A 57,517-nucleotide genomic window follows, 5' to 3' on the forward strand; every position below is an offset into this window, starting at 1 on the left:
CGGCGGCACGGTGCGCTTCCGCTGGTCGTGGACCGGGGCGTCCTCGGCGAAGTGGAAGACCGGCGACCAGAGCTTCCCGGTGGGCGAGCTGGGCGGGGTCGAGTGGCGCTCCCCGGAGGCCGACGAGGGGCATCTGCGGCTGCTGCCGCGCGAGCCGGCCGCCGCCGCGAGCCCGCCGTCGCGGCCGGCGGACCAGGACCCGGCCGCGGTGGTGTTCGGGCGGGGGTACGGCCGCGTGCACGAGTCGCTGCCGTTCGCGGCGGCCGTGCTGGCGGCGGCCCGGGCGACGGCCTCCGCCGCACCGGTGCCGGTCGCCGCGGCCGCCCGCCGCGACCCGGCCGACATCGCCGAGCGGATCCGGCACCTGGGGGAACTGCACCAGGCGGGCCTGGTCACGGACGAGGAGTTCACCGTGAAGAAGGCCCAGCTGCTGGCGGAGCTGTAGCCGGACGGTCGGTTCTGCGAGGCGGGCCGCGCCGTCACCCGGCCCGCTCGGCCCGCCCGGCCCGCTCGGCCTCGTAGGGCCGGCCGGCCTCGGCGTAGAAGCTGAGCTTGCGGTCCAGTACCGCCAGGGTGTCCCTCAGCTCGGCGATCCTGGACAGCACGTCCCTGCGGGTCGACTCCAGCAGCGCGTACCGCTCGCCGTAGGTGCTCTCGCCCGCCCGCACCAGCTCCGCGTACCGCACCATGTCCGCGACCGGCATGCCGGTCAGCCGCAGTTTGCCGACCAGGTCGAGCCAGTCCAGGTCGCGGTTGGTGTAGCGGCGCTGACCGGTGTGCGAGCGGTCGACGTGGGCCATCAGCCCGATCCGCTCGTACCAGCGCAGGGTGTGGGCCGTCAGGCCGGTGAAGGCGACGACCTCGCTGATCGTGTAGCTGTCCTGCCCGTCGGGGCGCGGGTGCCGCGGCGGGGCGGCACAGGCGTCTCCGCCGGCGAGGTCCGCACCGGTCTCCGCGCTGGACCTGCCGTCCGCGGCCTTCTGGGTGCTCCTGCCGTTCCCGGTGTTCCTGGTGGTCCTGGTGGCCCTGCCGTTCCCGGTCTCCTCGGTGGCCGCGGTCGGGGTCTGCATCACCGTCATGTCCTCCACGCTATGGCCTTCGAGTGAACTCCAAGCAAGGGGAACCCGGCAACGGCCGGGAAATCCGGACGACACACCCGCACGGCCCTGGTTGGCCTGCACCGCCATGAGTCTCGTACGACGTGCCGTGCCCGAGGACGCCGGAGAAGTGCTGCGGCTGCGCCAGGTGATGATCGACTCCATGGGCGTGGCCGACCGGTCCACCGACTGGCACGCCGCGTCCCTTCCCGGCCTGCGGGCGCGGCTCGGGGAGCCGGAGGGGACCTTCGCGGCGTTCGTCGTGGACCACCCGGAGCGGCCGGGGGCGCTGGCCGCGCTGGTGGCGGGCACCCTGGACTACCGGATCGGCCGCGCGGGCAACCCGGCGGGCACGGTGGGGTACGTCTTCAGCGTCGCCACCGACCCCGGCGCCCGCCGGCGCGGGTACGCGCGCGCGTGCATGGACGAGCTCCTGCGGTGGTTCCGTGCGCGCGGCGCCGACCGGGTCCAGCTCACCACGTCCGACGAGGGCGCGCCGCTGTACGCCTCCCTGGGGTTCAAGCCCAAGCCGGAGCCGCTGCTGGAGCTGTGGCTGTGAGCGCATAGGCTCGGCCGCATGTCGTTGAACAGCCTGGCGTCGATCGAGAACTGGCCCGTGACCACCGCCGCGGCGGGCGTCGTCCGCGCGGACGGCACGGTCGCGGGCACCCACGGCCCGGCCGGCCACCGCTTCCCGCTGGCCTCGGTCACCAAGCCGCTGGCGGCCTACGCGGTGCTGGTCACCTACGAGGAGGGCGCGATCGAGCTGGACGAGCCGGCCGGCCCGCCCGGCGCGACCGTCCGCCACCTGCTCGCCCACACCTCGGGCCTGGCCTTCGACGAGCACCGGGTGACGGCCCCGCCCGGGGAGCGCCGCCTGTACTCGAACGCGGGCTTCGAACAGCTCGGCGACCATGTCGCCAAGGCCACGGACATCCCCTTCCCGGAGTATGTGCGCCAGGCGGTCCTGACCCCCCTGGGCATGACGGCGACCACCCTGGACGGCTCCCCGGCGAAGGACGGCGTCTCCACGGTGGAGGACCTGCTCCGCTTCGCCGCCGAGGTGCAGGCGCCGCGGCTGCTCGATCCCCGTACGGTCGCCGCGGCGATGACGGTCCAGTACCCCGGCACCAAGGGCGTGCTGCCGGGCTACGGCCACCAGAACCCCAACGACTGGGGCCTCGGCTTCGAGATCCGCGACGCCAAGTCCCCCCACTGGACGGGTACTTCGTCCTCCCCGCGCACCTTCGGCCACTTCGGCCAGTCCGGTACGTTCCTGTGGATCGACCCGGACGCCCGGGCCGCCTGCGTGGCCCTGACGGACCGCGCCTTCGGCCCCTGGGCCGTCGAGGCGTGGCCGGCTTTCACGGACGCGGTACTGGCGGAGCTGGGCTGAGTTCCACCGCACGGCACGCCGGCCTCACATCGCCGTCACCGCCCGGATCCAGTGCTCCCCGGTCGGAGGGACGAAGAAGTACCCGCCTCCGACCGTCAGGGCGTACTTGGCCAGGGCCTCCCCCCGCAGCCTGCGCTGCACGGCTTCGAAGCCCTGCGCGAGATCACGCTGGAAGCAGGAGAAGATCATCCCTTCGTCGTCGGCGCCCCGCCGGTAGTTGTAGCCGCGGCGAACCAGGGGCGGCGGGTCGCCGGGGTCGGGGGCCGCTCTGCGTACATGGGCGTCGAGCGGGGTGATCCCGCCGTGCCGGTCGGAGCCGAAGTCGGCCCGCTCGGTGCTCGGTGTGCCGTCCAGCCACCGCCCGTCCCGGCGACGGCCCATGACACGTTCCTGCTCCGGAACGCTGTCGCGGTCCCAGAGTTCCACCGCCAGCCGGATGATGCGGACCACCTGATAGCTGCCCCCCACCGCCCAGGCCGGCTCCCCCTGGCCGCCCTTCACCATGGCGCGCTCGACGACCTCCTCCCGGTCCGCCGGGTTTCCGTACCCCTCGGTGAAGTGGAACGGGTTGCGGGCGATTCCCCTGCCGTTCTCGGTCCGGTTCCCGGGGCGTGCCCCCGCGATCCGCCAGCGCACGCGCCACTGCGGCAGCGACCGCAGCGTCCGCGTCACCGCCTCGCTCACGGCTCCTGGGGAGGCGCCGGTCACCTGCAGCAGCAGATCGCCGTGCGACTGCGCGGAATCCAGCACGTCTCCCGCATACGACGGCATCGGTCGCAAGTGCTTCGGCGCCTCGGCCCCCTCGGCAACGCAGCCGGCCCCGAGTGCGAGCCAGGCGGACATGCCGCCTCCGTCCACAGCCGTGACGGCATGGTGCGCGGCCCGCAACGCGACAGCCCGCTGCTGATCGCCGCCCGCCAGGTCGAGGGCGACGACCTGCGCGTACGGCAAGGGCGCGGCTCCCCTGAGATGCGCCGGACCCTCACTGTGCCCCTCCGACGCCGCACGCACGGCGGCGACTCCGAACCCCGCGGCCCCGGTCGCCACCACAGCGGACACCCCCAGCACCCCGCGCCGGCTCCACTTGTCCACCCGCTCCTCCCCCAAGTCACCCTCTTCAGCCCCGCACACCACAGCGCCGCCCGCCTGCATGCCGCTCACCTGTGCCGAGATCCAAAGCGCATTTGTCCCCTCATCGGACGTCTCTTACTGGGTTCGCAGACGGCGGACGTCCATCTGCTCGCCCCACCCGCGTGCCAGGCACGCACGGATCAGTCTGGTCCGAACCGCTCTCAGTGATCGAGTCATGTCCTGAGCGCTGATCGTCGCCCCCACGCCTGTGCCATGAGCATTGGCTGAAACACTCACGGCATCATCGCCCCGACCGACCAGATCGATCCAGAATGGACCATCGAAGAACCTTACTGTTCTACGTCTCCCCTTGGCATGACGGACAAAGGAAACCGCGTCGAGCAGTTCCAGAAGGAAGGCGACCGGCATGTCGTTCCAATTCGCTTCCGGAAAGGGGTACCCGGAGATTTCGATCCAGACGTCACCCCAGATAGAGCCCGACCTAGCGAGATCGAGAGATTCCACGTCGCAGAACAGTTCAAATTCCATCAATCTCACCTCCAAACCGGGTAGGCGGTCTCAATCATGCGCGTTTCTTTGTTCACCCACATCTCGATGTGAAGCCCACTTGCTGAGCCTCGAAGGAAGACTCGATCTCCCTGAGAACGCCCTGCGACCGAAGACGACCTGTATGCCTGGCGAATCGTGGACTCAATCTCCCATGGAGACATGTAGTCCGGGAACTTCGTCTTGATTCCGCTCTGCTTGTACGTCTTGCCTGCAACGGTGTGCCGGTCAAGGACATGATCCATGTCGATGCCCACTTTCCGCCACCCGGGAAGGTTAACCGGCTTGGTGCATGTGCTGTTGTGGACGAGTACTGGCGAATCGCCCGCCAGCACATAGTACGTGTGCTACGCGAAGCCTTCGACCTGCTTTTTCGCAGGTCAAGTACGGTTTGCTGGTCCGGTGAGGTGCGTGGGTGTCCGTGGTTGTGCGGGGTTGTTGCCGTCGCTACTGCCGTCAGGCGGTTCAGCCCAAGTACGGCTTCTCGCGCTGTTCCAGGAAGTGCTGGAGCCGGAGCCGTTGGGTGTGGTGCATCGGCAACTGCTCGATCTCTTCGGGCGGCACGAACCGGAGTTCGGTGGACTCGTCGGAGATCTCCAGCTGGCCACTGGTGATGCGGGCGGTGAAGCAGACGTTGAACTGGCGGCGGACCTCGCCGTCGGTGTAGGCGATGATGTGTTTCGGGTCGGTGTAGGTGCCGACCAGGCCGGTGATCTCGACATCGAGGCCGGTCTCTTCCTTGACCTCGCGGACGGCCGTGCCGGGCAGGGAGTCGGTGAGGTCCATGCCTCCGCCGGGCAGGGCCCACAGGTCGTTGTCGCGGCGGCGCTGGAGGAGGATGCGCCCGTGGTCGTCGGTGACGACGGCGGATGCAGCGACGACCATGCTGTTCGGCTTGGGGGCGTTCGGGTCGTCGTAGTACTCGGTGCGGGCCACGGTCAGCCTTCCTCTCGTACGGGGGTTGCCGTCGCCCACACGGCGTCGAAGCTGTCGGCGTAGGTGTCGAACATGCCGCTCTCCTGGTGTCGGCGAAGATGCCATACGGGGGCGGCGTAGGCGTTGACGCCCCAGACGTGTGCGTTGACGAGTTGCTGGTCGTCGGCGCGGTAGAGGGAGTTGTAGAGCGTGGTGCCGTGGGTGCGGACTTCGATGCCTGGGGTGGCGGCGAGTGGCCGGTAGTGCATGAGAGCAAGGCGGCAGCGGGATTCGATGCCGTGGCCGAACCGCTCCTCCTGGCCGCGGGCTTGGACGTTGCCGCTGTCGGGGTCCCCGATCGCGATGCGAACAGTGCAGCCTTCGGTAGCGCGTTCGGTGAGGAGTTCGTTCAGCCGCGGGTACGCCTCGTGAAGGAAGACGGCCGCGTAGACGAGGATGTCGATCCGTTCCCGGGCCTGGGCCATCAGGTCGGTGAACGCCGAGACGGGGATGTCGGCCCGCTGTTCGTAGAGCGACACCAGTTCGGGGCTGATGGCGCGGGCGGGGCGGGCCTGGCGGAGCGCCGGCCAGAGTGCGTGCACGTCTTCTCCCAGGGCCTTGGCCGCCAGCAGGGCGGTGGCATGACGTGGGATACGCCCGAGGTTCACCCAGCGCTCGACCGACTTGGGGTCGACCTCGACCTGCTGAGCGAGTGCGGCGTACGTCCAGCCTCCCGCCGCCATGACGGCTCGCAGTCTCTCGTTCGGCACGAGTCTCCCCCTTCGTCTCAGGACGGCACCAGGGACGTTCTACACGGTGCGGGACGTCCCGGAGTGGGGTTTGGCGGAGGTTCCTCCGTCCCGGTGACCGGCGTGAGGATCGGTGCCGACCCTGCGGCACCGACGGGCCCAGGGGCACGCATCAACGCCGCCGAGGAGCGTCACCGTGCGAAAGAGCACCACCCCATGTGTTCCCGCCCTGCGACTGGACGCCCGGTCGCGCACCGTCTCGCCGGGGTGGTCACGATGACGGCCCCTACCCCTGATACCGGCGGGCACACCGTCTCGCCCGATGTCGGCGCCCTGGTGGTCGACCGACGGAACGGCAAGGTGGGCGTGGTGATGGGGCATGTGGGGCCGTACGTGCAGCTTCGGCCACCGCGCGGTGGCCGGGAGTGGGACGTGCCTCCCAAGGACGTACGTGCGCCCACTCCGACGGAGGAGTTGAGCGCCAAGGTGGCTGTGGCCAACCGGAGGTGGGGACGGTGACCCCTCGCTCGGTCCTGCGCTACGAGACCTGGACGCTTCAGCCCGACCGCGAGCCGGACGCGGAACCGGTCCGGTACGCGATGCAATGCGCCGTGGACGGAGAGACCTCACCGACGAGCGAGGACTTCGCCGAACCGCAGAACTGGGTGCTGCGGCACTGCGGCCAGAACCCGTCCCACCACACCTATCGGGAGATCATCACCCGCCCCTGGCGAACCTGGCGCCAGACGTGACCCACCCCGCTCGCCCAGGCGCCGCACCGCGCTGACCCACCCGACTCCCGTCCCTGCCGGGCGTAGCCGATCGAGGCTCCCCCGCACTCGTCAGCCGGCGGGGACGGGCCCTCACGTGCATGCCGTGCCCATGACTGTGGGGGTTCGAGTTCTGGCCTATGCCCCAGAAAGTCAGCCACGACGGCGGGCGCGCCGACCGACCACCCGCCACGTGTGTCTCGCTCAACCCCGCACCGACATCAGCCCAGTTATCTCCATCGTCACGGCTCCAGCCAGGCAGCAAGCATGGGCGTCCGGGACGGCGCGAGCCCGCCGGGCGGCCTCTCAGGTGCCCGGCCAGTCTGCTGCTGAGCGGTCGGACCGGGCTTCCGATTGGTAATCCGGCCTACGTTCCCGGGCTCTGCGCGCCGAGTGGTCGGCGGCCGTCGCCAGCGGGGCGGCAGACAGGAGCGGGCGGCGGTCACCGACCGCCGGCGCGCGGCGGCCCCGCGTCAGCGGGACGCCCTTGATCAAGTAAAGAAACTCTGAACAGCTCTCCGGGAATCGTCCCTGTCCGATCCCGGTAGATGCTTGACAGTTCGGTCCCAGCTGATGGTTGACAGTGGCTGTGTTCGGCTTTTCTGTGCGTGTCGTTGCGGTGCGTGTGGGGAGGCCGGGATTGGCGCTGGTGGAGTTGTCGGTTGTCGAGCAGAGATACCGGGCTGTGCTTGCCGTGCTGGCAGGTGCGACGGTGACCGAGGTCGCCGCGTCGCTGGGGGTGTCCCGGCAGACGGTCAGTGGGTGGAAGTCGAGGTATGAGGTCTCCGGACTGGCGGGGTTGGCGGATCGTTCGCGCAGGCCGGCGTCGTGTCCGCATCAGGCCTCTGCCGAGGTGGAGGCGGCCGTGTGCGAGCTGCGGCGCAAGCACCCGAAGTGGGGGCCGCGGCGGATAACGCATGTGCTGGAGCGGTCCGGGACAGTCACGCCGGTGCCGTCGCGGATGACCGTGTATCGGATCCTGGTCCGTCACGGGCTGGTGGAGCCGGGAGTGCGGCGCCGGAAGCGGTCGGATTACAAGCGCTGGCAGCGGAACCGGCCGATGCAGCTGTGGCAGATGGACATCGTCGGCGGCGTGATGCTGGTCAACCCGGTCACGGGCGAGCTGACCGAGGCCAAGGTCGTGACCGGGGTGGATGACCATTCCCGTTACTGCGTGATCGCATCGGTGGTCGAGCGGGCGACCGGACGGGCGGTCTGCGCGGCCTTCGCCCGGGCCTTGCAGGCGTTCGGGGTGCCCGAAGAGGTGCTGACCGACAACGGCAAACAGTTCACCGACCGGTTCGGGCAGGGCGGTGAGGTGCTGTTCGACCGGATCTGCCGGGAGAACGGGATCGCGCACCGCCTCACCCAGCCTGCCTCGCCGACCACGACGGGCAAGGTCGAACGGTTCCATCAGACACTGCGGCGCGAACTCCTTGACGACTGCGGGGCGTTCGAGAGCATCGAGGCGGCTCAGGCGGCACTGGATCGTTGGGTGGACGAGTACAACTCCATGCGTCCGCACCAGGCCCTGGACATGCAGTCCCCGGCGGACCGGTTCACCCCGGTTGCGGAACAGGAGCGGGAGGTACTGGGCCTGAAGGTCCCCGGAGTGCTGGCGCTGGTGCCGCAGCAGCGGACACCTCCTGCGGAGCCGGATCCGGTTGAAGCCTCGCCCGGGCCGGCCAGCCTTCCTGAGCCGGTCCCGGCGGCGGTGCCGGTGGAGCCCGGTGGGCCGGTGGAGTTCGAGCGGGTGGTGCCTGCGAGTGGGAATCTGCAGGTCGCGGGCAAGCAGTTCTGGCTCGGTCCGGCCCGCTCAGGCTTGATGGTGACCTTCTGGGCCGACACCTCGGTGATCCATCTGCTGATCGCCGGGGCGCGGATCAAGACCGTGCGGTCGCACCTGTCGGTGGCGGATCTGGGACGGCTGGCCGCTCGGGGCGGACGCGCGGCCGGACCGGCCCCGCTTCCGGCCGGCGACGGGGCGGCGTTCGAAGTGGACCGGGTCGTGAACAACAGCGGCCTGGTGGGCCTGGGCGGGCGCCAGGTGTTGGCAGCGGAGATCCTCGGCGGCCGCCAGGTGGGCATCCGCATCGACGAGGAGACGCTGTCGTTCTTCGACCTGTCCTCGCGGGAACTGCTGCGGGTGCGGCCCAACCCGCTGACCAGCGAGGAAGTCCGCCGACTGCGGGGCCTGCGTCCGGCCGGGCCGCCGCCGCGTCCGGGCATCGAGCCGGTGCGGGTGCAGCGGCGGGTGAGCGCGGTGGGCACCGTCATGGTCTGCCGCCAGGTCGTCTCCCTCGGCCGCCCGTACGCAGGCCAGACCGTGACCGTGCACGTGTCGGACACAACGATCAGCGTCGAGCTGGACGGCCAGGTCCGGGTGATCCGGCGCACGATCGACGTCCCGGTCCGTAACGTGAAAGCGAACAAGCCCCACGGGGCTCCCTACGTTGTCTAGGCCCACCGTCAAGCATCACCCGGGACAGAAACGTCAGGCATCAGCTGGGATCCGACATCCGGGAATCGTCCCCCTGCTGCCACGCCGTGGCGTGGTCCGGAGTCAGCGTCGGCGTCGGCCTTCGGCAAGTCTGTCGCGCAGGAGTTGGGCCTTGGCGGCCTTCTCCTCGTCGGTGTAGTTGCCGCTGAGGCGCTTGCGTTGCTCCATGACGGCTCGCATCGCGTCCCGGTGGGCTGTGGCGGCTTCGAATTCGGCGCCGGCCTTCGCGAGGCGTTCCTCGGCGGCCTCCAGTTCGGCGGCGACCTCGTCATCGGTCTTGCCAACATCAAGACCCCCGCATCCCGCCCTCGGCGCTTCAAGCCCTTCACCGCGAGCGAGGCCCGGCAGTTCCTCCACGCAGCCAGCAGCGACCGGCTGAATGCCCTGTATGAACTCGCCCTGCGCACCGGGCTCCGCAAGGGCGAACTCCTCGGGCTGCACTGGGAAGACCTCGACCTCAACACTGGCACCGCCAGCATCCACCGCTCCCTCCAGCGCACCCCACCGGCGGCCTGACCATCCTGCACACCAAGACTCGCGCCTCCGAACGCCGGATCGCCCTCCCGACGGAATGCATCAACTCCCTCAAGATCCATCAGGAGCGACAGCAGGAAGAACGTCGGGCAGCCGGAACGGGCTGGACGCACAACGGGCTCGTCTTCACCACCCCCACCGGTAGACCTCTCGATCCCACCACCCTCACCCGCCACTTCCGTCATCTCCTCCACCGTGCCGGGCTCCGGATGATCCGCTTCCACGACCTCCGGCACTCCACCGCCACCCTGCTCCTCGAACAGGGCATCGACCTTGTGGTCATCAAAGAACTTCTCGGCCACGCCCACATCGGTGTCACCGCCGGCGTCTATGCCCACGTTCGCCTCCGCCTCCAGCGCCAGGCCATCGATACCCTCGGCGACGCACTCAGCCCCTCCGGCGACGACCCCGACGACCCACCCACCACAGCCGTCGTCCGCTGACGTTGCCGTCACCGTTGCCGTCAAATCGCCCTGATGGCCCCACCGGAATTATCTGGTAGGGCCATCAGATTCACCCAAGGTGAATCAACTTCATTTCATGCGAAACAGTTTCCGCATCGCCGCTAGCTGGTCTTCTAGCGTTCCGACCTCGGAGCAGTCTGCTGGAGCGAAGATATCCACGAGGTCGTCATCAGAGGGCGCTTTTCCGGCTTGCAACGAGTAGGCCAATCGACCTTCTGTCATCTGCCTAGTCATCCCTGACGGGAAGACATTCAATCTCGCACCCTGGCAACACAGAAGCAGACCCATGTCTTCGAGATCGCGGCGGGCTGATTTGAGGCATTCCAGCAAATCAACCTCTTCGTAGATGCGCTCAAACTCTTCATCGGGCAATCTCATCCGAAGAGTCGAAGGCGGTGTAGAAACCTGGAGCAACACGTTCACCACCTCCCCGCTTACCCTGGTTGCAGTCCGAGCCAACTCTTCCACAATCATCCCCCGCCATAGTTGGGGTTCGGAACCCTAGTTCCGTCTCGAAGCCTGCAAGCAACGATGCAACTTGTGTCGACCCGCCCTGGAATTGCAATCTCCTTTTCATGCGCAAATGGGTTCCCAGGAAATTCCTTGTTTACGTCCACTCCATCAACACCGCGAATCTCGTAGACGTTTCCGCCACGCTTGATCGCCACAGACTCTGAAGTGGTGGTGGCAATATATCCAGAGTCCCTTGAGTATCCGGATGCGTGCTCCAAGAGGTCCATATTGTCACCTCTCGGCTCAAATCCCGACTCAAATATCTCCTCCGGGCCGCGGGTGTCGCTTCGGTAGAGCGGACAGGCGCCCCCTGAATTGTGCACGAGAACCGGCGTAGCCCCCGCCAGCACATAGTACGTATGCAGGCCGTCGACGGTGAGGTTGTGGACCGTTGTGTGTTCGGTGTGGTGGTGGAGGGATGTGATCTGTACCCACGTGCCGCTGCTGGTTTGCAGCCACTGGCCGGGAGTGAGTTTCTTGGCTTCCTGCCACTTGTGCAGTGCCGGGACCCAGAACGGGTGACCTTCGGTTGCGGTGATCGTTCGGTGCTGGGTGTACGCCGGGTTCTTTGTGGCCAGGGTGATGTCGACGAGTTGTTTTTCTCCGTCTCCCTGGATGAGAGCGGTGACCTTGCGCGGTGCTGTTTCGCCGGTTTCCGGGTCGGTGGCCATCACGGCGTCCCCGACGCGGACGTCCTTGATGGGCTTTTGGGTGCCGTCCGCCATGAGCACGGGTGTCTCGGCCGTGAAGCTGTTGGGCAGGGCGCACCGGCCGAGTTTTGTGCCCGCTCGTGCGTCGATGAAGGCGCCGAGTCCTTCGCCGAGCATGCCGGCCAGGCATCCCGTGGCGGCGGCCGTGCCCACCTGCCCCCAGTTGACCTTGCGGCCGGACAGACGCTGGGTGAGCCAGTCGAGGCCGCCGTCCATCAGCCCGCCGATGACACAGGCGGCGACCATGGGGTTGTTGCCCGACGGGTCGCTGTACGTCGTCGGGGAGGACAGGGCGTACTGGTACAGGTTGGCGCCGCCGCTGTGGCCGATGGGGTCCTGGGAGATGAAGCGGCCGGTCTGGGGGTCGTAGTAGCGGTCGCGGTAGTACAGCAGCCCGGTGCCGTCGTTCTCGCGGCCGGTGAAGGTGTACGGGTTCGACGATGCGGCGCCGGATGCGGTCGGCGTGCCGTTCGGGTCGTACGCGTAGGTCGTCGCGACCGTGCCGTCGGGGTTGGCCAGTCCGACCACGGTGCCGAGGGCGTCCGTGAGGTACACCTGCGTCCTGCCGCTCTCGGTGCGCGTCAGGAACTGGTCCAGGCCAGAGGTGGCCACCGTCGCCTTCGTCGCTCCGCTGCCGTCCTGTTCCACCAGCGGATTGGAGCCGTCGGTCAGGTAGCGGCTCGTCGCGCCGCCGGTGGTCTTCGACACGCGGTCGCCCAAGGGCCCGTAGCCGAACGCCGACACGGTGCCTGCCCGGGTCAGGCCGGTGAGTTCGCCGCGCGCGTTCCAGGTGTAGGTGCGCAGGCCGTCGTTCTTGAGCCGGCCGTCCGCGTCGTAGGTGAAGCCGCGACCGCCGTAGGTGGTGATGCGGTTGTCCTTGCCGAACTGTGTGCCGCTCTCGGCGGCGGGCAGCGCGACCTTGGCAAGGGATCCGGTCAGTCCGGTCTGCAGCGCGCGTGCGTCCCGTGTGTACGTCAGGTCGCCGACCGTCTTGGCGCCTCGGGCGTACGTGATGGACCTGATCACGCCGGTCGAGTCGTAGCCGGTGGTGCGGGTGATGCCTCCGGGCAGGGAAACCGTCTTCTCCCGCCCGACTGTGTCCAGTCCGAACGTCACCTGCTGGGAGCCGGTCGTGACCGAGGTGAGGATGCCGGACTTGTCGTAGCCGTAGGCCGTGCTCGTTCCGGCGGCCGTCATCGATGTGCGGCGGTCGTCGTTGTCGTAGCCGTAGGTGACGGTCCCCGTGGGGCTGGTGCTGCTCACCCGGCGGTCGTAGTCGTCGTAGGCGAAGCTCTGCTTGCCGGCCTGGCTGTCGGTGATCTGCTGGAGGCGGTCCTTGTCGTCGTAGCCGTAGGTGACGGTGGATTCGGCCTGGCCAAGGGCGTCGACGCCGTATCGCGTGGTCTTGGGACGGCCGAGGAGGTCGTGCTCGGCGGTGGCCACCTGGCCGGACCTGCTGGTGGCCTTCGCCAGGAAGCCGGCCGTGTCGTAGGCGAACAGCGCCTGTGCGCCCAGCGGGTCGGTCGCCGACTTGGGCCTGTCGGCGTTGTCGTAGGTCCAGGAGGTCGTGTTGCCGCGGGCATCGGTCAGGGTCGTGAGGTTGCCGTTGGCGTCGTAGTCGAGCGCGGTGGTGTTGCCCAGCGGGTCCGTGATGCGGCGGGTCTGGTTGAGCTCGTCGTAGGAGACGGCGGTCCGGGAGCCCGTCTGGTCCGTCAGGACGCTGATGCGGCCCGCGGCGTCCGTGAACTGTGTGGTGGTGCGGCCTTCGGAGTCCTCCACGGAGGTCAGGTCGCCGTGCCGGTAGGAATAGCGGGTGACGGCGTTCGCCTGGTCGGTGACCGTCTCGACCTGGCCGTCCGGCCGATGGGTGAAGGTGGTCCTGCGGCCCTCGGGGTCGGTCGCCGTCCGGAGGTCACCGGCGTCGTAGGTGAAGGTGCTGGTGTGGCCCAGGGGGTCCGTGGACTTCGTCGGCTGGTCGTAGGGGCCGTCGTACACCGTGGTTCCGGACGAGCGGGCCTTCGCCGTGCCCGCCAGTTGCGTGACGGAGGTGACGTGCCCGTTGGCGTCGTAGTGGGGCTCGGTGCGCCGGCCGTAAGCGTCGACGACTGCGGCGACGCGGTGGCCGGCTCCCCGTTCGTAGACGGTCTTGCGTGCGAGCGGGGAGCCGTACGCCTCGGTGTCCGCCACCGCGTAGCCGGAGCCGTCGAACTCCACCCGGCGGACCGCTCCGCCCGGTTGTGTCACCTGCGCGGCCGTGACCTGGCCCGTGCCCGCCAGGGTGAACGCGAAGGAATACTGCTGTCCCTCGGTCAGGGTCTGCGTCTTGATGCGGCCGTTCGCGTCGTAGGCGTTGGTCATGCAGACGACGCCGCGGGCGTCCTTGGCCGTCGCGATGCGGTGGGAGGCGCCGTCGTAGGTGTAGGAACCAACCTTTCCCGCCGGGTCGGTGACGGTCTGCAGACGTCCTGTGCTGTCGTAGGTGTACGAGGTGGTGCGGCCGGTGTTGTCCTGGGCCCGGGTGACCCGGTGCTGGGCGTCGTAGGTGAGGGAGATCCAGCGGCCTCCGGGGGTGGTGATGGTGGTGATGTCGCCCTTGGTGCCGTTGGAGCGGGTCAGCCGCAGGGTGTTGCCGTGGCGGTCGCGGATCTCCTGCAGGGGGCCGTACCACGGGAAGACGTAGTCGGTGCCGTCCCGGAGGCGCAGGTGCCAGTTTCCGGACTCCTGACTGATCCTGGAGCCGTTCAGGACGGTCGGAACGCCTTCGGGTGAGAAGACCGCGTCGCTGTAGCCGGAGCCGGAGGTGCGCACATAGTGGACCTTCTTGCCACCGGGGATGTACAGGTCCACCTCGTTGTACAGGCTCTTGGAGTGCAGATAGAGGTTGTACGACAGATCGCGGCCAATGCCGAAGGCCCTGGAGCGGGAGTCGCCCTGCCAGTACGTACGGGTGATCTCGGCCGAGCCGAGCGGATCGCTCACCCCCAGGTCGGTGTGGGAGTCGGTGAGCAGACCGGTCTGCAGATCCACCGGGTCGCCCGACAGCCAGTCGAACAGGTCGACGATGCCGGAGACGTCGAATGGAATGACGTCGGAGACGCTCAGCATGGCCCCGTCGAAGGCCCAGATGCGGGTCTTCGCGTCCGGAACGACCTGTTTGCCGTCGCGGGTGACGGTGCCATGGCCGTAGGTGTGCCACCCCTTGCCCGCCGGATCGTAGGCAAGGAAGTCCACCCGGGTGCCCGGGGCTTCCCGGGTGTAGTTCGGGTAGATCACCTGCGCGCCCTTGGGGAAGACGTAGGTACCTCCCGGCTGCACGGTGAAGAAGACGGGTACGGCGCTGTTCTCGGGCAGGGGGAACGGAGGCCGGTCGACGGGAATGGCCGTGATGCCCAGTTCGGTGACGGGCTTTCCGTTCTCGTCGCGCACCACCGAGCCCCGGGGAATGCGGACCTCGAGGCCCGGGATCTGCGGAGTGGTGAGCGTGATGTCCGTCTTCGCCGGGGCGTCGAAGGTGACGGTGTGCCTGGTGTCCAGCGGTGTCATCCAGACCGGGAACCCGAGGTCGCTGCTGCGGTCCCGCACCGGGTGGATACGGATGCGGTAGCGCCCGTACGTCCGCCTCTCCGTGTTCGCGGTGGCGCCGTCGACCACGAGGGTCCTGGCCCGGGCGTCGATGTCCGGGAGCAGGAAGCGTCCCTGGCCGTCCGTGCGGGCCGCCTTCTTGCCGACGCGGACCGTGACCCCGGCCAGCGGCGTGCCGTCCAGCTTGAGGACGTGACCGGTCAGCGCCGTACTGCCGGGGGCGGCACGCAGCCTTGGCGGGGCCTTCGGCGCGGCTCCGCGTCCGGTGATCCAGTCCCGGCCTTTCAGGTTCCGCGCACTCGGCTGCCAGGCGTCCGGCCCCTTCGGCACAGCGCCGGCGGCCTTCTCGGCCTTCACCGCCTCCGCCATGGCCCTCTGGTCCAAGGCGTCGCACTTGTCGGCCGGCACCTGGACCGAGTCCGGCAGCGGAAGCCCGAAGCGGAGACTGAGGCAGATTGCCTCCAGAGAGTAGCGCGGCACAGCGGAAGTCAGCGCCGGCAGACCGGATCGCGCCGCCGCGGCCGCCGTCTTCAGACTGAGCGAGACGCTGCCCGTCCCGGCGTTGCCCGGGTTGATCACCACTTTGTACGAGCCGGTCTCCGCAAGCCCGGTCAGGGGGATGGTGCCCGAGGCTCCGGCGGCGAGGAAGCGGCTGCCGACCACGGTGGCGCCCGAAGGTGCCAGGACACTCACGGACAGGCTCTTGGTGAACGTGTTGGAGGCGAGACCGAGCGAGAGGTTGGCGCCTTTCCGGGCGGTAAAGGACGCGTTGATGTCCTGGCCCGCGCGCGCCGCGGTGGCCTTGACCGCGGCGCCTCCGCTCGTGAGCGTTCCCGCGCCGGCGGGCTTGGACAGCGTCAGGGTGATCTTGCCGGTGTCCAGTTTCTGTCCGGTGACGCGCACGGTGTAGGTTCCGGCCGCCGCCAGCGCCGGGCTGTCCCACCCCTCGTCACGTCCGGGCGCGGTGGTGAGGCTCGTGACGTAGCTGCCGCCCGGTCCGTTGACCGTGATCACCGCGTACGAGGGGATGGTGGTCCCGGTGCCGGCGAGGCTGAGGACGTCCCCTGCCTTGGCCGTGAAGGCGGCGACCCCGTCCTGGCCGGGCCGGGCCAGATCCAGGGTCTTCGACGCGCCCGCGGGGTCGAGTGTCCCTCCCTGCACGTAGTGGGAGGCGGTCACCCTCACCGTGCCCGTGGCACCGCCGTCGGGGTCGCAGCGAACCGTGTACCGGCCCGTCTGTGACAGCGAGTCGAGGTCCAGTGAGTTGCCGTCACCGTTCGGGACGGGCAGATAGTCCGACCGTGAGCCGTCCGGCCCGTACAGGTAGCAGCGGACGTAACCGCCCATCGCCTTGGCGTCGACCGCCAGACTCAGCGAGTCGCCCTTGACGGCGGTGAACGTCCAGCGGCCGTCCTGCCCCAGCCGGGACAGCCGCGTGGTCGCCGTGGGTCCGTCGAACGCGATGGCCCCGCCTGCCGGCTCGGACAGCATGACGGCCACCGACCCGGTGTCGGCGTTCCGCGGAGCGATGACCAGTTGGTACGTGCCCGACTCGGGTAGCTCGTCCACCTCCCAGTCCGCCGCGGTGCCGCCGAAGTTGGCCGCTGTCACGGTGGTGCCCTGAGGGGAGACGAGACTGATGTCGACCTGGCCGGAGAAGGTCGCTCCCTGCAAGCCGAAGCCGATCGCGTCACCCCGGTCGGCGTCGAACAGGACGCGTGCCTTGTGCTGCGCGGTCACCACCGCCACCTGTGACGGGTCGGGGTCGGACACGGCGGCACGCATCGTCGTGTCGAACTGCGTCCCGGACGCGTCCTCCATGACGGTGAAGTCCCTGGGCGCGGTCGCCGAGCCGTCCGGGGTGCCCATCTCCACACGTCCGGTACGGGCGTTCGGTGGCACCACCACCGTCAGCGAGGTGCTGGTGTGCTCCTTCACCGGGGCCACGAGGCCGTTGAACCGCACGACGTTGTCGGTCGCGGCCGGGGCGAATCCCGTGCCGGTCAGGTACACCTCGGTGCCGGGCGCTCCCGCGGTCGGTTCGATCTTCGAGATGGCCGGCCCGGGCGGCAGGACGACGAACGACTCGTTCGCCTCCGCCGTCGAACCGCCCACGCTCACCGTGACCTTGCCGCCGGCCGCGGCGGACGGAACGGTGACCACCAGACGTGTCGCGGAGGCCGAGTCGACGGTGGCCGCCCTGCCCCCGAAGGCGACGGTGTTGTTCGCGGCCGTGGGCGAGAAACCGGTGCCGGACAGCGTGACCTTGGCGCCGGGTGCGGCACGGACCGGTACCACCGACAGCACCGACAAGGTGCTGGAGGCATAGCGGTCGACGCCGAGCCGGTTACCGGACTGGTCGTACCGGTAACGGGCCGTCTGCCCACCGGGGTCGGTCACACCGACGAGGCGGCCCGCCGCGTCGTAGGCGTACACGGCGTTGCCGGTCGTGGGCTCCGCCGCCGCGGTGTCCTTCCGGGCGGGGGCGGAACTCCGCGGCTCCCGGTTCTCCGGCGTTCGGTTCTGCGGCTCCCGCGGCGCCGTCTGACGGGGCGGGACCTTCGGCGGTTCCGGTCCCGCGGGAACCGCTCCCGCTGACGCCGTGCCGACGGCCAGGGTCAGGAAGAGAACCCCCACCGCCATCAGCCGGCCGCGGCCCCCGCCTCTCGCCGCACCACCGAGTCCGCCTCGCGGTCGCATGCGCCCTCCCCGGAACGCCGCACAGGGCAGTCGGGCCCCGTGATCCCCACCTTCAACGCACGAGCCGTCACACCATAGGCGTCAAAAATCATGTACGCGTCAGGATGAGGGCGGAGTGGCCGGGATCATCCGCGACCGGAACAACCGGACATTCAACCGGTCACCGCATGTCGTCCGGCCGAGTGCCAGGTCATGAGCTGGCCCGAGCATCGGGGGCGCTCCTCCGCCCTTGTCGGCCGCCGGCTTGCGTAATGGCTTGAAGGGGTCACGTCGGGACGGCGACGGGTGCCCCTGTTCTCACCGGCAGCGAGGAGCCGGGGAACCGGGCGGGCCGCCCCGTCGCTCAGCCGGCCGTCATTTCCCAGACCAGCAGCTCCGCGTCCGTGACGGCGAGTGCCTCCAGGGACTCGGCGCGGGTGATGCGGGCCGCGTCGCCCGGGCCCAAGTGCTGGTCGTCCAGGCCGACTTCGCCCCGTACGACATGGACGTACACGTACGCCCCGTCCGGGACCGCCGTGCGCTCCCCCGCCCTCAGCCGGCGGACGTGGAGCATCGCGCCCGCCTCCGGGACGGCGTACGGGGTGGAGTCGGCGATGCCGCGCACGATCTCGTAGCGCGGCTCGCCGCCCGGCTCCAGGGGGGCCAGCCACATCTGCACGAAGGTCAGGGGCGCGGCGGCGTCGTTGCGCTCCACGTGGCGGACGCCGCCGCCGGAACTGAGGCGCTGCACGTCTCCGGGGCGGACCACGGTTTCGTGGCCGGTGGAGTCACGGTGGGTCAGCTCGCCCTCGACGACCCAGGTGACGATCTCGGTGTGGCTGTGCGGGTGCTCGTCGAAGCCGGCGCCGGGGGCCAGGCGCTCCTCGTTGCAGGCGATGACCGCGCCGAAGCGGAGGTTGTCCGGGTCGTAGTGCGGGCCGAAGGAGAAGGCGTGCCGGGAGTCGATCCCGGCGCCCGGTTCCCCGCCCTCGTAGCGCTCCTCGGCGCGCCGTACGTCCATCACGCACCCCACGGTAGACCCCGCCGACGGCAGACCCCGCCCGCCCGCCGCGGGACGCCGTCCGTACGCCCGTACGCCCGACGCCTGCCGCCGCCTCGGCCGCCCGCCGTCGGCCGCCGCCCGCCCGCCGACGGCCCCGGCGCGGGTCGGGCGCGGGGCTGGGCCACCCCGGGGCGGGTCCGGATGACTTCCAAGGCCGGTCCGAGGTGAGTCCGGGGGGCCCGAGGCGAGTCCGGAGGCGGGTCCGGGGTGGCCCCAAGGCCGGTGCGGGGTCCAGGGGTGGCCCCGTGGCCGGCCGGGGTCCCGGGGCAGGCCCGGCAGGACCCCCGAGGCCGGTCCGAGGCGAGTCCGGGGCGGGTCCGGGGGCGGGTCCCGGGCAGGCCCGGGGTGGCCCCGGGCGGTGCGGGAGGAGGGGTGTGGACCGGGTGCGGTCCGGTGGGCGGTGGCCGGATCCGAGGGGGGGCGGGGCCGGTCGCGGCCCGGCCGCCGGCCGCCGGTCCCTACCCGCCCGCACGCACTGGCGTCCGGATGAGGCAGTCTTGTCCCCGTGCCCGAACCCGAATCCCACCCGACCACCGAAGCCGCCGTGCGCGGCGGCCATCAGCACTCCGCGACCCTGAGAAGGCTGGAGAAGTCCTCCGGCTCGCTGGCCGCGCAGGCCATCGCGCGGATGGACGAGACGCTGCCGTGGTACCGGGCCATGCCACCGGAGAACCGCTCCTGGATCGGGCTGGTGGCCCAGGCGGGCATCGCCGCCTTCACCGAGTGGTTCCGGCATCCGGACGCGCCCCAGGCGATCTCCACGGACGTGTTCGGGACCGCCCCGCGCGAGCTGACCCGGGCGATCACGCTGCGGCAGACCGTGGAGATGGTGCGCACCACCATCGAGGTCATGGAGTCGGCGATCGACGAGGTGGCGGCGCCGGGGGACGAGGGCGTGCTGCGCGAGGCGCTGCTCGTGTACGCCCGGGAGATCGCCTTCGCCACCGCGCAGGTGTACGCCCAGGCCGCCGAGGCACGCGGTGCCTGGGACGCCCGGCTGGAGTCGCTGGTGGTCAACGCCGTGCTCAGCGGCGAGGCCGACGAGGGGGCCGTCTCGCGGGCGGCGGCGCTCGGCTGGAACTCCCCCGAGCATGTGTGCGTGGTGCTGGGCACCGCGCCCGACGGGGACTCGGAGCTGACCGTGGAGGCGATCCGGCGGGCCGCCCGGCACGCCAAGCTCCAGGTGCTCACCGGGGTGCTCGGGGACCGGCTGGTGGTCATCGCGGGCGGCAGCGACAACCCGCTGGCCGTGGCGAAGTCGCTGATCGGACCGTTCGCGGCCGGGCCGGTGGTCGCCGGGCCGATCGTGCCCGACCTGCTCGCCGCGACCCGCTCCGCGCAGGCCGCCGCGGCCGGGCTGAAGGCGTGTTCGGCCTGGCAGGACGCGCCTCGGCCGGTGCTGGCGGACGATCTGCTGCCGGAGCGCGCCATCGCGGGTGATCCCGGAGCCCGGGAGCAGTTGGTAGAGGAGATCTACAGACCGCTGGAGGAGGCCGGGTCGGCCCTGCTGGAGACGCTGAGCGTCTATCTGGAGCAGGCGAGCAGCCTGGAGGGCGCCGCCCGGATGCTTTTCGTTCACCCGAACACCGTCCGCTACCGGCTCCGACGTGTGACTGACGTCACCGGATGGTCACCCTCCGATGTACGATCCGCGTTCACGCTGCGGATCGCGCTGATCCTGGGGCGTCTGACCGATGGAGATCTTCAGGCATAAGGTTTTGTCGGGGGTCCACAAAACCCCTCCGTGTTCTTCGTCCCTGTCCCCACGGGCGGCCGTGCCCGTCCCCAAGAGAGAGTGTGAGAGTGCTCGTACTCGTCGCTCCCGGCCAGGGCGCCCAGACGCCCGGCTTCCTGACCCCCTGGCTCGAACTGCCCGGCGCCGCCGACCGCGTGGCGGCCTGGTCGGACGCCATCGGACTGGACCTCGTCCAGTACGGGACCCAGGCCGACGCGGAGGCGATCCGCGACACGGCGGTCGCCCAGCCGCTGCTGGTCGCCGCGGGCATCCTGTCGGCCGCCGCGCTCGGCGACGTGGCACCCGGTGCCGTCGCCGGCCACAGCGTGGGCGAGATCACCGCCGCCGCCTTCGCGGGCGTCCTGGAGGACACCGCCGCGCTGACCCTGGTGCGCCGCCGCGGCCTGGCCATGGCCGAGGCCGCCGCGATCACCGAGACGGGCATGTCGGCGCTGCTCGGCGGCGACCCGGAGGTGTCCGTGGCGCATCTGCGCAAGCTCGGCCTGACCCCGGCGAACGTCAACGGCGCCGGCCAGATCGTGGCCGCGGGCACCATGGCGCAGCTGGCCGCGCTGAACGAGGACAAGCCCGAGGGCGTCCGCAAGGTCGTGCCGCTGAAGGTGGCCGGGGCCTTCCACACCCACCACATGGCCCCCGCGGTCGACAAGCTGGCCGAGGCCGCCAAGGCGATCGCCCCCGCGGACCCCAAGGTCACCTACGTCTCCAACAAGGACGGCCGGGCGGTGCACAGCGGCGCCGAGGTCGTCGAGCGGCTGGTCGGCCAGGTCGCCAACCCGGTCCGCTGGGACCTGTGCATGGAGACGTTCAAGGAGCTCGGCGCCACCGCCCTGATCGAGGTGTGCCCCGGCGGCACGCTGACCGGTCTGGCCAAGCGCGCGCTGCCCGGTGTGAAGACGCTGGCGCTGAAGACCCCCGACGACCTCGACGCGGCCCGCGAGCTCATCGCCGACCACGCGAGCGCCTGACGCCCGAAGGAGCCCGATCGAACATGTCGAAGATCAAGCCCAGCAAGGGCGCCCCGTACGCACGCATCCTCGGCGTGGGCGGCTACCGGCCCACCCGGGTCGTGCCCAACGAGGTGATCCTCGAGAAGATCGACTCGTCCGACGAGTGGATCCGTTCGCGCTCCGGCATCGAGACCCGGCACTGGGCCTCGCCCGAGGAGACGGTCGCGGCGATGTCCGTGGAGGCGTCCGGCAAGGCCATCGCGGACGCCGGCATCGACGCCGAGCAGATCGGCGCGGTGGTCGTCTCCACCGTCTCGCACTTCAGCCAGACCCCGGCCATCGCCACCGAGATCGCCGACAAGCTGGGCACGGACAAGGCCGCGGCCTTCGACATCTCGGCGGGCTGCGCCGGCTTCGGCTACGGCCTCACCCTCGCCAAGGGCATGATCGTCGAGGGTTCCGCGGAGTACGTCCTGGTCATCGGCGTGGAGCGGCTGAGCGACCTGACCGACCTGGAGGACCGGGCCACGGCCTTCCTGTTCGGTGACGGCGCCGGCGCGGTCGTGGTCGGCCCCTCGCGGGAGCCGGCGATCGGCCCGACCGTGTGGGGCTCGGAGGGCGACAAGGCCCAGACGATCAAGCAGACGGTGCCCTGGGACCGCTTCATCCCCCGCTCTCGAACCGGCTCGAGCGGGGGCACCCCCACCGGCGACGTCTCCGAGCTGCCCCTGGACAGCGAGGGCAACGTCAAGTTCCCCGCGATCACGCAGGAGGGCCAGGCGGTGTTCCGCTGGGCCGTGTTCGAGATGGCGAAGGTCGCCCAGCAGGCGCTGGACGCGGCCGGGATCAGCCCGGACGACCTGGACGTCTTCATCCCGCACCAGGCCAATGTGCGGATCATCGACTCGATGGTGAAGACGCTGAAACTGCCGGAGCACGTCACGGTCGCCCGTGACATCCGCACCACCGGCAACACCTCGGCCGCCTCGATCCCGCTCGCGATGGAGCGGCTCCTGGCGACCGGCGAGGCGAAGAGCGGCGACACCGCGCTCGTCATCGGCTTCGGGGCGGGTCTCGTCTACGCCGCTACGGTCGTTACCCTCCCCTAGGCACTCCGTGCCGGATCATGCGGTCCGGTGCGGACAACGCACACACCTGCCGCTGCCGCGGCGGGCGCCACACCGTTACGGAACACAACGAAGGAGCGCCGACATGGCCGCCACTCAGGAAGAGATCGTCGCCGGTCTCGCCGAGATCGTGAACGAGATCGCCGGGATCCCCACCGAGGACGTCCAGCTGGACAAGTCCTTCACCGACGACCTGGACGTCGACTCGCTGTCCATGGTCGAGGTCGTCGTCGCCGCCGAGGAGCGCTTCGAGGTCAAGATCCCGGACGAGGACGTCAAGAACCTCAAGACGGTCGGCGACGCCACCGACTACATCCTCAAGCACCAGGCCTGATCCACCGATCACTGCCTTGGGCTGACTGCCCCGCCACCCGGCGGTGGCGCCGTACGAATCCTCGTATCCCGTTGGAGAAAGAATTCCCGTGAGCTCGACCAATCGCACCGTGGTCGTCACCGGTATCGGCGCAACCACACCGCTGGGTGGCGACGCAGCCTCGACCTGGGAGGCCCTGATCGCCGGCAAGTCCGGGGTGAAGCCGCTGGACCAGGAGTGGGCGGCCGAGCAGGCCGTCCGTATCGCGGCTCCCATCGCCGTGGAGCCGACCGAGACCATTCCGCGGCCGCAGGCGCGCCGCCTGGACCGCTCGGCGCAGTTCGCGCTGATCGCCGCGCAGGAGGCCTGGAAGGACGCGGGCTTCACCGCCCGGGCGGGCGAGGACGCCGCCGCCGACCCCGACCGGCTCGGCGCGGTCATCGCCTCCGGCATCGGCGGTGTGACGACCCTGCTGGACCAGTACGACGTGCTGAAGGAGAAGGGCGTCCGCCGCGTCTCCCCGCACACCGTCCCCATGCTGATGCCGAACAGCCCCTCGGCCAACGTGGGCCTGCTGGTGGGCGCCCGCGCGGGCGTGCACACGCCGGTCTCCGCCTGCGCCTCGGGCGCCGAGGCCATCGGCTACGCCATCGAGATGATCCGCACCGGCCGGGCCGACGTGGTCGTCGCGGGCGGCACGGAGGCGGCGATCCACCCGCTGCCCATCGCCGCGTTCGGCAACATGATGGCGATGTCCAAGAACAACGAGAACCCCGAGGGCGCCTCGCGCCCCTACGACGTCGACCGGGACGGCTTCGTCCTCGGCGAGGGCGCGGGCGTGCTCGTGCTGGAGTCCGCCGAGCACGCCGCCAAGCGCGGGGCCCGCGTCTACGCGGAGGCGGTCGGACAGGGCATCTCCGCCGACGCCCACGACATCGTGCAGCCGGAGCCGGAGGGCCGCGGCATCTCGCACGCCCTGCAGAACCTGATGGACCGCACCGACCTGGACCCGGCCGAGATCGTGCACGTCAACGCGCACGCGACGTCCACGCCGGCCGGTGACATCGCGGAACTGAAGGCGCTGCGCAAGGTGTTCGGCGACGACGCCGACCACATGGCGGTCTCCGCGACCAAGTCGATGACCGGTCACCTGCTCGGTGGCGCGGGCGGCGTGGAGTCGGTGGCGACCGTGCTGGCCCTGTACCACCGGGTGGCTCCGCCGACCATCAACGTGGACAACATCGACCCCGAGGCCGAGGCGAACGCGGACGTGGTGCGCGGCGAGGCGCGCAAGCTGCCCGTCGAGGGCCGTATCGCCGCGCTGAACGACTCGTTCGGCTTCGGCGGGCACAACGTGGTGCTGGCGTTCCGTTCGGTCTGAGATCGGTCTGAGCCGGCCGCGACGGCGCCGGTACGTGAGGAGGGCCCCCACCGGGCGGTGGGGGCCCTCCTTCCGTTCCTGACGCGGTCTCAGACGACCTGGTGCAGCCAGCGGACCGGGGCGCCCTCGCCCGCGTAGCGGAACGGCTCGAGTTCGTCGTCCCAGGGCTTGCCCAGCAGCTTGGCGATCTCCGCCTCCAGGTCCGTCTCGCCGCGCTGGGAGCGCAGCAGGGCGGCGCGCAGCCGGTCCTCGGGGATGAGGATGTCGCCGTGGATGCCGGTGACGGCGTGGAAGATGCCGAGGTCGGGGGTGCAGCTGTAGCGCTCGCCCTCGGCGGTGGGGCAGGGCTCCGAGGTCACCTCGAAGCGCAGCAGGTGCCAGCCGCGCAGCGCGGAGGCGAGCTTGGAGGCGGTGCCGGCCTCGCCCTGCCAGGAGAACTCCGAGCGCCAGGTGCCGGGCGCGGCGGGCTGGCGGATCCAGTCCAGGCTGACGCGCGTGCCGAGCACCCCGGCGACGGCCCACTCGACGTGCGGGCACAGCGCGCGCGGCGCGGAGTGCACGTACAGGACTCCACGTGTCGTCACCGGGACCTCCGGGCTGAGCGGGACTTGTGCGGGCGGGCGGACGGGTGCGGCGCGGGCGCCACGTTGAGGGCGAGGCTACCGTGCGGCGGCGCAAGGAGTGTGACGTACCGTCCGTCCCGGTGCCCGGAAACGCCTCCCATTCACCCGACGGGACGCCTGTGCGGGTGTGAGCCGTCCCACCGGGTGACCATGAGGGGGCGGGAACCCCCGCACGTTGTCATGGAGGGAAAGCAGGCACGGGGAAGCGACCGGGCAGGACGACCGAGGGGAACACCAGGGATGCGGAAGCGAAGCCACCGTACGCGGGCCGCGCACGCCGTGGTGGCGGCGGCCGTACTGGCCGTCGCCGGCTGCGACGCCGCGGGAGGGCAGACCTCCGGGCACCGGGAGAGCGGCGCGCGGGCGGCGCACCCGCCCGCGAACCCGGCGCCCGTCTGGGACCGCAGCCCGGACTCGATCGCCGCGGTCGGCGACTCCATCACCCGGGGCTTCGACGCGTGCGCGGTGCTGTCGGACTGCCCGGAGGTGTCGTGGGCGACCGGCAGCGACGCCTCGGTGAACAGCCTGGCGGTGCGGCTGCTCGGGGTGGCCGGGGCGGCGCAGCGCAGCTGGAACTACGCGGAGACCGGCGCCCGGGTGTCCGATCTGAACGGACAGGTCGCCCAGGCGGTGCTGCGCAGGCCCCAGCTGGTGACGGTGATGGTCGGCGCCAACGACGCCTGCCGGGCCAGTACGGCCGCGATGACGCCCGTCTCCGACTTCCGCGAGCGGTTCCAGGAGGCGATGAACACCCTGCGCCGGGCGCTGCCGAAGACCCAGGTGTACGTCTCCAGCGTGCCGAACCTGAAGCGGCTGTGGTCGCAGGGCCGCACCAGCGCGCTCGGCAAGCAGATCTGGAAGCTGGGCATCTGCCCGTCGATGCTCGGGGACGCGGACGCGCTGGACGCGGCGGCGGTCGAGCGGCGCGACACGGTGCAGAACCGGGTCAAGGCGTACAACAAGGTGCTGGCGGACGTCTGCGCCAAGGACCGCCGCTGCCGCTTCGACCACAACGCCGTCTTCGACTACCGCTTCGGCACCCGGCAGCTCAGCAAGTGGGACTGGTTCCACCCGAGCCGCGACGGCCAGGCGCGGCTGGCCGAGATCGCCTACCGCGTGGTCACGGCGGGGAAGCCCTGACCTAGGGTTCCCCCATGAGCGAACTTTTCGGCATACTTTCCGACGGCACCGAGGTCCACCGCTGGACGCTGGAGCGCGCGGGGGTGCGGGCCCGGGTGCTGTCGTACGGCGGGATCGTGCAGTCGGTCGAGGTGCCGGACCGTGAGGGCCGCACGGCCGGCGTGGTGCTGGGCTTCGCGGACCTGGACGGCTATCTGAGGCATCCGGAGCCGTTCCTCGGCGCGCTGATCGGCCGTTACGCCAACCGGATCGCCGGCGGCCGCTTCCCGCTGGACGGGCGGACGTACGCCCTGGCGCGCAACGACGGGCCCAACTCGCTGCACGGCGGCGATGGCGGCTTCGACAAGCGGGTGTGGGACGTGACGCCGGTCGAGCACGGGGTGCGGCTGTCGCGGGTCAGCCCGCACGGCGAGGAGGGGTTCCCGGGGAGGCTGGAGGTCGCCGCGACGTACACCCTGGACGGGACGGGCGCGCTGCGCATCGCCTACGAGGCGACCACGGACGCGCCGACCGTGGTGAACCTGACCAACCACTCGTACTGGAACCTGAGCGGCTCCGGCAGCGCGGGCGGTCACGAGCTGCGGCTGGCCGCCTCCCGCTACACCCCGGTGGACGCGCACCTGATCCCGGACGGCGCCCCCGAGGACGTGTCGGGCACCCGGTTCGACTTCCGCCGCCCGCGCAAGACGGGCGCCGGCTACGACCACAACTTCGTCCTGGACAAGGGCGTCACACCGGCCGCCGAGGAGGTCGCCGAGCTGCACGACCCCGCCTCGGGCCGGGTGCTGACGGTGGCCACCACCGAGCCGGGCCTGCAGCTGTACACGGCCGACCACCTCGGCGAGCCCTTCGCCCCCGGCGACGGGATCGCCCTGGAGACGCAGCACTTCCCCGACTCCCCCAACCGCCCCGACTTCCCGGCCACCGAACTCCGGCCGGGCCGGGTGTACCGCTCGGAGACGGTGTACGGCTTCTCGGTGCGCCGCTGAGCCCTGTCATCCGGGTCGTCCGAGCCCTGGCGTCCGGATCGTCCGGGTCGTCCGGGTCGTTCCGGCGTGGTGGGCCGGGACGCCACAAGCCCCGGCCCAGGGTCAGGTCCCGGACCGGGGCTGCTCGTGGGGATGCCCGCTCCCCACAGACGTTAATCGGCCGGACGGCCCGGCGGCCGGTGATCGCGCCGCGGGCCGCAACCTCGTACGAACCCTTCACAAACGGCGGGACAGGCGGCGGGGCGCGCCACCGGCCGCGCCCCGGGCCTTCCTCACCCGGTTCTCGTCCCCGGCCACGCTCCCGCCGCGCCCGCGCTCTCCTGCCCGTCGTGCCCGTCGCCGCCGCGGTCGCCGAGCCCACCGGTCCCGCCGCGCGCCCCGTCCTCGGCGGTCCCGCCGCGCGCCTCGTCCTCGCCGGTCCCGCCGCGCGCCCCGTCCTCGCCGGTCAGGTCGCGGGCGAGCAGGGTGGCGCCCGCGACCGCTCCCGGCATCAGGAACACCGCGGCGAACGGCACCAGGAAGGCCAGGGCCAGCGGGGTGCCGAAGCCCCACACCAGCGTCCTGCGCGAGCGCAGCAGGGCCAGCCGCTCGCGGAGCGCGACGTCCCGCCGCTGCAGGGCGATGGCGGTGAGCTCCTCGGTGAGGAAGAAGCCGGTGACGAAGAAGCCGATCACCGGCACCACCGTCTGCCCGGCCAGCGGCACGAACCCGAGGGCGAACAGCAGCACGCCCCACACCGCGGCCCGGAGGAGGACGCGCAGGCTGTCGCGGGCGGAGGTCCACAGCTCCCGCCACAGCGGCAGGCCGGACTCGGGCGCCGTGCCGTCCGGGGAGACGTCCCGGTCGACCCGCTCGGACAGGCTCTCGTAGAACGGCTGGCCGATCAGCAGGGTGACCGCGGTGAAGGTGACCACGGCCAGCAGCAGGCCGAGGGCGAACAGCACCGCGGTGAGGAAGCCGCGGAACAGACCCGCCCAGGGGGAGGTCCAGCCGTCGGCGAAGGGGGTGGCCCAGGCGACGGCGTCCTCGCCCCACAGGGCGAGCGAGACCAGGGCCGCCGCGTAGAGCACGAGGGTGATCAGGCCGGGCAGCAGGCCGAGGCCGTAGGACCGGCCGTGCCGTGCCATCCAGCGCTGGCCCTTCAGGAGATAGCTGAAACCCGCCCCTAGATCACGCATGGGGGAATGCTACCCAGGGCCTTTCCGGCCACCGGCCGTGGCGCTGTTGAGCCGGAGTTGAGTCGAAAGGGCGGCCCGCGCCGTACCGGAGGGCGTGAGTCTCGTGCACGGCACCGTGCACCGGCGGTCAGCGGTCGGGGTGAGGAGAGCGGATGAGCCGGACTGAGCGGATCCAGGTCCACGGCACCGTCGCCGAGGGCTACGAACCGGTGCGCGAGGAGTTCGCCGCCTTCGCGGCGACGCAGCGGCCCGACTACGAGGGCCAGCTGTGCGCCAGCGTGCACGGCCGGCCGGTGGTCGACCTGTGGGCGGCCGGGACACCGGTGGACGGCGAGCCGCCGGCGGACGGCGACTCGCTGTACGCCGTGTACTCCTCCACCCAGGGGGCCGCGCACCTGGTGGTCGCGCTCCTGGTGCAGGACGGCACCCTGGAGCTGGACCGCAGGGTGACGTACTACTGGCCGGAGTTCGCCGCCGAGGGCAAGGGCTCGCTGACCCTGCGGGACCTGCTGGCCCACCGGGCGGGCCTGGTGGGCACCGACACCGGTTTCACCCGCGCCGAGCTGGCCGACGACCGGGCGATGGCCGAGCGCCTCGCCGACCAGCGCCCGTTCTGGCGCCCCGGCGCCGCCTTCGGCCATCACGTCCTGGTCATCGGCGCGCTCACCGGCGAGATCGTACGGCGCGCCACGGGCCGCACCGTCCAGGAGCTGCACGAGGAGCGGGTGCGCGCGCCGTACGGCCTGGACTTCTTCCTGGGACTGCCGGCCGCCCGGGAGCCCCGGTTCCGTCCCGTCCAGCCGATGGCGCCGACGCCGAAGCAGCGGGCGCTGCTCGCCGAGCAGCACAGCGGCCCCCACTCGCTCGCCGCCATCGCCTTCAACCGGCACGGCGCCGAGCCCACGGACCTGGAGACGCTGCCGAACGACCGGCTGATCCGCGCCAAGGGCCCGGCCTCGGTGGGCGGGGTGGCGTCGGCGCGCGGACTGGCGGGCCTGTACGCGGCCGCGGTCTGCGAGACCGACGGCAAGGCGCCGCTGCTCAAGCCGGACACGGTGGCGGAGTTCGGGCAGTACCACTCGGCCGGCCACGACCTCGTGCTGCGCGGCCACCGGACGTACGGGCTGGGCTTCCAGGCGACCGCGGACACCTGGCACCCGTTCCTGGGCGCGGGCGCCATCGGCCACAGCGGCGCGGCCGGCTCCCAGGCCTTCGCCGACCCCGCGACCGGCCTCGCCTACGGCTACACCCGGCGCCGCTTCGCCTTCCCGGGCGGGGCGGCACCCGAGAACGACCGGCTCGCCCGGGCGGTGCACCGGGCGGCCCTGGCCGGCTGACCGGCTGACCGTCCGGGCGGCCCTGACCGGCTGACCGGCGGGCCGTCGTCCGGGGCGTTCGGGCCGACCGCGGGGTCCGGGCCGGGCCCGGGGCGGCTCACAGCTTGACGATCATCTTCCCGGTGTTGTCGCCGCGCAGCACCCCGAGGAACGCCTCGAGCGTGTTCTCCACGCCCTCGACGACCGTCTCCCGGTACTTCAGCCGCCCGTCGCGGACCCAGGGACCGACCTCCTGGACGAACTGCGGCTGGAGGTCGTAGTGGTCGCCGACGAGGAAGCCCTCGATACGGCCGCGGGTCTGGATCAGCCGGGCCATGTTCCTCGGGCCGGGGGCCGGCTCGGTGTTGTTGTAGACGGAGATCATGCCGCAGACGGCGATGCGGCCGCCCTGGTTGAGGGAGCCGATCGCGGCCTCCAGGTGCTCGCCGCCGACGTTGTCGAAGTAGACGTCGATGCCGTCGGGGGCGGCGGCCCGCAGCTGCTCGGAGACCGGCCCGTTCTTGTAGTTGAACGCCGCGTCGAAGCCGTACTCGTCCAGCAGGAGCTTGACCTTCTCGTCGGAGCCGGCGGACCCGATGACCCGCGAGGCGCCCTTGAGGCGGGCGATCTGGCCCACCTGGCTGCCCACGGCGCCGGCGGCGCCGGAGACGAAGACGGTGTCGCCCTCCTTGAAGGAGGCGGTGCGCAGCAGGCCGGCGTAGGCGGTGAGGCCGGTCATGCCGAGGACGCCGAGGTACGCCGAGAGGGGTGCGGCCCCGGGGTCGACCTTGACGGCCTGCCGGGCGTCGACGGCGGCGTACTCGCGCCAGCCGCCGTAGTGCAGCACGTGGTCGCCGACGGCGACGCCCTCGGCGCGGGAGGCGACGACCCGGCCGACGGCGCCGCCGAGCATGGGCTTGTTCAGCTCGTACGGCGCGGCGTAGGACTTCGCGGCGCTCATCCGGCCGCGCATGTACGGATCGACGGAGAGGTACTCATTGCGTACGAGGATCTGGCCGTCGCCCGGCTGCGGCAGCTCGGCCTCGACGAGGGCGAAGTCCTCGGGCTTCGGCCAGCCGACCGGGCGGCTGAGCAGGTGCCATTCACGGCTGACGGCGGGGAGCGCGGGGGTGTCGGACATGGCGGCGCCTCTCCTTCGGCGCACGGCCGGGCGGCCGTGCGGGGCGAATACTTCAGAAACTGAAACAACCATGCCCCTGAATATTTCAGGGTGTCAAGTAACGGGGTATCCTGGACGACATGGCCACTGCACCGCATACCCGCCGCCCCGACGAGCTGACCATGGAGGTCGTCGAGCTCATCGGGGACGTCGTGGCCCGGTTCTACGAGGACTACGAGGAGGCGGCCGGGGAGCACGCGCTGACCGGCGCCCAGGCCCGGCTGCTGAGCCTGCTGTCGCTGGAGCCGCTGCCGATGCGCAAGCTCGCGCAGAAGCTCAAGTGCGAGCCGTCGAACGTGACGGGGATCGTGGACCGGCTGGAGGCGCGCGGCCTGGTGGAGCGGCGCTCCGACCCGGCGGACCGCCGGGTGAAGGTGGCCGCCGCCACGGAGGAGGGGCGCCGGGTGGCCCGAGATCTGCGGGAGGGCCTGCGGTTCGCCCGCGAGCCGCTGGCCGGGCTGTCCGAGGGCGAGCGGCTGGCCCTGCGCGACCTGCTGCGGCGGATGCTGGACGTGGGGCCTGGAGCCTGAGCCCTGGCGGGCCGGGGCGGACCGGGCCGGGTGCGGCGGCTCCGGCGGGCGCGGGTCAACGGGCCGGGTTCGGGCCGTCCGGCCCGGGGCGGCGGAGGCGGTAGGCGGCGCGGCGGGGCGTGCCACGGCGGGAGGCCGGGGGCGTGTCCGCCCGTGTCGGCGCCGGGCCTACGAGCACCACCACAGGAACCGCTTGCACGTCTTCGTCGGTTTCGGCGTCGGCGTGGGGGCGGTCGTCGGGCCGGTGGTCGCGGTGGGCGTCGACCGGGGGGTCTGCTGGGTGGGTGCGGACGACGGCGCGCCGCCCGTGCCCGGGACCGTGCCCGGCGTCGGCGTGGCCGGCCGGCCGGGAGTGCTCGTCGCGCTCTTGTCCGGCTCGGCCTTGTCGTCCTTCGGCGAGGCGGAGGGGGACGCGGACTTCGACGCGTCCGGGGTCCTGCCGGCAGTGGTCCCGGCGGTGCCGCCGCCCGAGGGGCGGGCCGTCCCGTCCGCGCCCGGGGACGCCTTGCCGCCGTCCGTCTCGGCGCCGCCCGCCGCATCGGCCGGGCCCGGGCTGGAGAATCCGGGCAGTCCCGGTGCGTCGACGCCCAGTTCGGCCAGGCTCAGACCGCCCGCCGCCAGGACGAATCCCGCGGCGACCAGCAGCGTCCGGCGGCGGCGTCTGCGGTGGGCCGCCGCCTTGCGGTCGCGGCGGCTGGCCGCATCCTCGGGGCCGCCGGCGCCCTGGCCCCGCCCGCGCCCGCGCCCGCGCGCCTGCCGGCGTTCCGCGCGCCCTCGCGTCGTGGCGGGGCCGTCGCCTTCGTCCTGCCCGGCGTCCTCGTACCCCTCGGGGTCCTCGCGGCGCCCGGCGTCCTCGTACGGTCCGTCACCCTCGTACCGCCCGGCGTCCTCGTACCGTCCGGCGCTCTCGTAGCGCCCGGCGTCCCCGTGTTGTCCGGCGTCCCCGTGGCGTCCGGGGTGGCCGTACTGTCCGGGGTGGCCGAAGTCGCCGTCCGGCGGCGGGGCTTCGGGGGCCCCGGTGGGTCCGGCGCCGGCGCCGGGTGCCGTACCGGCGCCCCCGCCCGCGCCCCCGTACGGGACCGCGCCCGCCGCGGCGCCGGCGCCCGCTCCCGCCCCCGAAGGCGCGTACGCCTCCTGCCCGTACACGGGGAGGTTCTCGGCCGGGGTGCCGCATCCGGGACAGGTGAGGGCGCCGTTCAGGTGCCGGCGGCACGGGTGGCAGTAGTTCATGACGCCGGAAGACTAAGTTCCGCGCGGGTCACGTTCCTAGGCGCCACTGTGAAGGTTCTGTGGGGGACCGAAAGGGTTCCCGGAGAGTTTGCCGAAACCGTTACCCGTTCGCCCCATTGACACCCCCCTCGCCCCCTCCCTACTGTCACGCCAGCATTTCGAACGTGTGACGAAATACCGAACAACACAACAGCACGAGACCGTGCGGCGCGAGCAGCGCGGAACGACAGCCGAGGGGCAACTGCCGTGCGCATCACCAGAATCAGCACACACGTGGTCGGCACTCCGTGGCGCAACCTGACCTATGTCCAGGTCCACACCGACGAGGGGATCACGGGAGTCGGCGAGACCCGGATGCTGGGCCACACCGACGCGCTGATCGGCTATCTGCGGGAGGCCGAGACCAACCACATCCTCGGCTCCGACCCGTTCGCGGTCGAGGACCTGGTCCGCCGGATGAAGTACGGCGACTACGGCCGCGCGGGTGAGATCGTCATGTCCGGCATCGCGGTCGTGGAGATGGCGTGCTGGGACATCAAGGGCAAGGCCCTGGGGGTCCCGGTGTGGCAGCTGCTGGGTGGCAGGGTGACCGACCGGGTCAAGGCGTACGCCAACGGCTGGTACACCACCGAGCGCACCCCGGAGGCGTACCACAAGGCCGCCCAGGAGGTCGTCGCCCGCGGCTACCGGGCGCTGAAGATCGACCCCTTCGGCACCGGCCACTTCGAACTGGACCACGAGCAGACCCGTTACGCCGTCTCGCTCATCGAGGCGGTGCGCGACGCCATCGGCCCGGACGCGGAGCTGATGCTGGAGATGCACGGCCGCTTCTCCCCCGCCACCGCCGTGCGGCTGGCCCGGGAGCTGGCGCCGTACCGGCCGGCCTGGCTGGAGGAGCCGTGCCCGCCGGAGAACCTCAAGGCACTGGAGAAGGTCGCCGCCAAGGTGGACCTCCCCATCGCCACCGGGGAGCGCATCCACGACCGCATCGAGTTCCGCGAGCTGTTCGAGAGCCAGGCCGCCGACATCCTCCAGCCGGACGTCGGCCACATCGGCGGCATCTGGGAGACCCGCAAGCTCGCCGCCACCGCCGAGACCCACTACCTGCTGGTCGCGCCGCACAACGTCGGCGGGTCCGTGCTCACCGCCGCCTCCCTCCAGGTCGGCTTCACCACCCCGAACTTCAAGATCCTCGAACACTTCAACGACTTCGCGGACGCGGAGATCAAGAAGGTGGTCAAGGGCGCCCCGCGGGTGGACCCGGAGGACGGCTGCTTCCACCTCTCCGACGCCCCGGGCCTCGGCGTGGAGCTGGACGTCGACGCGGCGGCCGAGTTCCCGCAGCAGCGCGCCCACTTCGACCTGTGGGCCGAGGGCTGGGAGAAGCGCGACCCCCGGGAGGGACGATGAGCACCGCCGTCGTCGTCGAGGCGCCGGGCGCCCACCGGCTGGTGGAGCACACACCGCACGACCCCGGTCCCGGCGAGGCGCTGGTCGCCGTGCACGCGGTCGGCGTCTGCGGCAGCGACCGCGAGCTGTACCAGGGCAACCGGCCCGAGGGGTACGTCCGTTACCCGCTCACGCCCGGCCACGAGTGGTCCGGGACGGTGCGCCGGGTGGGCGCGGGCGTCCCCGCGGGACTCGTCGGCCGCAAGGTGGTCGGCGAGGGCTTCCGCAACTGCCAGGTCTGCGAGCGCTGCCACGCGGGCGAGACCACCCTGTGCACCGCCGGGTACGAGGAGACCGGCTTCACCCGGCCGGGTGCGATGGCCGGCACCCTGACGCTGCCGGCCCGGCTGCTGCACGTCCTGCCCGACGGCGCCGACCTCACCGCCGCCGCCCTGCTGGAGCCCGCCGCCTGTGTGGCCGCCGCCGCGCTGAAGGCCGGCGCCCGGCCCGGCGAGCGGGTCGCGGTGGTCGGCACCGGCACCCTCGGGATGTTCGCCGTGCAGTTCCTGCGGGCGGTCTCGCCGGCCGAGCTGCTGGTGGTCGGCACTCGTGACGACCGGGCGGCGCTGTCCCGGCGGTTCGGCGCCACCGGCTTCCGCACCAAGGACGGCGACTCGGCGCTGCCCGACGGCTTCGACGTGGTGATCGAGACCGCCGGGTCCGCGGACGCGGCCCGGACCGCGGCCGGGCTGCTCCGGCGCGGCGGGCGGCTGGTGCTGACCGGCATCCCGGCGCCGGGCGCCGACGGCCTGGACCCGACCGACCTGGTCGTACGGCAACTGGAGGTGCACACGGTCTTCGGGGCGCCGCCCGGCGCCTGGGCGCACGCGGTGCGGATGTTCGCGGCGGGCCTGCTCGATCCGCTGCCGCTGGTCAGCCACGAGCTCCCGCTCACCGAGTTCGCCCGGGCCATCGAGCTGGTCGGGGCGGGCGACCCCACGGTCGGCAAGGTGCTGCTCCGCCCCTGAGCCGGGCGCCGGACCCGGACGGGCGGGGTCCGGCGCCGGGCCGGCCCGGGCCCGGGTCGGCGTTTGAGCGGTCCGCCCGGGAACGGTGGCCGGGCGGCCCAGCTCCAACGCCCGGGCGACACCCCGGCGTCCGGGCGACACCCCGGCGTCCGGGCCGCACCGCAGTGGCCGGCGCACCGCCGGGCCTTTTCCACACCCACGGCCACGAACCACGTCCGATATCCCGAACAGGCTCGATGGCCCGGAGAAACACGAAGGACAGCCAGTGACCGACGCTTCCGCCACGGCGGCCCGCAGGCCCGGTGAGCAGGTTCTCACCACCCTCGGCCTGACCACCCCTGCCCCCGACCCCGCCGACGCCTCGCCGCACACCTTCCCCGGCGGTGGCCGCTGGCGCACCGAAATACCCTCCTGCGAGGGCCCCGAGGCGCTGGCCGTGGTCCTGAAGGAGTCCGCTCGGCTCGACGTGCCGATCCACCGCATCAGCCAGGGCAGCGGCGTCTGGATGCTGACCGACTCCGAGATCACCGAGATGGTGGACGCCACCGCCGAACGGGACATCGAGCTCTGCCTGTTCACCGGTCCGCGCGGCACCTGGGACATCGGCGGCTCGGTGCGCTCCGACTCGCGCGGGGCGGGCCTGCGCGCCCGCGGCCACGACGCGGTCGCCGGGTGCGTCGAGGACGCCGTGCGCGCGACGGAGCTGGGCGTCAGGTGCCTGCTGGTGGCCGACGAGGGCGTGCTGTGGACGCTGCACCGGGCGCGCGCGGCCGGCATCCTCCCGGCCGGCACCACACTGAAGGTGTCCGCGCTCATCGGCCCGGTCAACCCGGCCTCGTACGCCGTCTTCGAGCGCCTGGGCGCCGACTCCGTCAATGTGCCCAGCGACCTGACGCTCGACCACCTCACCGAGATCCGGAGGGTGTCGGCGGCCCCCATGGACATGTACATCGAGGCCCCCGACGACCTCGGCGGCTATGTGCGGATGTACGAGGTCGCCGAGCTGATCCGGCGCGGCGCGCCGCTCTACCTGAAGTTCGGCCTGTCCAAGGCGCCCGGCATCTACCCCTACGGCCACCATCTGCGGGAGCTGACCCTGGCCACGGCCCGGGAACGGGTGCGCCGCGGCCGGCTCGCGCTGGACCTGCTGGCCCGGCACGGGGCGGCCGGCGACATGGCGCCGCTCGGCTCCCGGCTGCCCGGGCCGCTGAACCGCTTCGACACACCGGCATAACGTTCCGGAAACTGAGCTTCACAGAAGCCCACACAGCCGCGCACAATCCCACACAACCGTTCGCGGCCAACCAGTCCGGCACCGTTCCCCGCCCCACTCCGAGCAGCGCCCCCGCCCCTCGCCGCAGCACCAACGCACCGCCGTAGCACCGCCGCAGCGACGGCCGCACCACCCGCACCGCCAGTACCCCAGCACCACCCGCACCACCCGGACCGACCGACCCGCACACCACCTCAAGGATGATGACCATGCGCAACCGCAGAGCCGCACTCGCCGCACTGGCCACCGGCGCCTCCCTCGCCCTCACCCTGACCGCCTGCGGGCAGAACAGCGAGGGCGGCAGCAAGCAGGACAAGGGCGACGCCAAGGGCGGCACCATCGGCATCGCCATGCCGACGAAGTCCTCCGAGCGCTGGATCGCCGACGGCAACAACGTCGTCAAGAACCTCCAGGCCAAGGGCTACAAGACCAAGCTGGTCTACGGCGAGGACGACCCGGACACCCAGGTCTCGCAGATCGAGAACCTGATCACCCAGGGCGTCAAGGGCCTGATCGTGGCGGCCATCGACAACAAGTCCCTCAACAACGTGCTGCAGGAGGCCGCGGACGCCAAGATCCCGGTCATCGCCTACGACCGGCTGATCCTCGGCACCAAGAACGTCGACTACTACGCCTCCTTCGACAACACCAAGGTGGGCGAGCTGCAGGCCGGTTACATCGTCGACAAGCTCGGCCTGAAGAGCGGCAAGGGCCCCTTCAACATCGAGCTGTTCGCCGGCTCCAACGACGACAACAACACCAAGTACTTCTTCAACGGCGCGATGAGCGTCCTGAAGCCGTACATCGACAGCAAGAAGCTGGTCGTCCGCTCCGGCCAGACCGCACTCAACCAGGTGACCACCCTGCGCTGGGACGGCGCCACCGCCCAGAAGCGCATGGACGACATCCTCACCTCGTCCTACAAGAGCCAGCGGGTCGACGCGGTCCTCTCGCCGTACGACGGCATCTCCATCGGCGTGCTCTCCGCGCTGAAGTCGGACGGCTACGGCTCCAAGAGCAAGCCGCTGCCGGTCATCACCGGCCAGGACGCCGAGCTCGCCTCGGTGAAGTCGATCATCGCCGGCCAGCAGACGCAGACCGTCTACAAGGACACCCGCAAGCTCGCCGACGTCGCCTCGAGCATGGTCGACGACGTGCTGAACGGCAAGAAGCCCGAGGTCAACGACACCAAGTCGTACGACAACGGCACCAAGGTCGTGCCGTCCTACCTGCTCCAGCCGGTGAGCGTGGACAAGTCCAACTACGAAGAGGTCCTGGTCAAGGGCGGCTACTACACCGACGCCCAGCTCAAGTAACCGCCCGCTCCCACCGACCGCACACGACTGGAAGGCACGACCATGGCGGGACCCGTCCTGGAAATGCGCTCGATCGTCAAGACCTTTCCCGGTGTCAAGGCGCTGTCGGACGTCACACTGACGGTCCGTCAGGGCGAGGTCCACGCCATCTGCGGCGAGAACGGCGCCGGGAAGTCCACCTTGATGAAGGTGCTCTCCGGCGTCCATCCGCACGGCACCTACGAGGGGGAGATCCTCTTCGAGCAGGAGGTCTGCCGCTTCAAGGACATCCGGGCGAGCGAGCACCGCGGCATCGTCATCATCCACCAGGAACTGGCGCTGGTGCCGTTCCTGTCCATCGCCGAGAACATCTTCCTCGGCAACGAGCACGCCCGGCGCGGCTTCATCAACTGGAACGACACCCTCAGGCACGCCACCGAACTGCTGCGCCGCGTCGGCCTCGACGAGCACCCGGAGACCCGGGTCGCCGACATCGGGGTCGGCAAGCAGCAGCTGGTGGAGATCGCCAAGGCGCTGTCGAAACAGGTGAAGCTGCTGATCCTGGACGAGCCGACGGCGGCGCTGAACGACGAGGACAGCGGCAAGCTGCTCGACCTGATCCTGGAGCTGAAGAACCAGGGCATCACCTCGATCATCATCTCCCACAAGCTCAACGAGATCCGCAGGGTCGCCGACTCGGTGACGATCCTGCGCGACGGCCGCACCATCGAGACCCTCGACGTGAAGGCGCCGGAGACGACGGAGGAGCGGATCATCTCCGGGATGGTGGGGCGCGACCTCGACCACCGCTTCCCGCAGCGGACCCCGCACCGGCCGGAGGAGGGCGCCGCGCCCGCCCTGGAGATCCGCGACTGGACCGTCCTCCACCCTATCGACCAGCAGCGCAAGGTCGTCGACGACGTGTCGATCGAGGTGCGGCGCGGGGAGATCGTGGGCATCGCGGGCCTGATGGGCGCCGGCCGCACGGAGCTCGCGATGAGCGTCTTCGGCCGCACCTACGGCCGGTACGCGGGCGGCACGGTCCTCAAGGACGGCGAGGAGATACGCACCCGGACCGTCGCGGAGGCGGTCGGCCACGGCATCGCCTACGTCACCGAGGACCGCAAGCACTACGGCCTGAACCTCATCGACACCATCAACCGGAACATCTCGCTGAGCGCGCTGCGCAAGGTCGCCCGGCGGGGTGTGGTGGACGAGCACGAGGAGCGGCAGGTCGCCGAGGGCTTCCGCACGTCCATGAACATCAAGGCGCCGACGGTCTTCGAGCCGGTGGGCAAGCTGTCCGGCGGCAACCAGCAGAAGGTCGTCCTCAGCAAGTGGATCTTCTCGGGTCCCGATGTGCTGATCCTGGACGAGCCCACGCGGGGCATCGACGTGGGCGCCAAGTACGAGATCTACACGGTCATCGACCAGCTGGCCGCCCAGGGCAAGGCGGTCGTCTTCATCTCCTCCGAACTGCCGGAACTGCTCGGCATGTGCGACCGCATCTACACCATGGCCGCCGGGCGGCTGACCGGCGAGGTACCGCGGGCCGAGGCCACACAGGAAGCGCTGATGCGCCGGATGACCAAGGACAAAGAGGTAACCCGATGAGCACGGATGTGACCGCCAAGAGCCCGGCCCCCGCGCCGCCGGGCGGAAGCGGAGCGGGCGCCGCCGGCGGCCTGCTCCGGCTGGTGCTGAGCGGACTGCGCCGCAACATGCGCCAGTACGGCATGCTGATCGCGCTCGGCCTGATCGTCGTCCTGTTCGAGATCTGGACCGGCGGGGACCTGCTGCTGCCGCGCAACGTCTCCAACCTGGTGCTGCAGAACAGCTACATCCTGATCCTCGCGATCGGCATGATGCTGGTGATCATCGCCGGGCACATCGACCTGTCGGTCGGCTCGCTCACCGCGTTCGTGGGCGCCTTCGCGGCCGTGCTCACGGTCAGCCACCATGTGGCGTGGCCGGTGGCGCTGGTGCTGTGCCTGCTGGTGGGCGCGGTGGCCGGCTCCGTGCAGGGGTTCCTGATCGCGTATCTCGGGATACCGTCGTTCATCGTCACACTGGCCGGAATGCTGCTGTTCCGCGGTCTGACGGAGATCCTGCTCAAGGGGCAGACCCTCGGCCCGTTCCCGGACGGCCTGCAGAAGATGGGCAACGGCTTCCTGCCCGAGACCGGCCCGGAAACGAACTACCACAACCTCACCCTGCTGCTCGGCCTGGTGCTGATCGCCGCCGTGGTGTGGCAGGAGGTGCGCGACCGGCGCCGCCAGCAGGAGTTCTCCCTGGACGTGCTGCCCGCGCGGATGTTCGCGCTGAAGCTGGTCGCCCTGGTCGCCGCGATCCTCGTCCTGACGCTGCTGCTCGCCAGCTACAAGGGCGCGCCGATCATCCTGATCATTCTGGGCGCCCTGGTGGTCGGCTACGGCTACGTCATGCGCAACGCCGTCTTCGGCCGCCACATCTACGCGATCGGCGGCAACCTGCCCGCCGCGAAGCTGTCCGGCGTCAAGGACAAGCGGGTCACCTTCCAGGTGTTCCTGAACATGGGCGTGCTCGCGGCCCTGGCGGGTCTGGTGGTCGCCGCCCGGCTGAACGCGGCCTCGCCCAAGGCGGGCGTGAACTTCGAACTCGAGGCGATCGCCTCCTCGTTCATCGGCGGCGCGTCCATGAGCGGCGGTGTGGGCACCGTCCTCGGCGCGATCATCGGCGGTCTCGTCCTCGGCGTGCTGAACAACGGCATGAACCTGCTGAGCGTCGGCACCGACTGGCAGCAGGTCATCAAGGGCCTCGCGCTGCTGGTGGCGGTCGGGTTCGACGTGTGGAACAAGCGCAAGTCCGGTTCGTGAGGAGGCCGGGGGCCCCTACCCATCGGACACACGTCCCACACATGGGTTGAACGGCGTCCCGTCCGCCTCCGTATCCATGGGCGGCCCGTGCTCCCCCGCACGGGCCGCCCAAAGACGACGGGCCCGGCCGTCTCCAGGCCGGGCCCGCCCCATACGGAGGTTCCATGGCCGACAACGTCACCTCGCTGTTCCGCGGCACCGCGGCGCACAGCCCGTCGATGGCGGCGCTGACGCGGGAGGGCGGCGACGGGGCCGGTCCGGTGGACTTCTGCATCCCCTGCAATCCCTACTTCCCCACGCCCGCCATGTTCGAGGACATGGCGGCGCGGCTGCGGGACATCATCACGTACTACCCCTCCAGCGCCGACACCATCACGGCCGAGCTGTGCGAGCTGCTGCAACTGCCGCAGCAGTGCGTGGCGATGGGCAACGGCTCCACCGAGCTGATCACCTGGATCGACCATCTGCTGGTCCGCGAGTCGCTCGCGGTGCCCGTGCCCACCTTCGGCCGCTGGACCGACCAGCCGATGGAGACCGGCAAGCGGGTCGACATGTTCCCGCTGCAGGAGGCCAACGGGTTCGCCCTGGACCTCGGGCAGTACGGGGCGTTCATCCGCAAGCGCGGGACCAAGGTCGCGGTGATCTGCAACCCGAACAACCCGGACGGCGGCTTCCTGCCCCGGCACGCGGTGGTGCAGTTCATGGACGCCATGGCCGACCTGGACCTGGTGGTGATCGACGAGTCGTTCCTGGAGTTCGCCGACGCGGAGGCCGAACCGAGCGTGGTGCAGGAGGCGATGCTGCGGCCGAACGTGGTCGTGCTGCGCAGCCTCGGCAAGAACTTCGGGCTGCACGGCATCCGCTTCGGCTACCTGGTCGCCAACCCGGCGCTCGCCGGGCGCATCCGCTCGATGCTGCCGAAGTGGAACCTGAACTCCTTCGCCGAGCACGTCGTCTTCATGCTGAAGGAGCACGGCGCCGAGTACCAGCAGAGCCTGCAACAAGTGCGCCGGGACCGGCTGGAGATGGCCGGCCACCTCTCGGCGCTGCCCGGCCTGACGGTCTACCCGTCCCAGGGCAACTTCCTCTTCGTGCGCCTGCCGGTGGGCGCCGAGGGCACGGTGGTCCGCGACCGGCTGCTCACCGAGCACCGGATCCTGGTCCGCGAGTGCGGCAACAAGATCGGTTCATCCAGCCGCTTCCTGCGGCTCGTGGTGCGCCCCGAGGTGGACGTGCGTCGCCTGGTGTCCGCCATGGAACAGGTGCTCTACGGGACCAGGAGGGGAGCCGCCGTACCCGAGCTGGGCACCGGGACCAGCTACAGCTCGGGTACGGCGGCGGTCGACCGGCTGATGAGTGAGACCAACGGGTCCGGTGTGCGGGGGCTGGCCGCCCAGGCCGTCGGCGCCGGTCCCGCTCCCGGGCCCGCCGCCGGCAACGGCATGCCGCTCCCCGCCGTGGCGTCCGCCGCGCCAGCGGCGCAGCCGGGCGCCACCGGGATGCCGGTGCCGGCGGCGGCCCAGTCCCCGGCCTCCCCGCCGGCGCAGCCCGCACCCGCCCCGATGCCCACGCCGACGCCCGCACCCGCGCCTGCACCCGCACCCGCACCCGCACCCACGCCCGCGCCCGCGCCCATGCAGCCGATGGCCCCGGCCGCGCAGCTGCCCGGCGGACCGGTGCCCGTCCCCGCCCCGGCACCCGCACCGATGCCGGCGGCGGCCTCGTTCCCGGCGCCGGCCGGCCCGACCCCGCCGGGCGTCCCCGCCCGCGGGGGTCTGACGGCCGCCCAGGTGCGCGGCATGACCGCCCCGCCCCCGAACAGCCAGGGCCTCACCCCGGCCCCCGCCACCGGCTGGCCCAACCCGCAGAGCTGGCCCAACGCGGCGGGCATGGGCCAGGCGGGCTGACCCGGACCGCTCACAGGGCGCCCACGGCACCACCGGCGCCCTGACCCGGGCCACACCCGGGTCAGGGCGCCGGGCGGGTCAGTTCCTCGGGCACTGCTTCCAGGCCATGTGGTACACCGTGCTGATGTCGCCGTCCGTGGAGTCCATGGTCATGAAGCTGACCTTGCCGGGCGCGGAACTGCCCGCGTTCACCCGCAGTTCCGTGTTGATGTTGAAGTTGCGCAGGACTCCGCAGGGCGCCCACACCAGTTGGGACCAGTCGGTCTCGTCGGTGGCCTGCCAGTCGTCGTTGTAGGGGCCGCTGAGGGGGTGGTTCTTGTACGCGGTGTTCGGGGAGCCCTGGAAGTAGTACGAGGCTCTCTGGGTGCCGCCGGCCCCGCGCTGGAGCGAGGCGAAGCCCCGGTAGTCGGCGCTGGCGATGGCGTAGGTGAAGCCCTGCGGCACATGGACGATCAGGTTGAGCTGGCAGTTCTTGCGGAACGCGGTGGGATCGGAGTTGCCGCCGGCCTGCGCGAGGTACTCGCTGTAGGTCACCGTGAACGCGGTGTTGTCCGGGGAGACGGCGACGGCGGCCGTGCCCTGCGGACAGCCGGAGCCGTTCACCGTGGCGATGTCGATGACGATCTTGTCCGGCGGCGGGTCGGTCACCACCGGTGAGGAGTGCGGCGCGGGAAGCGCGGTGGTCAGGAGCGCGGCGATCGCGCCGGTCATGAGCATTCCGCCGGCCATGGTTCTCCATCCGTTCGGTGGGGGGTGGACCTGGACACTGGTGCGTCATGCGCATGCCAAATGGGCGCGCGCACGCGCTCCCCGCCCGTGGAGGAACGGTGGACGCGCTGTGAAGGCCGGGGAGCGCTGGGAATCGTACGCAGCCGCCGCTACCCCGAGTAGGTCACTCTCCGGCCATTCACTTCGGCTCACTCACGCGTGTGAAGGGCCCCCTCACGGGCCCCTCACGGACCCCCTCACGAGCCCCGGCCCCCTCACGGGTTCTCCCACGCGGCCGGCTCCGCGGCCAGCCGCCGTACCGGCTCCGGCAGCGCGCCCGCCGCGATGTCGGCCACCGTGACGCCCTCCAGGATCTTGCGCACATTGGCGCGCAGCGCGATCCACAGCGGGAGCAGCGGCTCGGCCGAGCCGGTGTAGGCCAGGCCCGTCGGCCGCTCCCCGCGCACCGACACGATCGGCCCGTCGACCGCGCGGATCACATCCGCCACGGTGATCGCCGACGCCTCGCGCGCCAGCCCGTACCCGCCGCCCCCGCCGCGCCGGCTGGTCACCACGCCCGCGCGCCGCAGATCGCCGAGGATGCCTTCGAGGAACTTGTGCGGAATGCCCTGTTCCGCCGCGATGGCCTCGGCCTTCACCGGGCCGTCCCCCTGCCGCACGGCCAGTTCCAGAACCGCCCGTACCGCGTAATCCGCCCGTGCCGAGATCCTCATGCGTCCATTGTGACTCCCGGTTGCGTGGAGAATGGCGGCACCCGCGCCCCGTAGGATCGCCGCTCGGGAGGCACACTCTTGGCGCTCAGCAGACGTTCATTCAGCGCCCTCGCGGGCACCGCCGCGCTCGGACTCGCCCTGGGCGGCAGCGGCGGGCCGGGGGCGCCGTCGGCGTACGCCGCCCGCTCGGTGCCGACGGGCCCGCCGCCGCCCCCGCCGAGCGCGGACGGCCGCCGCCACAGCGTCGGCTTCGACCGCCACTCGCTGCTGGTCGACGGCCGGCGCCTGGTGCTGTGGTCCGGCGAGATGCACCCGTTCCGGCTGCCCAGCCCCTCGCTGTGGCTGGACGTGCTGCAGAAGATGCGCGCCCACGGCTACAACGCCGTGAGCGTGTACGTGGCCTGGAACTACCACTCCCCCGCGCCGGGCAGGTACGACTTCACCGGTGTGCGCGACCTGGACCTGTTCCTGCGCATGGCCGCGCAGACCGGGCTGTACGTCGTGCTGCGCCCCGGCCCCTACATCAACGCCGAGGTGGACGGCGGCGGTTTCCCCGGCTGGCTCACCGTCACCGAGGGCTCCGCCCGGACCGCAGACCCGGTCTACCTCAAGCACGTCGACGAGTGGCTGACCCGTGTCGACGCCATCGCCGCACGGCACTTGTACACCCGGGGCGGCGGCACGGTCCTGCTCTACCAGATCGAGAACGAGTACGACGCCCACGTGGACGAGCCGGCCGGCCGCGCCTACATGTCCCACCTCTACAAGAAGGTCCGCGCCGACGGCATCGACGTTCCCCTCTTCCACAACGACAAGGCCAGGAACGGCTACTGGATCCCGGGGTCCTTCGACACCGGCGGGGAGAGCGGCCGTTGGCTGTACGGGTTCGACGGCTACCCCTCGCCGTCCCAGCCCCCGCCCGACTGGGGGCGCTTCGGCACCGGCGGCAGGACCGGCGGGGCCACCGCCAGCCCCCGCACGCCCGGGTTCCTGCCCGAGTTCGGCGGCGGCTGGTTCGACCCGTGGGGCGGGATCTTCTTCAAGGGCAAGGGGTACGCCGAGGCGCGGCGCACCCGGGACGCCGCCTACGAGCGGCGCTTCCACCTGACCAACCTCGCCAACGGCATCACGCTGCACAACGTCTACATGACCTACGGCGGCACCTCGTGGGGCTGGCTGCCCGCCCCGGTGGTCTACACGTCGTACGACTACGGGGCCGCGCTGGACGAGGGCCGGCGGCCGACCTCCAAGCTGGTGCCGATGCACCAGACGGGGCACATGCTCCAGCGCATCCCCGACTTCGCCAGGCTGGACCCGGCGGCGGACGTGAAGGCGCCCGGGCTGAAGGTGTACCACCTGGCCAACCCGGACACGGACGCCCACGTCTACGTGGTGCGCAACGACGGCGACGAGGAGGTCTCCTCCCGGCTGCCGGCCGCCGGCGAGGAACTGCCGGTGACCGTGCCGGCCCGGGACGCCCGGCTGCTCGTCACCGGGCTGGACCTGGGCGGGCGCAGGGTGCGGTACGCCACCGCGCAGCCGATGCTGTTCATGACCGCGGACGGGCAGGACGTCGCCGTGTTCTGCGGCCGGCGCGGCGACATGGCGCGGGTGGTGCTGGAGTCCGCCGAGGAGCCGCTGGTCACCCGGCTCAGCCAGCAGGCCGCGTACGTCTACGACCAGGGGCTGGTGCACATCGTCGTACCGCTCGGCGCGGGCGGTCTGATCGGGGTGCGGGTCGAGGGCGACGAGGGCGCCCGGCCGCTGCTGCTGCTCTTCGCCGACGAGGCGACCTCCGTGCGGCTGTGGCCGTACGAGACGCCGTCGGGCTCGCTGCTGGTGTACGGTCCCGCGCTGCTGCGCACCGCCGCCGTGCACGACCGGACGCTCCGGCTGACCGGGGACACCGTGGAGGCCACCGGCCTGGAGGTGTGGGGGCCGCGCGGCACGCGGAGCGTGACGTGGAACGGGCGCCCGGTGCGCACCAGCCCGACCGGCTCGGGCTCCCTGCGCGCCACCGCGCCGCTGCCCGGCGTGCCCGAGGTGGAGCTGCCCGTGCTCGGCGGCTGGCGGATGCGCCACGAGAACCCCGAGTCCGCGCCCTCCTTCGACGACTCCGGCTGGCAGCCGGCCGACCGGACGTCCTCGCACAGCACGACCCCGGTGCCCGAGGGCCGGCCGGTGCTGTTCGCCGACGACTACGGCTTCCACTACGGCGACGTGTGGTACCGCGGCACCTTCACCGACGCCACCGGCGTCGAGGCGGTCTCGCTCGCCTACAGCACCGGCACGCAGGGGCTGCTGATGGCCTGGCTGGACGGCGAGCCGCTCGGCACCCACCGGATGCCGGTGCCGGACAACGGCACGATCCGCCGCGGCACCTGGCAGGCGACGGCCAGGTTCGCGGTGCGCGAGCGGCTGCGCACGCCCGGCCGGCACGTACTGTCCGTCCTGGTGCGGCGGATGGCGCACGACCAGGACGGCGGGTCGCGGGACACGCACAAGGCGGCCCGCGGGCTGACGGCGGTGGACTTCACCGGCGGCGCGCCCGAGGTGCGCTGGCGCATCCAGGGCGCGGCCGCGCCCGACCCGGTGCGCGGGCCGATGAACAACGGCGGGCTGTTCGGCGAGCGGGAGGGCTGGCACCTGCCCGGCTTCCCCGACCACGACTGGGAGCGGGCCACCTTCCCGCGGGCCGCGCGCCGGCAGGGGGTGACCTGGTACCGGACGACGTTCAAACTGGCCGTGGACCCGGGGGTCGACGCCTCGATCGGGCTGACGCTTGAGGACGACCCGCACCGCGCCTGGCGCGCGCAGATCTTCCTCAACGGCTGGAACATGGGCCAGTACGTCAACGACGTCGGACCGCAGCACACCTTCGTGCTGCCCAACGGCATCCTGCGCACCCGGGGCGAGAACACCCTGGCGCTGGCGGTGCTGTCGGAGCTGACCACGCCGGCGGGCCCGGGGCGGGTGCGGCTGACCCTGCTGGGCAGCGCGGCGGGCGGCGTGCCGGTGACACCGGTGGCCTGCCCCGGCCGCTGAGTCCGTGCGCACAAGCGGTCGTCAGCCGGTGAACAACGGTCACCGCATCGCATGACGCGGACACATCCGGCCGCGTAGGCTCGGACGGTCCGCCCCGTCGCGGGGGCGGCCGGAAGGGGTTGAGGCGATGGACTACGCGGGCGCGTGCCGCCGGGCCGCCCGGCTCGCGGCCGGTCTGGTCCGGCGGGCCCGGCCGGGCGGGACGATGCGCTCCCTGGCCGCCCGGCTCGCCGCGGACGTCCGCGCGCGGCCCGAGCCGCCCGGCGACGTACGGGAGTTGTGCCGGGCGCTGTGCGAGGCGATGAGCGCGCGGCGGGACGGACGGCCGGTGGAGCTGCGCTTCGAGCGCTTCCCCGACGAGCTCGAAGTGACCGGCCTGTGGGTGGAGTTCCAGGACTTCGACCTGGTGATCGTGGAGGAGCGGGCCGAGGCCGTGCAGCAACTGGTCATCCTGGGCCACGAGTTGTGGCACCTGCACGCCGGGCACCGGCACCACCACCTGCCCGGCGCGACCGCCGCCCGGGTACTGGCCGAGGAGCCCGGCTGGCGCGACGCCGCGCTGACCGTGGCCGCGCGCAACGGCTCCCGGGAGGCCGACGAGGCCGCCGCCGACGACTTCGGCCACCGCCTCGCCGCCGTCTTCCGGACCCGCCTGGGCGGGCCGCCGCGTCCCGGTCCCGGCCCCGACCCCGTCCAGCGGTCGCTGGGCTACCGCGGACGCGGAGGAGCCGCGAGGTGACCCGCCCGGCCCTCGACCCCGCGGGGCTGCTCGACGAGTACTACGTCTCCTTCTGGCTCCCCACCGCGGTGCTCGGCACCGCCCTGGTGATCAAGCTGCCCAGCATCGTCAAGATGTGGCGGGACCCGCTGCTGCGCGCCGTGGGCGGGCTGCTGCTCTTCGCCTGCGCGGTGTTCGTCTTCGCGGCCCCCGGGACGATCCACTGGACCAACCGGGTCACCGGCGTGCCCAACATCTCCGCGCCCTGGGTGTACTCGCTGCTCACCGCGCTGTGCGCGTCCTGGCTGCTGCTGATCATCGCCTGGCGCAACGACCTGGCCGACCGCGCCGCCCAGACCCGCCGCGCGACCCGGCTGGTGATGTCCGTGTACGCGGGCGTGGTCGTCGCCCTGTGGGTGCTCTTCGCGCTGGCGGACGTCCCCGTGGAGCGGCTGCGGGACCTGGACACGTACTACGCCAACACGCCGTTCATGCGCGAGGAGATCCTGCTCTACCTGTTCGCGCACACCGTGGCCTGCTCGATCACGGCCCGGCTCATCTGGAACTGGATCCGCACCGACGGCCTGGACGCCTGGCTGCGCTGGGGGCTGCGGTTCCTCGGCGTGGGGTACGCCACGAACCTGGTCTTCGACGCCTCCAAGCTCACCGCGGTGGTGGCCCGGTGGACCGGCCACGACCTGGACTGGCTGAGCACCGACCTGGCGCCGTCCGCCGCCTGCGTCTCCGCCACCCTGGTCGCGGTGGGCTTCATCGTCCCGCACGTCGGCCAGTACCTGCACGAGCGCTGGCGGGTGCGCCGCGGCCACTGGCGGCTGCGTCCCCTGTACCGGCTGACGCGGACCGTGACCGGCGGCCGGGTGCCCTTCGCCCCGCGCGCCACCTCCGAACTGCGCCTGATCCGCCGCGAGACGTTCATCCGGGACGCGCTCCTTCAGCTGTCCCGGCACCTGGACGAGGAACTGCGGGCCCGGTCCTACGGCGCGGCCCTGGCCCTCGGCCACGAACCGGGCCGGGCGCAGGCCCTGGCCGCCGCCGTGACCGTCCTGGACGCCGTCGCCGCCCGGCAGCGCTGCCCGGAGGCCGACAGCGCCTCCGGGCCGTCCGGCCCGGACACCGCCTATCTGCTGCGCGAGATCCAGGCCGTCTCCCAGGCCCTTCGCCACCCCGATGTCATCGAGGCGGTACGCACCCGCGCGGCCGCCCCGGCAGAGAGCGTGCCCGCGCATGAATGAACGTTCCGCCCCAGTCAGAACCGCCGTCGTCCTCGGGGGCTCCCACGCCGGCATGCTCGCGGCCGGCGCGCTGGCCGGCCTCGCCGACCGGGTGGTCGTCGTCGACCGCGACGTACTGCCCGCGGGCCCGGAGCCGCGCAGGGGGCTGCCGCAGGCCCGGCACGCGCACATGCTGTGGTCGGGGGGCGTGCGGGCCATGGAGGAGCTGCTGCCCGGGCTCACCGACGCGCTCCTGGCCGCCGGGGCGCGGAGACTGCCGGTCACCACCGGCATCGTCGCCCTGTCCGCGCGGGGCTGGTTCCGGCGCTGGCCGGAGTCCCACCATGTGATCCTGGCCGGCCGGGACCTGCTGGACGCGACCGTCCGCGCGCGGGTCCTCGCCGACGACCGGATCGAACTGCTCGACGACACCGAGGCGTTGGGGCTGGTAGGCGGCCCTGGCGCGGTCACCGGGGTCCGCGTCCGCACGGGCGGCCGGGCGCGCGGCGCGGCCGACGCGGCGGACCCCGCCGGCCCCGCCGACGGCGAACGGGTGCTTCCGGCCGGGCTGGTCGTGGACGCCACGGGCCGGGGCTCGGCGGCGGCCCGCTGGCTGACGGAACTCGGCCTGCCCGAGCCCGAGCGGCGGGAGGTCGACCCCGGTCTGGCGTACGCCAGCCGGCTCCACCTCGCGCCCGAGGGGGCCCGGGACGGCTTCCCGGTGGTCAACGTGCAGCCCGCCCCGCGGGAGGGCGGCCCCGGCCGGGCGGGCTTTCTGCTGCCCATCGAGAACGGGCGGTGGATCGTCACCCTCTCGGGCACCCGCGGCGGCGGGCCCTCCGCCTCCGACGAGGACTTCGTCCGGTTCGCCCGCGAGGAGCTGCGGCATCCGCTGATCGGCGAGCTGCTGGAGCACGCCGAGCCGCTGTCCGGGGTGTCGTTCACCCGGGCGACCGTCAACCGCCGCCACTTCTACGAGCGGATGCCGGCCTGGCCGGACAACTTCGCCGTCCTCGGCGACGCGCTCGCCGCCTTCAACCCGGTCTACGGGCACGGTCTCGCGGCCGCCGCGCAGAGCGCCCTGGTGCTGCGGGACGTGATACGGCGCCACGGCTGGGGCACGCCCGGACTGGCCCGGCGGGTGCAGCGGGCGGTGGCCCGCCCGGTCGGCGCGGCCTGGGACCTGGCGATCGGCCAGGACGTGTTCTACCCGGGCGCGACCCCGGACGGGCCGACGCTGCGGGACCGGCTCGTGTCCGCCTACGTCGACCGGCTGATGCACACCGCCACGGGCAACGGCCGCATCGCCCGCCGCGTCACCGACGTGACCTCCCTGGAGCGCCGGGCCGAGGTGCTGCTGACCCCGCCCGTCCTGCTCGCGGCGGCCGCGGGCCCCCTGAAACCCCCCTTGCCCGGCCCCCCGCTGACCCCGGAGGAACGCAAGGCGGCGGGCCTCACGTAGCGGCCGCGCCGGGCCGGCGAGCCCGACGTCCGGCGCCCGACGCCCGGGGCCCCCGGCGCATCGGCGGCCGGCCCGGGCTGGTCCGGCGCCCCGACGGGCGACGCCGGTTTCAGGGCGTCCGCCCGGGCGGGGCGCCCGGTCCGCGAGAGCCGGACGGGGCGCCCGGTCCGCGGGGGCCGGACGGGGCGTCAGCCGGCGAAGGGGGGTTGGGGCAGGCCGCTGCCCGCGTCGGGGACGACCAGTACCGAGCCCGCCAGCGGGTGCGGGGCGGGCAGGCCCGTGCGGGCGGTGGTGATGTAGAGGTCGGTGAGGCCGGGGCCGCCGAAGGCGCAGGCCGTGGGGCGCCGCACGGGCAGTTCCAGCACCCGGTCCAGTCTGCCGTCGGGGGTGTACCGGCGGACCGCCCCGCCGTCCCACAGGGCGACCCAGACGCAGCCCTCCGCGTCGACCGTCAGGCCGTCCGGGAAGCCGGCGCCCTCCTCCACGTGGGCCAGCGGGCGCCTGCCGGAGACCCGTTCGCCGTCGGTGTCGAACACGTCGACGCGGCGGGTCGGCGAGTCGACGTAGTACATCAGGCGGCCGTCGGGGCTCCAGCCGGTGCCGTTGCTCACCGCCACGTCGTCGAGGACGGTCGTGGCCCGTCCGTCGGCGGTCAGCCGGATCAGCGTGCCGCCGCCCGGCGCCTCGTCGTAGCGCATGGTGCCGGCCCACAGCGAGCCGTCGGGGGCGACTGCCGCGTCGTTGCCGCGGCGGCCCGGCACGGGGTCGTGGTGCAGCCAGCGGAAGGCGCCGTCCGGGTCGAGCAGCCCGACCCCGTCGCGCAGGTTCAGCACCAGTCCCCCGCCGGCCCGCGGTTTGGCCGCGCCCACGTGCTGCCCGGTCGTGCGCACGGTGCGCCGGCCCGACGCCGGGTCGTAGGTGTGCACCCGGGAGGAGAGGATGTCGACCCAGATCAGCCGGCCGGCCGCCGGGTCCCAGGTGGGGCCCTCGCCCAGCTCGGCCCACGCCCGTACGGCCACCTCGAACGGCGCCCTCATCCCGCGCTCCGGTGGCCGAGGCGCTCGGACAGCTCGGCGGCGCCCTTCGCGGCGAGCTGCTCCAGCTCGGCCCGGCGCTCCTCGCTCCAGCGGATCATCGGCACGGAGATGGACAGGGCGGCCACCACCTGCCCGGTGCGGTCGCGCACCGGCGCGGCCACGCAGGAGACGTCCGGGTTGGACTCCCGGCTCTCCACGGCGATGCCCCGCTGCCGGATGCCGGCCAGCTTCTCGCGCAGGACGACGGGGTCGGTGATGCTGTGGGGGGTCATCGCGGCCAGTTCGGCGCCGTCCGGGATGCGCTCGGCGAGTTCCCGCTCGGGCAGGGAGGCCAGCAGCATCTTGCCGACCGAGGTGCAGTGCGCGGGCAGGCGGCGGCCGGCCGCGGAGACCATGCGCACCGCGTGCGTGGAGTCGACCTTGGCGATGTAGATGACGTCGGTGTCCTCGAGGATGGCGACATGGACGGTCTCGTCGCAGGTCTGGGCGACGGATTGGGCGACCTGCCGGCCCTCGGCGGCGAGGTCGAGCTGCTCGGCGTAGCGGCTGCCGAGCTGGTAGGGGCGTACGCCGAGCCGGTAGCGTCCGGGCCGGCCGGTCACGGGGACGATGTACTGCCGGGCGGCGAGCGTGGTGACCAGTTCGTGCACGGTGGTGCGCGGGAGCCGCAGCCGGCGCACGATGTCGGGGGCGGAGAGCGTCCCGTCCCCGTCGAGGAAGAGCTCGAGTATGTCCAGAGCCCGGGTCACGGCAGGTACGAGGCGTCCCACGACCGGTCCTCTCCTTGAAGTGATGTGTGTTCGAGATTTCAACAGGCGATCGGCATGGCGAACACAGGCTAGTCACCGTGCGTGGCGCGGGCAACGGGCGGGACGGGCGGCCGGGTGGCCGGGCGGGCGAGCGGTCGGGCGGGCGGGCGAGCGGCCGGTTGGGCGACCATGGGGGCATGCCTGCGTCCTCGGGTCCCTTCACGCCGCTCGACTTCCAGCTGGTGCTGCTGCGCCGCATGGCCGACCACAATCCGGACCTGGTGGAGGACGCCCGGCACACGCTGGGCGTGTCCCTGGCGCGGATGCGCGAGGCCAACAGGCGCTGGCAGGCCATGGTGCGCTCGCCGCGGGCCCGCTCGGCGGCCGCCCGCTACCGCTCGGTGCTGGGCGAGCCGGAGTCGGTGACCGCCCGCCGCGTCGGCGACCTGGACTGCGAGGCCTGGCAGTGGCCGCTGCCGCTCTGGCCCGACCTGCGCTTCGAGGTGCTGCTCGCCCCGGACGGCCGGGTCTGGAACGAGTGGCTGGTGCGCGCTCCGGGCGCTCGGGGCCCCGAACTGCGCACCGTCGAGGACCTGGCCCCCTGGTCCTGCACGGTGGACGAGGCGGCCCGCGCGTTCGCCCCGGCCCGCCCGCTGGAGGGCAGCGCGCCGACGCGCTGGGGGCTGGCCTTCACCGCCCCGGACGCGCGCGGCGTACGGCGGCCGGTGACCGCGGAGTTCACCTGGGGACTGCTGCAGCGGACCTCGGTCGGCGAGTAACGGCGGCGGGCCCCGCCTCCACCACCCCCCTCTCCGTACGGCTGCGCGGCCCGTACGGCTGCGCGGCCCGTACGGCTGCGCGGCGGCCGCGGCACCGCGGGCCGACAACCTCCCCGCGCAACCGCGGCACCCGCCTTGACCTTCACCTTCGGTGAAGCCCCAGCATCGGTGGCGGAACGGGAGAGGGGACCGGATGCGCACGGACATGCTGACGATCGGCGCCTTCGCGAAGGCGTGCGGGCTCTCGCCGAAGGCGCTGCGCCTGTACGACGAACTCGGGCTGCTGCGGCCGGAGCGGGTCGACCCGGACAGCGGGTACCGCTACTACGCCGTGACGCAGCTCGAGCGGGCCCGGCTGGTGGCGTGGCTCAGGCGGCTGGACATGCCGCTGGCCGGCATCCGCCGGGTGTGCGCCCTCGAACCCGCCGCCGCGGCCGGTGAGATCCGCGCCCACTGGGCCCGGGTCGAACGGGAGACGGCGGTGCGGCGCGACCTCGCCGCGTTCCTCGTCGACCACCTCTCGGCACCGCCGGGGAAGGACACCACCATGCTGGAACTGCGTTACTGCGCCCATTCGGACCGCGGCCGGGTGCGGCCGGCCAACCAGGACACCGCCTACGCGGGCGCACGGCTGCTCGCGGTCGCCGACGGCTACGGCCCGGCGGGCGCCCCGGCGAGCAGCGCGGCCGTGGCGGCGCTGAAGGCGCTGGACGTGCCGGAGCTGCCGGACGGCGGGCTGCTGAACCTGCTGGAGGACGCGGTGCGCGGGGCGACCCGCGCGGTGCGGGACGTCGCCGGCGGCGAGGAGGCCGGTACGACACTGACCGCACTGCTGTGGACCGGCTCCCGGCTCGCCCTGGTCCACATCGGGGACACCCGCGCCTACCTGCTGCGCGACGGCGAGCTGTTCCGCATCACCCACGACCACACGCTCGTGCAGTCGCTGCTGGACGAGGGCCGGCTGACGGCCGAGGAGGCCGCGGCCCATCCGCAGCGCGCGCTGCTGCTGAAGGCGCTGTCGGGCGGCGGCGCGGCGGTGCCGGACCTGCGGCTGCACGATCCCCTGCCCGGCGACCGGTATCTGCTGTGCTCCGACGGCCTGTCGGGGGTGGTCCCCGACGAGCGGATCCGCGCCCTGCTCACCGGGGCGGCGGCCCCGGACGAGGCCGTGCGGGTGCTGGTCGGCGCCGCCGACGGCGCGGGCGCCCCGGACAACGTCAGCTGTGTGGTGGCCGACGTGGTGCAGGCGGCGGCCTGAGGTGCGGTCCGGGGCGGCGGCGACGTGACCGGAGTCAAACGCCGCCGCCTACGGATCATGCCGGGCTTGGGGTAGGAACGGAGTGTCGTCCCTCCGTCCCGCGCCCGTCCGTCCCTCCGCCCCTCCGCCCCTCCGTTCCCGTCCCTCCGTCCCTCGCCCGTTCGTCCGTCCGCCCGTTCACCCGTCCGTCCGTCGGTCCGTCCGTCCGCGCATCCCAAGGAGCCGCCGCGTGTCCTCACTGTTTCCCGCCCTGACGGGTGATTCCGGCGAGCGAGCCGCCCTGCGGTTCGGTGAGCGGGCGCTGACGTACGCGGAGCTGGCCGCGGCGGCGGGGGCCGTCGCGGGGCGGACCGCGGGCCGCGCGCGGGTCGCCGTGTGGGCGACCACGGAGCTGGAGACCGCGGTCGCGGTCGTGGGCGCGCTGCTGGCCGGCGTGGCCGCCGTGCCGCTGAACCCCAGGTCGGGCCAGAAGGAGCTCGGGCACATCCTGGCCGACAGCGCCCCGTCGGCGGTGCTGGCCGCGCCGGGGGCCGAACTGCCCGGCGCGCTCGGCGGGCTGGAGCGCGTCGACGTCGACGTACGGGCGGCCGGGCCGGTGCCCGGGGACCGCGCAGGCGACGGCGATCCGGCCCTCGTCGTCTACACCTCCGGCACCACCGGCCCGCCCAAGGGCGCCGTCATCCCGCGCCGGGCGGTCGCGACCACCCTGGACGCGCTCGCCGACGCCTGGCGGTGGACGGGCGAGGACGTGCTGGTGCACGGGCTGCCGCTGTTCCATGTGCACGGGCTCGTGCTGGGCGTTCTCGGCCCGCTGCGCCGCGGCGGGGAGGTACGGCACCTGGGCCGGTTCACCACCGAGGGCGTGGCCCGGGAGCTGAACGGCGGGGCGACCATGCTGTTCGGCGTGCCGACCATGTACCACCGGATCGCCGAGGCGCTGCCCGGCGACCCGGGGCTGGTGAAGGCGCTCGCCGGGGCCCGGCTGCTGGTGTCCGGGTCCGCGGCGCTGCCCGTGCACGACCACGAGCGGATCGCGGCGGCGACCGGCCGGCGGGTGATCGAGCGGTACGGCATGACGGAGACACTGATGAACACCAGCGTGCGGGCCGACGGCGAGGCCCGGCCGGGAACGGTCGGGGTGCCGCTGCCGGGGGTGGAGCTGCGGCTCGTGGAGGACGACGGCACGCCGATCACGGCGTACGACGGGGAGAGCGTCGGCGAGATCCAGGTGCGCGGGCCGAACCTGTTCACCGAGTACCTCAACCGGCCCGACGCGACGGCCGCCGCCTTCACCGCCGACGGCTTCTTCCGCACCGGCGACATGGCGGTGCGCGACCCGGACGGCTACGTCCGCATCGTCGGCCGCAGGGCCACCGACCTGATCAAGAGCGGCGGCTACAAGATCGGTGCCGGTGAGATCGAGAACGCCCTGCTCGAGCACCCCCGTGTGCGCGAAGCCGCCGTCACCGGGGAGCCGGACGCCGATCTCGGGGAGCGGATCGTCGCCTGGATCGTGCCGGCCGACCCGGGGCGGCCGCCCGGCGTCGAGGAACTGGCCACCCATGTGGCCGGGCGGCTCGCCCCGCACAAGCGGCCCCGGGTGGTCCGCTGCCTCGACGCCCTGCCCCGCAACGACATGGGGAAGATCATGAAGCGGGCGCTGCCGCGTGACTGACCGCCTCACCGCCCGCGAGGTCCTCGCCCTCGTCGCCGACGACTTCGCCGAACTCCCCGACGACGGCGCGGGGCGGGCGGAGCCCGGCGGCCCGCTCGGCCGGCAGGGTCCCGACGGCCCGCTCGGCCGGCAGGGTCCCGACGGCCCGCTCGGCTGGCAGGGTTACGACGCCCTGCTCGCCCGCGCCGCCGCACGCACCGGCGAGCGGGAGTCCGTGGTGTGCGGCACGGGGCGCGTCGCGGGCACCCGGGCGGTGCTGATCGCCTTCGAGTTCGGCTTCCTCGGCGGCTCGCTGGGCCGGCGCACCGGCGACCGGCTGGAGCGGGCGTACGCCCACGCCCGCGCGCACCGGTTGCCGGTCGTCCCGCTGGTGGCCACCGGCGGCAGCCGGATGCAGGAGGGGATGCTCGCGCTCACCCAGCTCCAGCGCGTGGCCCACCAGTCGGCGCTCACCCGGGCGGCCGGGCTGCCGCAGATCGCGGTGGTGCGCGATCCCACCACCGGCGGCGGCTGGGCCACCCTGGGCGCGGGCGCCGACGTGGTCCTCGCCCTCCCCGGGGCGCAGATCGGGTTCGCCGGCTCCCGGGTCCGGCCGCCCGGAGCCGATCCGGCGGCGTACACGGCCGAGGCGCAGGCGGCGGCCGGCTTCGTGGACGCGGTGGTCCGGCCCGAGGAGCTGCGGGACACGCTCGGGCTGTGGCTGCGGCTGCTGACCCGGCCCTCGGCGGACGCGGCCCCGCCGCCGGCGGCGCTCGGCACGGTGGACCCGCCCGCCACCGGCTGGGAGGCGGTACGGCGTGCCCGCGAGCCCGGGCGCCCGCGCGCCGGCCGGTACCTGGACGCCTACTTCACCCGGCGGGTCGCCCTGCGCGGCGACCGCCACGGCGGCACGGACGACGCCGGCATGCTCTGCGGCTTCGGCGAGCACGAGGGCCGTACCGTGGCGTACGCCGCCCAGACGGGCGCCGCCACCCGCCCGGCCGGCTACCGTACCGCGACACGGCTGATCCGGCTCGCCGGGCGCCTCGGGATCCCGGTGCTGACCCTGGTGGACACCCCGGGCGCGGCGAACGACGCCGAGGCGGAGCGGCAGGGCGTGGGCGCCGCGATCGCCGAACTGTTCGGCGCGGTGGCCGCCGCCGGGAGCCCGCTCACCACGCTGGTGATCGGCGAGGGCGGCTCGGGCGGCGCCCTCGCCCTGGCCGCGCCCGGCAACACCTGGGCCACGCCGGACAGTTACTTCTCGGTGATAGCCCCCGAACTGGCCGCCGCGATCCTCAAGCGTCCGCCGGAACGGATACCGGCCACCGCGGACGCGCTCCGCCTGCGCCCGCAGGACCTGGTGGACCTGGGAGTGATCCGCGGCATCGTCGGCCACGAGGACGACACAACGGCCTGAGCCTGAGCCCGACCCCGACCCCGGCGCCGGTACGGCCTCTGCACGCGCGCTCCGGGGGTGAGGCCGAGGGCGGCCGGGAAGCCGAGGCCGGCGGGAAAGCCGAGGCCGGCGGGAAAGCCGAGGCCGGCGCGGAAGCCGCGCTCAACGAGCCTTGTACGGCAGGCGAGTCGACGGGCGTCGGCCGTGCGCCGGGGGGTGCGGCGCGCCGCCGGGGAAACGAAGGACGATACAGGGTGACGACGCCTTATCTGGCGCTTATTCAGCGCATAACCATAAAATGCACCCGTACAGCCGCACCCCGCCCGGCCCCCCAGAACAGGCGCCCGCTCCCTCGCCCCCGCACGATGCGAAGGAGGCCGCCGGTCGGCGGCCGTCCTGGTCCGCGCTCGGGAGGTTCCGCCATGACCGCCAGTCTGGAGCAGTTGCGCCGCTGCCATGTCGCCGTCGACCTGGGAGCCGCCCGGACCCGGGTCTACGTCAAGGGCGCCGGACTCGTCGTGGACCAGCCCTCGGTGGCCGCCGTCAACACCCGTACCGGGGCGCTGCTCGCGGTCGGCGAGTTCGCGGAGCGGATGACGGGCCGTACGCCCCACTACATCCGGGTGGCCCGCCCGGTGTCCGGAGGCACGGTCGTCGACATCGAGATGGCCCAGC

At 72.4% G+C, this 57,517-nt stretch carries 48 protein-coding genes and 1 pseudogene (2 of these 49 only partly in view); 32 read left to right on the forward strand and 17 right to left on the reverse strand.

Features of this window, described 5'->3' with window-relative positions:
* Positions 1-445: the 3' portion of a DUF4429 domain-containing protein gene (locus ACI2LW_RS22550; RefSeq protein WP_404733004.1), read on the forward strand. 419 nt of this gene lie to the left of the window's left edge; only the last 445 of its 864 coding nucleotides appear in the window; its start codon lies off the left edge, out of view; its stop codon occupies positions 443-445.
* Positions 446-479: 34 nt separating this feature from the next.
* Here the strand turns inward: ACI2LW_RS22550 and ACI2LW_RS22555 are convergent, their stop codons facing one another.
* Positions 480-1,079, reverse strand: coding sequence for a MerR family transcriptional regulator (locus ACI2LW_RS22555; RefSeq protein ID WP_404733005.1), 600 nt, complete (start codon positions 1,077-1,079; stop codon positions 480-482).
* A gap of 106 nt (positions 1,080-1,185) precedes the next feature.
* Between ACI2LW_RS22555 and ACI2LW_RS22560 the strand changes: the two genes are divergently transcribed.
* Together ACI2LW_RS22560 and ACI2LW_RS22565 are read left to right on the forward strand one after the other, a co-directional pair.
* Positions 1,186-1,656 carry a GNAT family N-acetyltransferase gene (locus ACI2LW_RS22560; RefSeq protein WP_404733006.1) on the forward strand — a complete coding sequence of 157 codons (471 nt, stop codon included), beginning with the start codon at positions 1,186-1,188 and terminating at the stop codon, positions 1,654-1,656.
* Positions 1,657-1,674: 18 nt separating this feature from the next.
* Positions 1,675-2,493 carry a serine hydrolase domain-containing protein gene (locus ACI2LW_RS22565; RefSeq protein WP_404733007.1) on the forward strand — a complete coding sequence of 273 codons (819 nt, stop codon included), beginning with the start codon at positions 1,675-1,677 and terminating at the stop codon, positions 2,491-2,493.
* A gap of 24 nt (positions 2,494-2,517) precedes the next feature.
* Here ACI2LW_RS22565 and ACI2LW_RS22570 read toward each other — a convergent pair whose 3' ends face one another.
* The 5 genes from ACI2LW_RS22570 to ACI2LW_RS22590 all read right to left on the reverse strand — a co-directional run bounded on the left by ACI2LW_RS22570 (position 2,518) and on the right by ACI2LW_RS22590 (position 5,789).
* Positions 2,518-3,444: a Dyp-type peroxidase gene (locus tag ACI2LW_RS22570; protein WP_404733008.1), complete on the reverse strand. Its 927-nt coding sequence runs from the start codon at positions 3,442-3,444 to the stop codon at positions 2,518-2,520.
* A 255-nt stretch (positions 3,445-3,699) separates the two neighbouring features.
* Positions 3,700-4,113, reverse strand: a complete 414-nt coding sequence (locus tag ACI2LW_RS22575) for a hypothetical protein (protein WP_404733009.1) — start codon at positions 4,111-4,113, stop codon at positions 3,700-3,702.
* Between the two features lie 5 nt (positions 4,114-4,118).
* Positions 4,119-4,466: an EndoU domain-containing protein gene (locus tag ACI2LW_RS22580; RefSeq protein WP_404733010.1), complete on the reverse strand. Its 348-nt coding sequence runs from the start codon at positions 4,464-4,466 to the stop codon at positions 4,119-4,121.
* A 130-nt stretch (positions 4,467-4,596) separates the two neighbouring features.
* A complete protein-coding gene (locus ACI2LW_RS22585) occupies positions 4,597-5,067 on the reverse strand; it encodes an NUDIX domain-containing protein (RefSeq protein ID WP_125620739.1) in 471 nt (156 codons plus the stop codon).
* Positions 5,068-5,069: 2 nt separating this feature from the next.
* Positions 5,070-5,789, reverse strand: coding sequence for an XRE family transcriptional regulator (locus ACI2LW_RS22590; RefSeq protein ID WP_404733070.1), 720 nt, complete (start codon positions 5,787-5,789; stop codon positions 5,070-5,072).
* Positions 5,790-6,062: 273 nt separating this feature from the next.
* Between ACI2LW_RS22590 and ACI2LW_RS22595 the strand changes: the two genes are divergently transcribed.
* The 4 genes and pseudogenes from ACI2LW_RS22595 to ACI2LW_RS22610 all read left to right on the forward strand — a co-directional run.
* Complete coding sequence (locus ACI2LW_RS22595; protein WP_404733011.1) at positions 6,063-6,314, forward strand: hypothetical protein; 252 nt, start codon at positions 6,063-6,065, stop codon at positions 6,312-6,314.
* Positions 6,302-6,547, forward strand: a complete 246-nt coding sequence (locus ACI2LW_RS22600; protein WP_398093981.1) for a hypothetical protein — start codon at positions 6,302-6,304, stop codon at positions 6,545-6,547. The genes ACI2LW_RS22595 and ACI2LW_RS22600 overlap by 13 nt, the downstream gene beginning before the upstream one ends.
* A gap of 658 nt (positions 6,548-7,205) precedes the next feature.
* A complete protein-coding gene (locus ACI2LW_RS22605) occupies positions 7,206-9,026 on the forward strand; it encodes an IS481 family transposase (protein WP_404733012.1) in 1,821 nt (606 codons plus the stop codon).
* 321 nt (positions 9,027-9,347) lie between these two features.
* A pseudogene (locus tag ACI2LW_RS22610) lies at positions 9,348-10,042 on the forward strand (tyrosine-type recombinase/integrase); the annotation flags it as partial.
* Positions 10,043-10,132: 90 nt separating this feature from the next.
* On the opposite strand, the gene ACI2LW_RS22615 reads toward ACI2LW_RS22610, so the two are convergent.
* The 3 genes from ACI2LW_RS22615 to ACI2LW_RS22625 form a co-directional block, all read right to left on the reverse strand.
* A complete protein-coding gene (locus ACI2LW_RS22615; protein ID WP_404733013.1) occupies positions 10,133-10,537 on the reverse strand; it encodes a hypothetical protein in 405 nt (134 codons plus the stop codon).
* Positions 10,534-17,304, reverse strand: coding sequence for an RHS repeat-associated core domain-containing protein (locus tag ACI2LW_RS22620; RefSeq protein WP_404733014.1), 6,771 nt, complete (start codon positions 17,302-17,304; stop codon positions 10,534-10,536). The genes ACI2LW_RS22615 and ACI2LW_RS22620 overlap by 4 nt, the downstream gene beginning before the upstream one ends.
* 607 nt (positions 17,305-17,911) lie before the next feature.
* Complete coding sequence (locus ACI2LW_RS22625; protein ID WP_404733071.1) at positions 17,912-18,568, reverse strand: pirin family protein; 657 nt, start codon at positions 18,566-18,568, stop codon at positions 17,912-17,914.
* Between the two features lie 547 nt (positions 18,569-19,115).
* Here ACI2LW_RS22625 and ACI2LW_RS22630 point away from each other — a divergent pair.
* The 5 genes from ACI2LW_RS22630 (at position 19,116) to fabF (ending at position 24,134) form a co-directional block, all read left to right on the forward strand.
* Complete coding sequence (locus tag ACI2LW_RS22630) at positions 19,116-20,324, forward strand: PucR family transcriptional regulator (protein ID WP_404733015.1); 1,209 nt, start codon at positions 19,116-19,118, stop codon at positions 20,322-20,324.
* An 89-nt stretch (positions 20,325-20,413) separates the two neighbouring features.
* On the forward strand, positions 20,414-21,331 hold the full coding sequence (locus ACI2LW_RS22635; protein WP_404733016.1) for an ACP S-malonyltransferase: 918 nt from the start codon (positions 20,414-20,416) through the stop codon (positions 21,329-21,331).
* A gap of 23 nt (positions 21,332-21,354) precedes the next feature.
* Complete coding sequence (locus ACI2LW_RS22640; RefSeq protein ID WP_404733017.1) at positions 21,355-22,422, forward strand: ketoacyl-ACP synthase III; 1,068 nt, start codon at positions 21,355-21,357, stop codon at positions 22,420-22,422.
* A 103-nt stretch (positions 22,423-22,525) separates the two neighbouring features.
* Positions 22,526-22,774, forward strand: a complete 249-nt coding sequence (locus ACI2LW_RS22645; protein WP_404733018.1) for an acyl carrier protein — start codon at positions 22,526-22,528, stop codon at positions 22,772-22,774.
* Between the two features lie 88 nt (positions 22,775-22,862).
* Positions 22,863-24,134 (forward strand): beta-ketoacyl-ACP synthase II, encoded by a 1,272-nt coding sequence (gene fabF, locus ACI2LW_RS22650; protein ID WP_404733019.1) that lies wholly within the window; start codon positions 22,863-22,865, stop codon positions 24,132-24,134.
* A gap of 89 nt (positions 24,135-24,223) precedes the next feature.
* On the opposite strand, the gene ACI2LW_RS22655 is transcribed toward fabF, so the two are convergent.
* Positions 24,224-24,718 carry a DUF3145 domain-containing protein gene (locus ACI2LW_RS22655; protein ID WP_404733020.1) on the reverse strand — a complete coding sequence of 165 codons (495 nt, stop codon included), beginning with the start codon at positions 24,716-24,718 and terminating at the stop codon, positions 24,224-24,226.
* Positions 24,719-24,997: 279 nt separating this feature from the next.
* Between ACI2LW_RS22655 and ACI2LW_RS22660 the strand changes: the two genes are divergently transcribed.
* Together ACI2LW_RS22660 and ACI2LW_RS22665 are read left to right on the forward strand one after the other, a co-directional pair.
* Positions 24,998-25,897, forward strand: a complete 900-nt coding sequence (locus tag ACI2LW_RS22660) for an SGNH/GDSL hydrolase family protein (protein ID WP_404733021.1) — start codon at positions 24,998-25,000, stop codon at positions 25,895-25,897.
* A 14-nt stretch (positions 25,898-25,911) separates the two neighbouring features.
* A complete protein-coding gene (locus ACI2LW_RS22665; protein ID WP_404733022.1) occupies positions 25,912-26,886 on the forward strand; it encodes an aldose epimerase family protein in 975 nt (324 codons plus the stop codon).
* A 272-nt stretch (positions 26,887-27,158) separates the two neighbouring features.
* Here the strand turns inward: ACI2LW_RS22665 and ACI2LW_RS22670 are convergent, their stop codons facing one another.
* Complete coding sequence (locus ACI2LW_RS22670) at positions 27,159-28,064, reverse strand: EI24 domain-containing protein (protein WP_404733023.1); 906 nt, start codon at positions 28,062-28,064, stop codon at positions 27,159-27,161.
* Between the two features lie 152 nt (positions 28,065-28,216).
* On the opposite strand from ACI2LW_RS22670, the gene ACI2LW_RS22675 reads away from it, so the two are divergent.
* Complete coding sequence (locus ACI2LW_RS22675; RefSeq protein ID WP_404733024.1) at positions 28,217-29,401, forward strand: serine hydrolase domain-containing protein; 1,185 nt, start codon at positions 28,217-28,219, stop codon at positions 29,399-29,401.
* Between the two features lie 97 nt (positions 29,402-29,498).
* Here the strand turns inward: ACI2LW_RS22675 and ACI2LW_RS22680 are convergent, their stop codons facing one another.
* Positions 29,499-30,521, reverse strand: coding sequence for an NADP-dependent oxidoreductase (locus tag ACI2LW_RS22680; protein ID WP_404733025.1), 1,023 nt, complete (start codon positions 30,519-30,521; stop codon positions 29,499-29,501).
* A gap of 119 nt (positions 30,522-30,640) precedes the next feature.
* Here ACI2LW_RS22680 and ACI2LW_RS22685 point away from each other — a divergent pair, with 119 nt between their 5' ends.
* Positions 30,641-31,090 carry a MarR family winged helix-turn-helix transcriptional regulator gene (locus ACI2LW_RS22685; RefSeq protein ID WP_404733026.1) on the forward strand — a complete coding sequence of 150 codons (450 nt, stop codon included), beginning with the start codon at positions 30,641-30,643 and terminating at the stop codon, positions 31,088-31,090.
* A 168-nt stretch (positions 31,091-31,258) separates the two neighbouring features.
* On the opposite strand, the gene ACI2LW_RS22690 is transcribed toward ACI2LW_RS22685, so the two are convergent.
* On the reverse strand, positions 31,259-32,320 hold the full coding sequence (locus ACI2LW_RS22690) for a hypothetical protein (RefSeq protein ID WP_404733027.1): 1,062 nt from the start codon (positions 32,318-32,320) through the stop codon (positions 31,259-31,261).
* Positions 32,321-32,566: 246 nt separating this feature from the next.
* Between ACI2LW_RS22690 and ACI2LW_RS22695 the strand changes: the two genes are divergently transcribed.
* The 7 genes from ACI2LW_RS22695 to ACI2LW_RS22725 all read left to right on the forward strand — a co-directional run bounded on the left by ACI2LW_RS22695 (position 32,567) and on the right by ACI2LW_RS22725 (position 42,067).
* Positions 32,567-33,730: a mandelate racemase/muconate lactonizing enzyme family protein gene (locus ACI2LW_RS22695; RefSeq protein ID WP_404733028.1), complete on the forward strand. Its 1,164-nt coding sequence runs from the start codon at positions 32,567-32,569 to the stop codon at positions 33,728-33,730.
* Complete coding sequence (locus tag ACI2LW_RS22700) at positions 33,727-34,737, forward strand: zinc-binding dehydrogenase (protein ID WP_404733029.1); 1,011 nt, start codon at positions 33,727-33,729, stop codon at positions 34,735-34,737. Before ACI2LW_RS22695 ends, ACI2LW_RS22700 begins: the two co-directional genes overlap by 4 nt.
* A gap of 265 nt (positions 34,738-35,002) precedes the next feature.
* A complete protein-coding gene (locus ACI2LW_RS22705; protein ID WP_404733030.1) occupies positions 35,003-35,971 on the forward strand; it encodes a hypothetical protein in 969 nt (322 codons plus the stop codon).
* Between the two features lie 248 nt (positions 35,972-36,219).
* Entirely contained in the window at positions 36,220-37,326 is a 1,107-nt protein-coding gene (chvE, locus tag ACI2LW_RS22710) for a multiple monosaccharide ABC transporter substrate-binding protein (protein ID WP_404733031.1), read from the forward strand.
* Positions 37,327-37,368: 42 nt separating this feature from the next.
* Complete coding sequence (gene mmsA, locus ACI2LW_RS22715; RefSeq protein ID WP_404733032.1) at positions 37,369-38,919, forward strand: multiple monosaccharide ABC transporter ATP-binding protein; 1,551 nt, start codon at positions 37,369-37,371, stop codon at positions 38,917-38,919.
* A complete protein-coding gene (mmsB, locus tag ACI2LW_RS22720; protein WP_404733033.1) occupies positions 38,916-40,160 on the forward strand; it encodes a multiple monosaccharide ABC transporter permease in 1,245 nt (414 codons plus the stop codon). Before mmsA ends, mmsB begins: the two co-directional genes overlap by 4 nt.
* Positions 40,161-40,324: 164 nt before the next feature.
* A complete protein-coding gene (locus tag ACI2LW_RS22725) occupies positions 40,325-42,067 on the forward strand; it encodes a pyridoxal phosphate-dependent aminotransferase (protein ID WP_404733034.1) in 1,743 nt (580 codons plus the stop codon).
* Positions 42,068-42,145: 78 nt separating this feature from the next.
* On the opposite strand, the gene ACI2LW_RS22730 is transcribed toward ACI2LW_RS22725, so the two are convergent.
* Together ACI2LW_RS22730 and ACI2LW_RS22735 are read right to left on the reverse strand one after the other, a co-directional pair.
* Positions 42,146-42,796: a DUF4360 domain-containing protein gene (locus tag ACI2LW_RS22730; protein WP_404733035.1), complete on the reverse strand. Its 651-nt coding sequence runs from the start codon at positions 42,794-42,796 to the stop codon at positions 42,146-42,148.
* A 254-nt stretch (positions 42,797-43,050) separates the two neighbouring features.
* A complete protein-coding gene (locus ACI2LW_RS22735; RefSeq protein WP_404733036.1) occupies positions 43,051-43,509 on the reverse strand; it encodes an RrF2 family transcriptional regulator in 459 nt (152 codons plus the stop codon).
* A gap of 78 nt (positions 43,510-43,587) precedes the next feature.
* Between ACI2LW_RS22735 and ACI2LW_RS22740 the strand changes: the two genes are divergently transcribed.
* The 4 genes from ACI2LW_RS22740 (at position 43,588) to ACI2LW_RS22755 (ending at position 49,966) form a co-directional block, all read left to right on the forward strand.
* Positions 43,588-46,554, forward strand: a complete 2,967-nt coding sequence (locus tag ACI2LW_RS22740; RefSeq protein ID WP_404733037.1) for a beta-galactosidase — start codon at positions 43,588-43,590, stop codon at positions 46,552-46,554.
* A 127-nt stretch (positions 46,555-46,681) separates the two neighbouring features.
* Complete coding sequence (locus ACI2LW_RS22745; RefSeq protein WP_404733038.1) at positions 46,682-47,293, forward strand: toxin-antitoxin system, toxin component family protein; 612 nt, start codon at positions 46,682-46,684, stop codon at positions 47,291-47,293.
* Positions 47,290-48,525: an MAB_1171c family putative transporter gene (locus tag ACI2LW_RS22750; protein WP_404733039.1), complete on the forward strand. Its 1,236-nt coding sequence runs from the start codon at positions 47,290-47,292 to the stop codon at positions 48,523-48,525. The genes ACI2LW_RS22745 and ACI2LW_RS22750 overlap by 4 nt, the downstream gene beginning before the upstream one ends.
* Positions 48,518-49,966: an NAD(P)/FAD-dependent oxidoreductase gene (locus ACI2LW_RS22755; RefSeq protein WP_404733040.1), complete on the forward strand. Its 1,449-nt coding sequence runs from the start codon at positions 48,518-48,520 to the stop codon at positions 49,964-49,966. Before ACI2LW_RS22750 ends, ACI2LW_RS22755 begins: the two co-directional genes overlap by 8 nt.
* Before the next feature lie 188 nt (positions 49,967-50,154).
* Here the strand turns inward: ACI2LW_RS22755 and ACI2LW_RS22760 are convergent, their stop codons facing one another.
* Positions 50,155-51,003, reverse strand: coding sequence for an SMP-30/gluconolactonase/LRE family protein (locus ACI2LW_RS22760; RefSeq protein ID WP_404733041.1), 849 nt, complete (start codon positions 51,001-51,003; stop codon positions 50,155-50,157).
* Positions 51,000-51,773 (reverse strand): IclR family transcriptional regulator, encoded by a 774-nt coding sequence (locus tag ACI2LW_RS22765; RefSeq protein ID WP_404733042.1) that lies wholly within the window; start codon positions 51,771-51,773, stop codon positions 51,000-51,002. The genes ACI2LW_RS22760 and ACI2LW_RS22765 overlap by 4 nt, the downstream gene beginning before the upstream one ends.
* 176 nt (positions 51,774-51,949) lie before the next feature.
* Between ACI2LW_RS22765 and ACI2LW_RS22770 the strand changes: the two genes are divergently transcribed.
* From ACI2LW_RS22770 to ACI2LW_RS22790, 5 genes are all read left to right on the forward strand, one after another.
* A complete protein-coding gene (locus ACI2LW_RS22770; protein ID WP_404733043.1) occupies positions 51,950-52,531 on the forward strand; it encodes a hypothetical protein in 582 nt (193 codons plus the stop codon).
* Positions 52,532-52,724: 193 nt separating this feature from the next.
* Positions 52,725-53,789, forward strand: coding sequence for a MerR family transcriptional regulator (locus ACI2LW_RS22775; protein WP_404733044.1), 1,065 nt, complete (start codon positions 52,725-52,727; stop codon positions 53,787-53,789).
* A 229-nt stretch (positions 53,790-54,018) separates the two neighbouring features.
* Positions 54,019-55,464: an acyl-CoA synthetase gene (locus tag ACI2LW_RS22780; RefSeq protein ID WP_404733045.1), complete on the forward strand. Its 1,446-nt coding sequence runs from the start codon at positions 54,019-54,021 to the stop codon at positions 55,462-55,464.
* Positions 55,457-56,863 (forward strand): carboxyl transferase domain-containing protein, encoded by a 1,407-nt coding sequence (locus ACI2LW_RS22785; protein WP_404733046.1) that lies wholly within the window; start codon positions 55,457-55,459, stop codon positions 56,861-56,863. The genes ACI2LW_RS22780 and ACI2LW_RS22785 overlap by 8 nt, the downstream gene beginning before the upstream one ends.
* A gap of 401 nt (positions 56,864-57,264) precedes the next feature.
* Positions 57,265-57,517: the 5' end (the start) of a rod shape-determining protein gene (locus ACI2LW_RS22790; RefSeq protein ID WP_404733047.1), read on the forward strand. It continues 785 nt past the right edge of the window; the window shows 253 of its 1,038 coding nt (coding positions 1-253); it begins with the start codon at positions 57,265-57,267; the stop codon falls past the right edge of the window.

Source organism: Streptomyces sp. NPDC004065, assembly GCF_044903565.1.
Classification (GTDB): Bacteria; Actinomycetota; Actinomycetes; order Streptomycetales; family Streptomycetaceae; genus Streptomyces.

Excerpts from the sequence above, each read along its gene's own strand:
- ACI2LW_RS22555 (WP_404733005.1), bottom strand. The coding sequence starts at position 1,079 with ATGACGGTGATGCAGACCCCGACCGCGGCCACCGAGGAGACCGGGAAC.
- ACI2LW_RS22560 (WP_404733006.1), top strand. The coding sequence starts at position 1,186 with ATGAGTCTCGTACGACGTGCCGTGCCCGAGGACGCCGGAGAAGTGCTG.
- ACI2LW_RS22565 (WP_404733007.1), top strand. The coding sequence starts at position 1,675 with ATGTCGTTGAACAGCCTGGCGTCGATCGAGAACTGGCCCGTGACCACC.
- ACI2LW_RS22575 (WP_404733009.1), bottom strand. The coding sequence starts at position 4,113 with ATGGAATTTGAACTGTTCTGCGACGTGGAATCTCTCGATCTCGCTAGG.
- ACI2LW_RS22590 (WP_404733070.1), bottom strand. The coding sequence starts at position 5,789 with ATGGCGGCGGGAGGCTGGACGTACGCCGCACTCGCTCAGCAGGTCGAG.
- ACI2LW_RS22615 (WP_404733013.1), bottom strand. The coding sequence starts at position 10,537 with ATGATTGTGGAAGAGTTGGCTCGGACTGCAACCAGGGTAAGCGGGGAG.
- ACI2LW_RS22625 (WP_404733071.1), bottom strand. The coding sequence starts at position 18,568 with ATGGACGTACGGCGCGCCGAGGAGCGCTACGAGGGCGGGGAACCGGGC.
- ACI2LW_RS22640 (WP_404733017.1), top strand. The coding sequence starts at position 21,355 with ATGTCGAAGATCAAGCCCAGCAAGGGCGCCCCGTACGCACGCATCCTC.
- ACI2LW_RS22645 (WP_404733018.1), top strand. The coding sequence starts at position 22,526 with ATGGCCGCCACTCAGGAAGAGATCGTCGCCGGTCTCGCCGAGATCGTG.
- ACI2LW_RS22660 (WP_404733021.1), top strand. The coding sequence starts at position 24,998 with ATGCGGAAGCGAAGCCACCGTACGCGGGCCGCGCACGCCGTGGTGGCG.
- ACI2LW_RS22665 (WP_404733022.1), top strand. The coding sequence starts at position 25,912 with ATGAGCGAACTTTTCGGCATACTTTCCGACGGCACCGAGGTCCACCGC.
- ACI2LW_RS22670 (WP_404733023.1), bottom strand. The coding sequence starts at position 28,064 with ATGCGTGATCTAGGGGCGGGTTTCAGCTATCTCCTGAAGGGCCAGCGC.
- ACI2LW_RS22675 (WP_404733024.1), top strand. The coding sequence starts at position 28,217 with ATGAGCCGGACTGAGCGGATCCAGGTCCACGGCACCGTCGCCGAGGGC.
- ACI2LW_RS22680 (WP_404733025.1), bottom strand. The coding sequence starts at position 30,521 with ATGTCCGACACCCCCGCGCTCCCCGCCGTCAGCCGTGAATGGCACCTG.
- ACI2LW_RS22685 (WP_404733026.1), top strand. The coding sequence starts at position 30,641 with ATGGCCACTGCACCGCATACCCGCCGCCCCGACGAGCTGACCATGGAG.
- ACI2LW_RS22690 (WP_404733027.1), bottom strand. The coding sequence starts at position 32,320 with ATGAACTACTGCCACCCGTGCCGCCGGCACCTGAACGGCGCCCTCACC.
- ACI2LW_RS22700 (WP_404733029.1), top strand. The coding sequence starts at position 33,727 with ATGAGCACCGCCGTCGTCGTCGAGGCGCCGGGCGCCCACCGGCTGGTG.
- chvE (WP_404733031.1), top strand. The coding sequence starts at position 36,220 with ATGCGCAACCGCAGAGCCGCACTCGCCGCACTGGCCACCGGCGCCTCC.
- mmsA (WP_404733032.1), top strand. The coding sequence starts at position 37,369 with ATGGCGGGACCCGTCCTGGAAATGCGCTCGATCGTCAAGACCTTTCCC.
- mmsB (WP_404733033.1), top strand. The coding sequence starts at position 38,916 with ATGAGCACGGATGTGACCGCCAAGAGCCCGGCCCCCGCGCCGCCGGGC.
- ACI2LW_RS22725 (WP_404733034.1), top strand. The coding sequence starts at position 40,325 with ATGGCCGACAACGTCACCTCGCTGTTCCGCGGCACCGCGGCGCACAGC.
- ACI2LW_RS22730 (WP_404733035.1), bottom strand. The coding sequence starts at position 42,796 with ATGGCCGGCGGAATGCTCATGACCGGCGCGATCGCCGCGCTCCTGACC.
- ACI2LW_RS22735 (WP_404733036.1), bottom strand. The coding sequence starts at position 43,509 with ATGAGGATCTCGGCACGGGCGGATTACGCGGTACGGGCGGTTCTGGAA.
- ACI2LW_RS22745 (WP_404733038.1), top strand. The coding sequence starts at position 46,682 with ATGGACTACGCGGGCGCGTGCCGCCGGGCCGCCCGGCTCGCGGCCGGT.
- ACI2LW_RS22755 (WP_404733040.1), top strand. The coding sequence starts at position 48,518 with ATGAATGAACGTTCCGCCCCAGTCAGAACCGCCGTCGTCCTCGGGGGC.
- ACI2LW_RS22760 (WP_404733041.1), bottom strand. The coding sequence starts at position 51,003 with ATGAGGGCGCCGTTCGAGGTGGCCGTACGGGCGTGGGCCGAGCTGGGC.
- ACI2LW_RS22770 (WP_404733043.1), top strand. The coding sequence starts at position 51,950 with ATGCCTGCGTCCTCGGGTCCCTTCACGCCGCTCGACTTCCAGCTGGTG.
- ACI2LW_RS22775 (WP_404733044.1), top strand. The coding sequence starts at position 52,725 with ATGCGCACGGACATGCTGACGATCGGCGCCTTCGCGAAGGCGTGCGGG.